The organism is Flavobacterium sp. (assembly GCF_025352015.1).
In the GTDB taxonomy this organism is placed as follows: domain Bacteria; phylum Bacteroidota; class Bacteroidia; order Flavobacteriales; family Flavobacteriaceae; genus Flavobacterium.
On the sequence record NZ_JANXUG010000014.1, the window covers coordinates 1 to 41239 of the forward strand.

The window sequence follows — 41239 nt, forward strand, 5'->3', positions numbered from 1 at the left end:
TGTATATGAATGATTTTATTGATAATAGATTTGTAAATAATAATAAATTATATATTTTTGCCCAACTAATTAAAACTTCCGTGCCTAAATCTCATAGCTATTTTACTTACGTAATACTGCTTTTTACAATAGTTATGTTTGGGCAAAATCCAAAAAAAACTCTTTTTACTCAATATACCACAGATAAAATAATAATTGACGGGAAGTTTGACGAACCTGTATGGCAAACCGCTGCCATCGCAAATAATTTTGTGATGATTGACCCTGATAATGGAAAACCCGAAAAAGCAGAACGAAAGTCGGATGTAAAAGTAGTTTATACGAATGATGCGCTTTACATCGCTGCAACTTTAACAGATAACAAACCTTCAAAAATTGGCAAGGAACTGGCACTACGAGATAATTTTGTCACTGCTGATCATTTTGGTGTTCAAATAAATGGCTTTAATGATGGCCAACAAGAATTTCGTTTTTTTGTGAGTGCATCAGGCGTCCAAATAGATATGATTTACACTGAAGCCAACGGCGAAGATACTTCATGGGATGCCATTTGGGATAGCAAAACAATGATTACTGAAACAGGTTGGAATGTTGAAATGAAAATTCCCTTTGCCGCTTTGCGCTTTTCGACAGAAAAAAAACAAACATGGGGCATCAATTTTTACAGAGAAATAATCAGAGATAGACAAAGATTTACATGGAATTTGATAAATAATAATATCAAAAACGAAGCCATTCAGGCGGGAATCCTTGAAGGTATTGAAAATATTAAAACACCAACACGATTGTTTTTTATACCCTACACCTCACAATATTTTAACATCAGAGATTCTAACAAAACAAAAAGTGAATTTAAAGGTGGGCTAGATATAAAATATGGAATTAATGATGCTTTTACTTTGGATGCCATATTAGTACCTGATTTTGGTCAAACAACATTTGATAGAGTAGAACTAAATTTGAGTCCATTTGAACAACAGTTTAGTGAAAATCGTCCTTTTTTTACAGAAGGAACAGAGCTCTTCAACAAAGGAAATTTGGTTTACTCTAGAAGGATAGGCGGTGTGCCGTCATTATCTAGCGTATTATTGCCCAATGAAATATATGTTGAAAATCCTGTAAAAGTAAACTTATTAAATGCCATAAAAATATCTGGTAGAACAAAAAGCGGTTTGGGCATCGGCGTTTTGAATGCCGTAACAGATAAAACCGTGGACAAAATAAAAAACACTGTCACCGGTGAAACCCGTTCCGTAACCACAGAACCAATTGCTAATTATAATGTACTCGTATTGGATCAGCGGTTTAGAAAAAACTCATCAGTATCGTTCGTAAATACAAATGTGATGCGAAATGGCGATTTTAGAGACGCCAATGTTTCAGCAATAGTTTATGATTTAAACACAAAATCAAATTCCTTTAAAATAAATGGTGATTATAAATACAGTTATGTTAAAGACAATCAAAATTTAGAAAATAAAACGGGCTTTAACACCTCCCTTAATTTAGCTAAAACAAAAGGAAAATATAGGTTCGGTACTGGTGCACAATACGTTTCATCCCAATGGGATAATAACGATTTGGGCATAAATTTTCAAAATCATTATCAAAGTTATTATGCAAAAGCAAGTTATAGAATTTTAAACCCAACCAAAAATTTTAATTCTTTTGGAATTTATTTTAATAGTTATTCTGAATTTGATAACAGAACAAATAGAATTCAAAGTGCCAATTTGAGTTTGCAATCCAACTTTAGTACTAAAAAGAATGACTTCTTTAATTTTGGAATCAATGCAAGACCACTAAAAATTTATGACTTTTATGAACCCCGAAGTTCTAACCAAGAACGCTTTTTGACAGTAACACAAAATATAAGTGGATTTATTTATTTTTCTTCTAATTACAACCGTAAGTTCGCTATTGATTTGAATCCTTTCATTGGTTTTAATAACGAGAAAGGTCGAATGAATTTCGGATTTGGCGCAAGTCCACGATACCGTTTTGACGATCATTTTTCATTGATTTACGATTTTTCGTATAATGTTCAGAAAAACAATATTGGCTATGTTGACCAAGATAATTCGCTTAACAAAATTTACATTGGAAGAAGAGATAGATCCACTTTTTCTAACTCATTAACAGCTAAATACACCATAAACAATGTAATGAATTTAAATTTATCATTAAGACACTACATGTCGTATGCCCAATATAATAACTTTTACACTTTGTTAAATGATGGCAGTTTACAGGAAAATCCAGCTTACACCACCAACAATGACAGAAGTTTTTCTACCTGGAACATGGATTTATCCTATTCATGGTGGTTTGCTCCAGGAAGTCTACTTTCAGTTTTATATAGAAACAATTCTTTTGTCTCACAATTTGGAACCACAATAGAAAAAGGTTATTTAGATAATTTAAAGCAAAACTTAAACGATAAAACGTTAGACCACATTATTTCGATTAGTCTTCGCTATTATATTGATTACAATTCTATCAAAAACACAAAAATTTCCAAAACTTTCACAAAACCAAAGGAGAGAATACGCTTCTAAAAGTTAACTTTTAGCTTTATCTTTGTTCGAAACAAATTTCTGATGAACAAAAAAGTAATCCTTATGATTTTAGACGGTTGGGGCAAATCGCCTAACCCAAAAGTTTCCGCAATAGTCAATGCCAATATTCCGTTTATAAACTCCTTATATAAAAAATATCCAAATGCCCAGCTGCGAACCGACGGCCTGAACGTAGGCTTACCCGAAGGGCAAATGGGAAATTCCGAGGTGGGTCACATGAATCTTGGTGCAGGAAGGATTGTATATCAAGATTTGGCAAAAATTAATTTGGCTGTAGCCAATAAAACCATGAATCAAGAACAATCGCTAATCGATGCTTTTCATTATGCGAAAAACAATAACAAAGCAGTACATTTTTTAGGGTTGCTTTCGGATGGAGGCGTGCATTCACACACCTCCCATCTTAAAAGTTTGATTGAGGTTTCACAAGAGTATGGTCTCAATAAAATATTTGTTCACGCCTTTACCGACGGCCGCGATGTAGATCCAAAATCAGGAAAAAAATACATTCAAGATTTAGAAAATTATCTTCACAACACTACGGCGAAAATTGCTACTGTAATTGGAAGATATTATGCCATGGATAGAGACAAACGTTGGGAACGTGTAAAATTAGCTTATGATTTGGTCGTAAACGGAATTGGAAAACACACCACAAATATAATAGACAGCATTGCCGAAAGTTATGCAGAAAACGTGACCGATGAATTCATTCAACCCTTAATTTGTGTGGATGCAAATGATAATCCTGTAGCTTGTATTCAAAATGATGACGTAGTTATTTTCTTCAACTTTAGAACCGATAGAGGAAGAGAATTGACCGAAGTTTTGTCGCAAAAAGACTTCCACGAATTCAATATGCACAAACTAAATTTGTATTACATAACGATGACCAATTATGATGACACTTATAAAAACGTACACGTTATCTATGACAAAGCCAATATTACAGAAACACTTGGTGAAGTTTTAGAAAAAAACAACAAAACTCAAATTCGTATCGCCGAAACCGAGAAATATCCACATGTTACCTTTTTCTTTTCGGGCGGAAGAGAAATTCCATTTCGTGGTGAAACCCGTATTTTAAAACATTCCCCAAAAGTAGCCACTTACGATTTGCAACCAGAAATGAGTGCCTTTGAATTAAAAGATGCCTTGATTCCCGAACTTAACAAAGCCGAAGTTGATTTTGTTTGCCTCAACTTTGCCAATGGTGATATGGTGGGACATACCGGTGTTATGTCAGCAGCTATAAAAGCTTGTGAAGCTGTAGATGTTTGTGTTGCCGCAGTTGTTACAGCCGCTCTCGAAAACAATTACACCACGCTAATCATTGCCGACCATGGCAATTGCGAAACGATGATAAACCCTGATGGATCACCGAATACCGCTCATACCACCAATCCAGTTCCAATTATTTTGGTAGATAAAGAACTAAAATCAATTCACGATGGCGTTCTAGGCGATCTTGCTCCTACTATTTTAGAATTGATGGGAATCGAAAAGCCCGCTGTGATGACCGGAAAGTCGTTATTATAAAAATACTATTTATTATCGTACTTTTGGCGACTGAAAATAGCGTTATGATTATTCCAAAAACAGCCGAAGAAATTGAATTAATGCGCGAAAGTGCGTTATTAGTTTCTAAAACACTTGGCGAAGTTGCAAAAGTTATTAAACCTGGTGTTAGCACTTTGCAATTAGACAAACTAGCCGAAGAATTCATAAGAGACAATGGTGGCGTTCCCGGCTTTCTGGGATTATACGGTTTTCCTAATTCGTTGTGTATGAGTCCTAATGCGCAAGTGGTTCATGGGGTTCCTAATACTGTTCCGTTGCAGGATGGAGATGTGATTTCTGTAGATTGTGGTGTCTTGAAAAATGGTTTTTATGGCGATCACGCCTATTCATTTGAAATTGGTGAAGTCGCAGCAGATGTCAAAAAACTATTGCAGATTACCAAAGAAAGTTTGTATGTTGGGATTCGAGAATTTAGAATTGGCAATCGTGTAGAAGATGTGGGCAATGCAATTCAGAAATACTGCGAAAGTTATGGTTATGGAGTGGTTAGAGAGCTTGTGGGGCATGGTTTAGGAACCAAAATGCACGAAGATCCCGAAATGCCAAATTACGGCAAACGCGGTCGAGGAAAACTTTTTGAAGAAGGCATGACTGTAGCGATAGAACCGATGATAAACATGGGGACTAAAAATATAAAACAACTCAAAGACGGTTGGACAATCCTTACTGCAGATGGAAAACCAAGTGCGCATTTTGAGCATAATGTTGCTTTAATTAATGGTAAACCAGAGTTGCTTTCTACGTTTCAATATATTTATAATGCTTTGGGAATTGTAAGTAATGAAGAAGATGAATTTAAGAAACAATCATTGATTATTTAGATTACACAGAGATTCACAGAGAAATATAAGGTGATAAACAGAGAAATTTAACATATATATTAGGCTAACATTTAAATCAAATCCTCTGTGAATCTCTGCAATACTCCGTGTGTCTCTGTGAAGAAATTTTAAAACAACATGAAAAAGATTTTTAAGTTTATTCTCAATACCATTCCAAGACCTATTCTTATTCGCTTAAGCATTGTAATTCGTCCAATATTGGCTTTTGTGTTAAAAGGAAACACCTTCACAGATCCTATTGATGGCAAAAGTTTCCGAATGTTCTTACCTTATGGTTATGGCACTCAAAGAAATAATGTGCTTTCTCCAAGCACGCTTTCGCTAGAGAGACACCGATTATTGTGGTTGTATCTACTCAATGAAACCGACTTCTTTCAATCTGAACTTGATTCAGATTCTCCTTTCACTAAAAACAAACGTATCAAATTACGAGATACTGAAACAAGTTCAATATTAAAAGTACTACATTTTGCGCCTGAACAAGAATTTTACAAACGGTTTAAAAAGCAAACAAATATTGATTACACTACCACCGACTTACTTTCGCCTTTAGCAGATGTAAAAGCAGACATTTGCAACTTGCCGTTCGAAGACAATACCTATGATATTATTTTCTGCAACCACGTTTTAGAACATATCCAAGATGATACAAAAGCGATGAAAGAAATGTACAGAGTTTTAAAACCTGGTGGCATGGGGATTTTTCAAATTCCGCAAGACCTCACTAGAGCAACCACTTTTTCAGACGATACCATTGTTGATCAAAAAGAACGTACTAAAATTTTCGGACAATATGATCATGTAAGGGTTTATGGAAGAGATTACTTTGATAAGTTAAGAAGCATCAACTTCAAAGTGATTGAAGAAGATTATACTCATAAAATCACCCCTGAAGTGGTAGTCAAATATTGCTTGGCAAAAGGGGAAATTATTCCGGTTTGTTTTAAGTAAAACATAAGAAATGAACGTATTAAAATTTATAAATTTTAGTATCTTTACGCATCTGATTTATAAACGATGCTAAAAAAGTTATTTCTTTTATACTGTTCATTCACTTCTGCGATTTCATTCGCACAAGTCGAAAAAGAAGTTGTTCCTCCCTACAATATTAAAACTGTGACCTTTGTTCAAAACAATCAAAATGTAATTCCTATTTTTCAATTAGGTGATAGTTTTCAGTTTCAATTTGATGATTTATACGCCTCCGAAGCCAATTATTATTACACGATTACTCATTGTGATTATGATTGGAAGCCCTCGCAATTATCAAAAAACGAGTATATAAATGGTTTTGATGACCAAAGAATTCAGGATTACACCAATTCATTGAACCCACTTCAAGTGTATTCGCATTACAGACTTGCATTTCCCAGTAAATTAACCCAGTTCAGAGTAAGTGGAAATTATGTCATTAAAATTTTAAATGATGACAAGGAAGTAGTTTTTTCCAGAAAATTTATTCTTTATGAAGATTTAGTTTCAGTGCCAATGCAAATTAGGAGAGCCCGAAATATTGCCGTTATTGAGCACAAACAAAATATAGATTTTTCTATTAAATCATCCGTGATCAATTTTCAAAGTCCGCTGACCAATGTCAAAGTGATGTTGCTTCAAAATGGTAAATTTAGTAACGCCATCACTAATATTAAACCGCAGTATACCATTGGCAATGATTTGATTTATAAATACGATACCGAAACCCAATTTTGGGCTGGAAACGAATTCCTTTTTTTTGAAAACAAAGACATACGAGCTGCCAATAATAGTATTGCTGGGATAGATTCTAAAGGCGGATTATATAACGCACATTTATATGTCAGCAAGACACGAGCAAACAATCCTTACACTTATTTTCCTGATATTAACGGAAATTTTTTGGTTAAAAATATTGGTGCCCAAAACAACGAGATTGAAGCCGATTATTCATGGGTTTTCTTCACACTTTCAGCACCATCTTATTTTGACAAAAAAAGTATTTACATCAACGGAATGTTCAATAATTTTACGCTTGGTGATGAAAATAAAATGGATTATAATTCTGAAAAAGGCGTCTATGAAAAAGCCATTATGATCAAACAAGGTTTTACAAATTACCAATATGTAATCGCAGATGATAAGGGAAAAGTAGATGAAGAAAACGCCATTGATGGTAATTTTTTTCAGACGGAAAACAATTACTTTGTGCTTGTTTATTATAAAGAAAACAATCAGCGATACGACAGAATTATTGGAAAAGGAATTGCAAGTTCAGTAGATATAACTAACTAAAAATTAATATCAAATATCCTTTAGAACAGTATTTTTTGTAATTTTGGCATCGATTAATAATTCAAATTCATGGTAACCCAAATAACGAGAGGCATAAAAATTTCGGTCTTGACTAGTTTTGAAGGTACTTACTTCAAAAACTACAAGATTCATTTTGCATTTAGTTATGAGATTACAATTGAAAATCACAGTAAAGATTCTGTGCAGTTAACTTCCCGTCATTGGGAAGTTTTAGATTCTCTTAACGATTTAGAAACAGTGAATGGTGAGGGCGTTATTGGTAAAAAGCCAGTCCTAAAACCCGGAGAAAAACACACTTATAATTCGGGATGTTTACTTTCCTCACCCTTTGGAGCTATGAGAGGTTACTTTAACATGATAAATTTTACTACCACTAATACCTTCAAAGTTATAGTGCCTTCTTTCAAATTAAGCGCGGCATTTGCTTTGAATTAATTTGGTCCTACTTCTATTAAAAATTCAAAAAATCCTTTGTACTTTTGTATGAAATTAAATAATTCATAGTAAATGAGTTATTTTATTTTCTAATTTTCTAATTTTTTAAATTAAATCAAATGCCAAAAGGTTTCTTTCATGTACCAAAAGCGGTCAATGAACCCGTAAAATTATACGCTCCGAATTCTTCTGAAAAAATAGCAGTTTTAGACGCTTATAAAAAAATGTGGCACGAAACTATTGAAGTTTCAAATTACATTGGAGGTGAAGAAATCAGAACTGGAAATACAAGAAATATAACTGCGCCGCATGACCATCAGCACGTTGTGGGTACATACCATTTAGCTGAAAAAAAACATATTGAGCAAGCTATTGTATCGGCTCTTGAAGCCAGAAAAAAATGGGCTACTATGGCCTGGGAGCACCGTGCTGCTATATTTTTAAAAGCGGCCGAATTAATTGCCGGACCTTACCGCTCCAAGATTAATGCCGCCACTATGATTGGGCAATCAAAAACCATTTATCAGGCAGAAATTGATGCCTCCTGCGAATTAATTGACTTCTTGCGTTATAACGTAGAATTCATGACACAAATTTATAACGACCAACCCAAATCGGCTTCTGATGTTTGGAACCGAGTAGAATACCGTCCTTTGGAAGGTTTTGTGTATGCCATAACTCCGTTTAATTTTACTGCTATTGCTGCCAATTTACCAGCAAGTGCTGCGCTTATGGGAAATGTTGTGGTTTGGAAACCAAGTGACAGCCAAGTGTTTTCGGCAAAAATTATTATTGATGTGTTCCAAGAAGCTGGCGTTCCAGATGGAGTTATCAATGTAGTTTTTGGTGATGCTGCGATGATTTCTGATACAATTTTTGCAAGTCCAGATTTTGCTGGAGTTCATTATACAGGTTCCACTTTTGTATTCAAAGAAATCTGGAAAAAAATTGGAACTAACATACATACTTACAAAACATATCCAAGAATTGTGGGCGAAACTGGAGGAAAAGATTTTATACTTGCCCATAAAAGTGCTAATGTAAAGCAAGTTGTGACCGGAATTACGCGTGGTGCTTTTGAATTTCAAGGGCAAAAATGTTCGGCTGCTTCTAGAGCTTACATTCCAAAAAGCTTGTGGTCAGCCTTAAAAAATCAATTGATTACCGATGTAAAATCTATGAAAATGGGGTCACCCGAAGATTTTGGCAACTTCATTACAGCGGTAATTCATGAAGGTTCCTTTGATAAATTAGCAAGTTATATAGACCAAGCAAAAAAAGATTCGGATGCTGAAATTATCGTCGGTGGAAATTATGATAAATCAAAAGGATATTTCATAGAACCAACCGTTATTGTAACGACTAATCCAAAATACGCTACAATGGAAACCGAACTTTTTGGACCAATAATTACAATTTATGTTTATCACGACTCCAGGTGGGCTGAAACTTTAAAATTAGTTGATGAAACATCAGAGTATGCATTGACAGGAGCTATTTTTAGCCAAGACCGTTATGCCATTGAAGAAGCAACACAAGCATTACAAAACAGTGCTGGAAATTTCTATATCAATGACAAGCCAACGGGCGCAGTTGTTGGCATGCAACCTTTTGGTGGTGCAAGAGCATCGGGAACCAATGATAAAGCGGGTTCTATGCAAAATTTATTGCGTTGGGTTTCACCACGAACCATCAAAGAAACCATGGTTACTCCCGAAGATTATCGTTATCCGTTTTTGGGAGAGTAATTAGAAGAATAAAATACAACGTAATCAAAAGGCTCATTCAGTAATGTTTGAGCTTTTTGATTATATTTACTTGTGAAAATCAAATACAAAAAATTATGAAAAAAATTACAACGCTACTTTTCATATTTGTCTCTGTACCTTTTTATGCGCAATGGTGGATTCCACAAAATTCAGGAGTAACAGCTAACTTAAATGATGTATGTGGTAACGGCGGAAATACTGTTGTCATAGTTGGCAACGGAGGGGTTATCTTAAAAACTACTGATGGTGGAACCCATTGGAATATCAAAGCATCTGGTACAATTGAAAATTTGACAAAAGTACAGTTTGTGAATGCTACTACTGGTTATGTTGTTGGCACATCAGGGACAATTCTTAAAACTATTGATGGCGGAGAAAACTGGACTTCAATAGCAACTGGAAATACCATAAATCTGTATGGATTATCTTGTGTAAATGAAAGCATTTTTTACATCTCGGGCGACAATGGTTTGATAAAAAAAACAATTGATGTCGGGGCAAATTTTGTTACTCAAAACTATGGAACTACGTATTCATTCAAAACTATTCAGTTTCTAAACGAGCAGGTTGGGTATGCTTCAAGTTATGACTATTACGGCTATAATAGCTATGCTTTTATAAAAACCACTGATGGAGGAACCACTTGGGCATTGGTTTCTTATCAGATTTCAACTTTCTACTTTCTAAATGAAAATATTGGCTTCGTAACTTCAGGTTCAGTTTATAAAACTATTGATGGCGGATTAAATTTAACAATTATGGGTGGTTCGATGGCTCCAGCAGCTGATTTATTTTCATTAAATGAAAATGAAGTTTGGAGTGTCGAAAACTCATTTACACTCTGTGGCTGTTCTTATTTTTGCATTGATAAAAGAAATTATACTATTTCAGGAGATATTCAGGAAGCACAAAATTGTTATGCTGATACTGCTGGGAACCCACCCTTTGAAGCAATCACTTTTGCAGATGCAACAAATGGCTATGCGGTTGGTAATCATGGGCTTATTTACAAAAACACAACAGGGAATATGGAAAATTTAGGAATCACAGAACTTGATAAAGCCAATAGTGTAATAATTTATCCAAACCCAAGTTCAAATAGCATTGTTGTAGAAAACAAAAGCGATAAACCTATACGTTCAATTATAATTTCGGATATGAATGGTCGAAAAATTTTAGCGACTACAATGGTCAATTCAACAATCGATATTAGTTCTTTTGCAAAAGGAGTTTATCTAGTAGGATTAACATTTGATGACAAGAGTATTACTCAAAAATTAATAAAACAGTAATCCATTTTCAATTGACAAATTAAGTATTCAATACTAAAAACTTTATTGTTAACTTATTTATATTTGGTTTTAAATATTTATAAATAAAAATCAAACCACGTCTTGAACTTTTTTTATACATTTGGTAATTAATTATTTAAATGTCAATTTCATCAAAAAATATATTATGAAAATAACACTACTTTTATCGTTCTTACTGCTAAATACCATTGGTTTTGCTCAACATCAGGTCAATTCTTTTTATAGCACCAACGGTTTTGTAAGTACGGCACTTGCAACTCCCACTCCACCAAATCAAGGTTCTGGTGGGATAAATCAAAACTGGACTTTTTCTGGCTTTGTTACTCTGGCTACTATAACTAATACAAATGTTGCTCCAACAGCGGCAGAAACTACAACATATCCTGGAACTAATACTGTTATTGTATCCACTTCAACACAAGGAACGACTACAACAACAGGCAAAATTTTTACTAAAAACACAGCCGGAACTGTTTCGATAACTGGATTGGATTCAACAGGATTGAACATCAATTTTAATGGTGGCTCGGGAGGAAGCGGGAATGCAACATTAGGGGCTTTTCCAATGGTTTATCCTTTCTCAAACACTGATAATATTGTAAGTGGAACCTATAATTATGGCACCAATTCGGGAACATTTTCTGGAACATTGGCTACTACAGTTGATGGCTACGGCGTTTTAAATCTAACTGATTTTGGATATTCGGGTAATGTAACCCGACTAAAAACAGTACTTTCAGTTACTTTGTACTTAAGCATTTTTCCTGTTGGAACAGCTTCTCAAACTACTTATACTTATTATGATCCAAGTGACGCGACTAACAATTTTAAGTTTAGAAGTCTTAACACTGTTGTTGTAGCTTCTGCAGCTGGTATAAACCAAAATAATACGACTTATGAAATTGGTTTCGTTCCTTTGTTATCAAATACTAATATCGCGTTACAATCCTTGTGGATACAAAATCCGGTGAGCAATGCTATTGAAATCAATTCGTCTAGCGCAATTGACAACGCCACAATTGTGATAACTGATTTGTTAGGAAAAACTATTTATCAAACAATAAACAACACAATCATAGGAAGTTTTGAAATTCCTATTTCTTTGAATAAAGGAATATATCTAATCACTATTAATAATGAAAACGGAACTATAACTAAAAAAATTGTTAAGAGTTAAAACTAAAAAAGTCCTTATTACAGGGCTTTTTTTATGATTTAAACTTAAGTGGTAAATGCACCACTTTTTTGGTTTCGAAGAATTCGTCAGAGAAAAATTCTGCAATATTATATTCGGTTGCTTTTGGGAAACCCTTCAATTCTTCTGTCAAATCGCCACCTTTTAAATAAAGAACTCCGTTATTCAACTTGTGTTTGTTCTGTTTCTTGATTTTGTCTTTTATCCATGAAACAAAATCGGGCATATTGGTCACAGCACGACTGACAATAAAATCATAATCGCCTTTCACATTCTCGGCACGCAATTGTTCAGCTTTTACATTTTTCAGCTCCAAAACATCGACAACAGCTTGTACTACTTTTATTTTTTTGGCAATCACATCAATCAAATAAAATCGCGTTTCGGGAAACAAAATAGCCAACGGAATTCCAGGAAATCCTCCACCAGTACCAACGTCAAGAATATAAGACCCAGATTCAAAAGATTGAATTTTGGCAATTGCTAATGAATGTAACACATGATTGGTATATAATTGGTCGATATCTTTACGAGAAATTACATTAATTTTAGCATTCCAATCCTGATATAATGCTTCCAATTTTTGAAACTGTAGTATTTGATTTTCAGTAAGATTAGGAAATTGTTTAATAATTTCTTCCATACAATGAATTTTCAACAAAAATAAAGCTTTTGGTTGATAATTATGATTTGTTTATAATCTTTAAAAAATTATAATATTTATCTTTGAGCTAAATTTGAAATACTTGTAAATGGATACTACAACCCCAATATTTTCTAAAAACGATAATTTAAAATTCTTTAGAACCTTAAATTCAAGAGTGAATAATTATTTCAAAGAAAACAATCTAGACAGAACTGGAAACTGGAAATTACACCTGAAAACAGTAGTAATGTTCACCATTTTTTTAACACCTTATTTTATTTTATTGGCAATGCACATGCCTATTTGGGAGTACCTTCTGCTCAATGTAGTAATAGGTGTTGGAATGGCAGGTGTTGGCATGAATGTTATGCACGACGGAAATCATGGTGCTTATTCCTCTAAATCTTGGGTGAATAAATTTATGGGAGGAAGCATTTATATTTTGGCTGGAAATGTTTACAACTGGCAAGTACAACACAACGTTTTGCACCACACCTATACTAATATTTTGGGACACGATGAAGATCTAGAAGCGGGAAGAATTATGCGTTTTACCAAAGAAGCAAAGTGGTATAAATTGCATAGATTTCAACATTTCTATTCGGTTTTTTTGTACGGATTGTTAACCTTCAACTGGGCAATTACTACAGATTTTCTTCAAATGAAACGCTATTTGAAAAGAAATTTATCTTATGGTGAATTCAAAAAACCGGCTATTCGTTGGACAACTTTAATTATTACAAAAATTATCTATTTCTCTGTTTGGATTGTGGCGCCACTTGTCATGGGAATTGCATGGTGGAAAGTAGTTTTAGGTTTTTTAGTAATGCACTATACGGCTGGAGTTATTTTGAGTGTGGTTTTCCAATTGGCACACGTTGTTGCAGAAACCGAAAATCCTATTCCTGACGGCAATGGAGAAATCGAAAATACTTGGGCAATTCATCAATTATTTACTACGGCAAATTTTGCTCCTAAAAACTGGTTTGTAAATTATTATACGGGAGGGTTAAATCATCAAGTAGAACATCATTTGTTCCCAAATATCAGCCATGTTCATTACGGTAAAATTGCCGAAATTGTAAAGCAAACAGCAGTAGAATGTGAGCTTCCTTATTACGAATTTAAAACAACAAGAGCTGCTATTATCTCGCATTTTAGACATTTGAGAGATTTGGGAAGACAGCCTCAAGTTGCATAATCATTTATAAAAACGCCTTAATAGGCGTTTTTCATTTAACATAAATCACACAACAGCATGAGTATTTTATCGGACAGAATTAATAATTTATCTACATCCCAAACCCTTGCAATGGCAGCATTAGCAAGAGAATTAAAAGCACAAGGAAAAGACATCATCAGTTTAAGTTTGGGTGAACCCGATTTCAATACCCCCGATTTTATCAAAGAAGCCGCAAAAAAAGCAATCGATGAAAACTACAGCACCTATAGTCCAGTTGATGGTTATGTTGAGTTGAAAGATGCCATTTGCAGAAAATTCAAACGCGATAATAATTTAGACTATAAACCAGCAAACATAGTGGTTTCTACTGGTGCCAAACAATCGTTATACAACATCGCGCAAGTAATGCTAAATGTTGGTGACGAGGTAATTCTTCCAGCTCCTTACTGGGTTTCCTATTTTGAAATCATAAAATTGTCGGGGGGAATTCCTGTAGAAGTGCCAACTTCAGTTGAAAGCGATTTTAAAATCACAGCCGGGCAATTAGAAAAAGCTATTACTCCAAAAACCAAAATGATGTGGTTCAGTTCACCATGCAATCCCAGTGGTTCGGTGTATAATCGTGAAGAGTTGTCGGCCATTGGTAAAGTATTAGAAAAATACCCAAACATTTATATCGTTTCTGACGAAATCTACGAACACATTAATTTCTCTGGGACTTTCTGTAGTATTGGTTCTATTCCGGGATTATTTGAAAGAACAATTACTGTAAATGGTGTTGCCAAAGCTTTTGCCATGACCGGCTGGAGAATTGGATATATTGGAGCGCCTGAATTTATTGCTAAAGCCTGTACCAAAATGCAAGGGCAAGTTACTTCTGGAGCAAACTCTATTGCACAAAGAGCAACAATTACAGCAGTTGATGCAGACCCGAAAGTGTTAAACCAAATGGTTGCTGCTTTTAAAAACAGGAGAGATTTAGTGGTGGGCTTGGCGAAAGCTATTCCTGGTATAAAACTTAACGTTCCTGAAGGTGCGTTCTATGTTTTTCCTGATGTTTCCTCTTATTTTGGCAAAACGTTACGTGGCAAACTCATTGCCAACGCTGATGATTTCTCTATGTATTTATTGTCTGAAGCCAATGTGGCGACTGTAACCGGAGATGCTTTTGGTAATCCAAATTGCATCAGAATATCCTACGCCACAAGTGAAGAATTATTAACCGAAGCTTTCAAAAGGATTAAAGCAGCATTAATCTAAAACTACTGCATTTAGTCATTTTGACTAAAGAAAAATCTTAAATTTATTTATCATGTGATCTAATTTTACTGAACTCAAAGTATCGTACGCAAATCCAAATGAAAAAGTAATTTTTATATATCTATGCAAAAATACTTGATAATGCTGGCAAACTTTTATTGCTAACTATCAAACAGCGATAACTTTTTTTTGAAAAATCTATGTGTATTAAAACTACATTTTTTTAACGGCAAAAAACACCCTTATTTTAATTTAATACATCACAATATCAATCAAAAAAATTATAAAGTAAAAAATAAAAGGACGATTTAAAGAATAAAATATTTACACTAAAATTAGTATTCAAAACATTCTTTGCGCTAAATGTAGTGCTCACCAGTTGTTCCCACCGTAAATGTGTACCATAAAATTCATTAAATTTATTGATATGAAAAATACAGTCTTACACAAAGCCAATACCCGCGGTCACGCTGACCACGGTTGGCTGAATGCGCATCATACTTTTAGTTTCGCCAGCTACTATGACCCAAACCGAGTGCAATTTGGCGTATTACGAGTTTTGAATGACGACATTGTAGCACCGGGAATGGGTTTTGGTACTCATCCGCACGATAACATGGAAATTATAACAATTCCGTTAGAAGGTGATTTGGCACACAAAGACAGCATGGGAAATACTGAAGTTATCAAATTTGGTGATGTTCAGGTAATGAGCGCCGGAACCGGAATTCAACATTCTGAATTCAATCCAAATCATGATAAAAGAACTAATTTGTTGCAAATTTGGGTGTTCCCTAAAGTGAGAAATGTAGAACCGAGATACCAACAAATTACATTAGACACCACCGACAGACACAATAAATTACAACAAATACTTTCGCCTAATGCAGATGATGCTGGCGTTTGGATTCACCAAGATGCTTGGTTTCACATGGGAAATTTAGATAAAGGGATTACCCTTGATTACGATCGCAAATTAGAAGGCAACGGTTTGTATGTTTTTGTGATAAAAGGAAGCGTAAAAGTAGATGGTCAGGAATTAGAACAACGCGATGGTTTAGGGATTACTGATTTTGACAAAGTTACTTTTGAAGCTACTTCGTATGCCGAAGTTTTGCTGATAGAAGTGCCGATGGTACAGTAAATCAAAGAATGTGAAAAAATAACAAAACCTTTTAACAAAAACTGATGTTACTTTTAATAACCCAGCCAACAGTGAAAACCGGAAGTATTGTTTTAAAAATTGCCAACAAACGATTTCTGTTTCGGGCTGCCGAGATAAAAGGTAGTTTTTCGTTGCCTACTTTCTATGAAAATTTTGATAGTATTAACGGTATTATTAATTCAGAAATGAAGAGCCAACTCGTGGAAATCGTAAATTAGATAGGGTTTTGGTTTATTAATTTTTAAAAAAACTTTCCGGATAAATTATTATTTTGAACACATAAATCGGTGCGTCAAAAGTTCTTGTCAGCACCGATTTTTTATTAAAAAGGCTTCTGTATCCTACACCAGCACCAGCTCCTATCCATGGTAAAATTTTATAATTTACTTGTCCCGAAATTTCATTAATATATAAATCTACAGTAGCTTCTTTCACAATATCATTGTTAACTTCACGAATAAAAGTTGGTCTTCCGTAACCAATTTGTTCCGTAACAAAACACTCAAAACTTTTATTTTTATACAAAATCCAATCATTAAAAATACTTCCATACCAAAAATTAATATCATTCTCAACCTCGGCATTGGTTCTTGTATCTGTATATCGCAATCTTACAGGATTAATAATAAAAGAGACTCCGAGCCCTAATCGCGTCAGTTTCTTATATTGAATTCCCAACTTTGCACCAAAAAGAATTACTTCATTACTATGAATTTTTGAAAAACGATTATCCAACTGAAAATTGAATCGCCATTTCTTGGGTGTTTCAACTTGAGCTTGGATTTGTATAAAGCAAATTAAAAAAAAAAGAGCGGTATAGCGCTTCATTATCACTATTGGTTAGGGCGAGTACTTTAGAATTTATAAATCTACAAAAGTTTAATTTCTCTACTATTTTTTTAACATTTCGACTTAAAATGTCTTTTTTTGCTACTTTTGCTCGAAATAAAAATTAAAATAATTAGTTAAAAACAAACCATGAAAGCATATATCTTCCCGGGACAAGGCGCACAATTTACAGGAATGGGTAAAGAACTATACGAAAACTCGGTTTTAGCCAAAGAACTGTTTGAAAAAGCGAATAACGTTTTAGGTTTTAGAATAACCGATATTATGTTTGAAGGTACCGCCGAGGAACTGAAAGAAACCAAAGTAACGCAACCCGCCGTGTTTTTACACTCGGTGATTTTAGCCAAAACATTAAACATCAAACCCGATATGGTTGCGGGACATTCGTTGGGCGAATTTTCGGCCTTGGTTGCCAATGGGACTTTGACATTTGAAGACGGATTAAAATTGGTTTCAAAAAGGGCTTTAGCCATGCAAAAAGCTTGTGAAATTACTCCTTCAACAATGGCGGCAGTTTTAGGTTTAGACGATACTATTGTGGAAGACGTTTGCGCTTCCATTGACGGAATTGTAGTTGCGGCAAACTACAACTGCCCGGGACAATTAGTAATATCTGGAGAATACAGCGCAGTAACATTGGCATGCGAAAAAATGAAAGAAGCGGGAGCAAAACGCGCTTTATTATTACCTGTTGGCGGTGCATTTCACTCACCCATGATGGAGCCTGCCAGAGAAGAACTAGCAGCAGCAATTGAAGCTACTACTTTCGCAACCCCAAATTGTCCAGTATATCAGAATGTTACCGCTAAAGCAGTGTCTGATGCCACTGAAATAAAGAAAAATTTAATTATTCAACTTACGGCACCTGTACGATGGACACAATCCGTGCAACAAATGATTCAAGACGAAGCAACTAGTTTTACTGAAGTAGGTCCCGGAAAAGTATTGGTTGGATTGGTAAATAAAATTGATAAAGAAGTAGAAACGATTTCTGCTTAATCACATCTAACGATAAATAAAATTTCTCATAGCGGAAGTTACGAGTATTATTTTATATTTAATTGATAATTAAATACATGAACCATGAAAAATAGTTCAAAAATATTCAAATTAGTGAGTTTTAATTTTTTTCTTTTAGCATCAATCTTTCTCACTGCTCAAAATAATTCAAATTATTTTAAAACAGATGATGGCGGCTTCCACTTTAACTGAATAATACTCAACATTTGTGCCTTAAATATTCCATCACTTTCCACTGACGTTATTAAAGTATTTCCAAATCCCACTATAATAAATTTATTGTAGACCTGACAGTTTGGACAATGGCGATTACCCTTTTAAATTAATCAATTTAGCAGTTGATTACAGATACAGAAAAAATCAGTAAAAGGAATAATCAACTTAAAAAGACTTTTTTGATTATTAGTTTATTTATGGGATTTATTTTCTAACTTTGAATGATACAAAATCCCAGATGTTTAAAAAAATTATTAAAAACTAAATTATAACATGAAAAAATTATCTTTTTATCTTTCGTTTGTTGCCATTTTAATCAGCTTTGCCAGTATGCAGACTCTAATTTCCTGTCAAGAAAAAACCAAAGAAAAACTTGAGGATGCGAAAGATGCAATTAAAGAAGAGGTAAAAGAAACCATTGATTCTGCAAAAATTAAAGCCGAAGCTAGGTTGGATTCAGCCAAAATTAAAGCAAAAGCAAAAGTAGACAGCATTAAATTAAAAGGAGCTGAAAAAATGGAAGCGACAGCAAAAAAAATTAAAGAATCGGTAAGCAAATAATAAAAAAAGCTCCAATAGAGCTTTTTTTTATAAAATTAAGTTCTTATTTTTTGTTCCCATTTCCAAGCCGATGCCAGACTTACTTCGAGTGAAGTTTCAGCTATCCATCCCAAAATTTTATTCGCTTTTTCGGTATTGGCATAAGCAGAGATAACGTCTCCAACTCTTCTATCCACAATTCTATGATTCAATTGCTTTCCAGAGACTTTTTCAAACGCTTTAATAACTTCTAGAACTGAACTGCCCGTTCCCGTCCCTAAATTGAAGATTTCGACTTTTTCTACATTGTCCTTTTTTAATAATCTTTGCAAAGCAATGACATGGGCTTTTGCCAAATCGACAACGTGAATATAATCGCGAATACAGGTTCCGTCCGGCGTTGAATAATCGTTGCCATAAACAGATAATTCATTTCGCATACCTATTGCTGTTTGCGTAATGAATGGCACCAAATTTTGTGGCACGCCCAGAGGCAATTCCCCTATTTCAGCACTTGAATGTGCGCCAATTGGATTGAAATAACGCAATAAAATTGAATTCAAATTAGTTACTCTTGCTACATCTTGAATAATTTCTTCACCTATTTGTTTAGTATTTCCGTAGGGCGAAATTGCTGGTTGTATTGAAGCATCTTCGGTAATCGGCATTTTTTCGGCTTGACCGTAAACGGTACATGAGGAACTGAAAATGAAATTAGCTTGTGGTAATTTTGTCATTTCCTGCAAAAGATAAACCAGTGCATTGATGTTGTTTTCATAATACAATAACGGTTTTTCAACGCTTTCGCCAACAGCTTTTGAGGCTGCAAAATGAATCACGCCAGCAACATCTTTATTTCTTTTGAAGAAATTTTGAACTGCTGATTTTTCTCTAACATCAATGTTTTCAAATAATGGCTTTTTATTGGTAATTCTTTCGATACCATCAAGAACATTAATAGAAGAATTAGAAAGATTGTCAATGACAATTACCTCAAAACCTTCATTTTGTAACTCTACAACTGTATGTGAACCTATAAATCCTAAACCGCCAGTTACTAGTATTTTCATAAATTAAGTTGTCAGTTGATGGTTTATAGTTGTTAGATGAAAGACTAACAACTATAAACCATCAACTATTTTAAATATTCTAAAACGCTATCCGCAATAAATTTGATTTGCTCATCATCCAATTCGGTGTGCATTGGCAACGAAATTACTTCTTTCACCAATTGATTGGTTACAGGAAAATCTTCTTCTTTGTATCTACTATCTGCATAGGCTTTTTGAGAATGCAGCGGAATTGGGTAATAAATTGCGCACGGAATTCCTTTGTCTAATAAATGTTGCATCAATGCATCTCGATCAGCATTTATAATTCGCAAAGTATATTGATGAAAAACGTGGCAATCACAAAGATCACAAATCATTGGTGCAATGATATTTTTGTGCCCTGTAAAAGCGACCGAATATTTTCGAGCTACATTTTGTCTTGCTTCGTTATAGCTATTCAACAAAGGTAATTTAGCATTCAAAACAGCTGCTTGAACGCTGTCCAAACGAGAATTTACCCCTACGGCATCATGGTGATAACGCACGTACATTCCGTGATTTACAATGCCGCGAATAGTGTGAGCTAAAGTATCATCATTAGTAAAAATGGCTCCACCATCTCCGTAACAACCTAAATTTTTAGAGGGAAAGAATGAGGTTGATGATACATGGCCAATCGTTCCAGCTTTCTTTTTAGTTCCGTCGGAAAATTTACAATTGGCTCCAATTGCCTGCGCATTATCTTCAATTACGTACAAATTATGTTCTTTAGCAATTTGCATAATCGCTTCCATATTGGCAGCTCTTCCGAACAAATGCACCGGAACAATGGCTTTAGTTTTTGGAGTGATAGCTTTCTTAATCGCCTCAATTGAGATATTCATATTTACAAAATCAACATCGACTAAAACTGGCGTTAATTGTAACAAAGCAATCACTTCAACTGTGGCAGCAAAAGTAAAATCGGCGGTAATAACCTCATCGCCAGGTTTTAATCCCAATCCCATCATGGCAATTTGCAAAGCGTCGGTTCCATTAGCACATGGGATTACGTGTTTTACATCTAAATACTGCTCAAGATTTTTTTGGAATTCGTGAACTTTTGGTCCATTAATGTATGTTGTTGTGTCTAAAACTTCCTGAATAGAAGCGTCAACGGTAGCTTTTATTTTTTCGTATTGACTTTTAAGGTCAACCATTTGAATTTTTCTCATTATTCTGAATTTTAAGTTGCAAAAGTAAGAAATTCTAAAGTAGAATTTCATCTTCCGCAAAAGAAACGTATTTTAGCGCAACAAATTTTTTAGGATGCTTTTTCTGTATAATTTATTGTTGTTTTTCGTATTACAAGTTCTAAAATTGTTGGCGCTTTTTAATCCCAAAATAAAGCTATTTGTGAATGGAAGAAAGTCGGTTTTTCAAACTTTAGAACTTAAAATCAATTCCAAAGATAAGTCCATTTGGTTTCATGCTGCCTCTTTAGGCGAATATGAGCAAGGATTGCCTGTGATAGAAAAAATAAAAGTTCAGTTTCCGAATCATAAAATTGTTTTGACTTTCTTTTCGCCTTCGGGTTATGAAGTGCGAAAAAATAATCCTATTGCTGATGTTACCATTTATCTGCCTTTAGATACAAATTCTAATGCAAAACAATTTCTAAAACTGGTACATCCCGATTTGGTTTTCTTCATCAAATATGAATATTGGCCAAATTATTTGAATGAATTAAAGAAAGGCGGCATCAAAATCTATTTGATTTCAGGGATTTTTAGGCAAAATCAGGCTTTTTTCAAATGGTATGGCGGGTTTTACCGAAACGCCTTAAAGTCATTCGATTACTTTTTTGTGCAAAATGAAAGTTCAAAATTATTGCTTCTAAAATTGGGCTTCAATAATGTAAAAATCTCTGGCGATACCCGTTTTGACCGTGTAGTTGCTATTTTGGAACGCGATAATTCATTAGATTTTATTGAACAATTTAAAAAAAATTCCTCGACCGCGCTCGGAATGACAAAATTGATTGTAATAGGGAGTTCATGGCCAAAAGACGAAAGTTTGTTGGTGAATTATATCAACCAAACCAATGAGAAAGTAAAATTCATCATCGCGCCACACAATATTAAAACGGAACAAATTCAGGAATTGAAAAGCTCTATTTCTAAAAAAGTGATTTTGTTTTCAGAAAAAGAAAACATTGATTTATCTGATTACGATGTTTTAATTGTTGATACCATTGGTATCTTGACCAAAATCTACAGTTATGCAGCTATTGCCTATGTGGGGGGTGGTTTTGGGAATCCGGGCGTTCATAATATTTTGGAACCAGCAACTTTTGGAATTCCTATTATTATTGGACCTAATTTTTCGCATTTTGCCGAAGCCGTTGCCCTTGTGCATCAAGAAGGTTGTGTATCAATCTCGAATCAAAAAGAACTTAATGACGCGTTTTCTAATTTGATTTCAAATGACGACATTCGTCACGAAAAAGGTCATATTTGCAGCACTTTTATACAAATGAATAAAGGGGCAACAACAATTATTTTAAACCATATTAGTAACAATTAAAACCAAAAAAACACTAATTATCAGAACCATAACATTATGAAATTTTTAAAATTATTACTATTAATCTGTTTTGTACAAGCGAGTGCCCAGCAAGGTGGCATGTGGATACCTTCTTTATTAAAAGGGATGAACGAAACCGAAATGAAAAATCTTGGAATGAAAATATCGGCTGAAGATATTTATTCTGTCAACAAATCGAGCTTAAAAGATGCTGTTCCACAATTTGATGGAGGATGCACTGCTGAAGTTATTTCAGACAAAGGATTGATTTTAACCAATCACCACTGTGGTTTTGAGGCTATTCAAACTCATTCATCAGTGGAACACGATTATTTAACCAACGGTTTTTGGGCTTATAAAGTAGAGGATGAATTACCCAATAAGGACATGATTGTTACCTTTGTTGTAAGAATTGAAGACGTCACCACCAAAGTACTTGATGGAACTACATTGTTGACCATTGAGCAAGAGCGACAAAAAAAAATCCAACAAAACATATCCGATTTAAGTAAATCATTGCCCAAAGAAAGCTGGCAAGAAAATGTAATCAAAACTTTTTATGACGGAAATCAATACCTTTTGTTTGTTACCGAAACCTTCAAAGATATCCGATTAGTTGGCGCTCCACCAAGTTCAATAGGAAAATTTGGTTCAGATACAGATAATTGGGTTTGGCCAAGACACACTGGCGATTTCTCATTATTTAGAATTTATGCCGATAGAAATAATCGTCCAGCAGAGTATTCGGCGTCCAATGTTCCTTATAAACCAAAATATTTTTTCCCCATTTCTATTAAAGGAATAAAAGAAAATGATTTTACCATGGTTATGGGCTACCCGGGCAAGACTCAAGAATATTTGCCTTCATTTGCGGTTGAACAAATAGTTACTACATTGAATCCAGCTAAAATAGAAGTGCGAGATGCCGCGTTGAAAGTCCAAGATGGATTTATGAGAAAGGACAATGCAATCAAAATTCAATATGCTTCAAAATATGCAAGTGTTGCGAACTATTGGAAAAAATGGATTGGCGAAACAAAAGGGTTAAAAAAATCAAATGCAATTGCTGTAAAACAACAATTTGAAAAAGATTTTTTAAAAAAAGTAAACAAAGCCGATAAACAAAAAGAGTATGGTAATTTATTAAACGATTTTGAAAAAAATTATTCCGAAATAAAAGAGTATGCTTTAGCAAGAGATTTGTTTACCGAAATAGCATTGCGCAATACTGAAATCCTGACACTTGGATACAAACTATACCAATTAGAACAAATATATAACAACAGAGGCGAACAAGCATTCAAGGATAGAAAAACAAATTTGATAAATGGATTAGACGAATTCTATAAAGATTTTAATCCAAATGTAGATCAAAAAGTGTTTGAGCAATTGATTGGCATTTATGCAAAAAAATATCCAAAACGATTCTTGCTAAGTACTTTTGAAAACATCAATGCCGAAGCTTTAGCAACAAATGTATTTACAAAATCCCAGCTTATTTCGTATGATAAAATTAAGACCTTATTAACAGGTGATACTAAAACAGTACTAGAAAATATTAATAAGGATCCTGGTTTTCAGGTAATAAAATCAATGGCTGATGGCTATATAAAGAATGTAGCTCCTAAATTTGAAGAGTTGAATTTGAAAAACATCGCTACTCAACGAACTTATATGAAAGCCATTTTAGAATTAAGTCCAAAGTCGGAACACATTTTTCCTGATGCCAATAGCACGCTGCGAGTAACTTATGGAAAAGTAAAAGGCTATAAACCAAATGACGCCGTTTCGTATGAGCCATTTACGTATCTTGATGGGGTTATAGAAAAGTATATTCCAGGAGATTATGAATTTGATATGCCAAAAAAATTAATTGATTTATACAATACAAAAAATTTTGGTAACTACGCTTCTAATGGAAAAATGCCAGTTAATTTTATTGCAACCAACCATACTACAGGAGGCAATTCAGGTAGTCCAGCTCTTGATGAAAAAGGAAACTTAATTGGATTAAATTTTGACAGAGTTTGGGAAGGAACAATGAGTGATATTTATTATTCTCCCGAAATATGTAGAAATATTATGGTAGATATACGATATATATTATTCATTATTGATAAATATGCTGGTGCAGAAAACTTGTTAAAAGAATTGAAAATCATTACACAAAAAAATACAAAATAATTTTTTTAACATAATATTTGCTTTTGGCACGATTGTTGATAATAAATGCAAGAAGCAAAATGCGAGTTTTTTAAAAAAATTAAAAAAATTATTTTAACCTATTAAAAAATTTATATCTTTGCATCGAATTAATAATTAACCTTTTATATTTAAGTAAGATGAAAAAAGTATTTTTAAGTTTAGCTGTAATTGCTGCATTAACTGTAGTATCTTGTAAACAAGCTGAAGCTAACAAAGAAGTTAAAGCTGATTCAACTGCTGTTGAAGCAATCGATACTGCTGCTGCAAAAGTTGATACTGCTGCTGCTAAAGTTCAGGATGCTGCTGCTGCTGTTAAAGACGCTAAAGCTGCAGTAAAAAAATAATTAGAAATAATTATTAAAAAAAATAAAGCCACGCTATGCGTGGTTTTTTTTATTTCTAGAATTTATAAAAATAGAAAAAAAGCTCCAAACATAGTTTGAAGCTTTTGTACTCAGAGCGGGACTTGAACCCGCACGAACATTGCTGTTCACTGGATTTTAAGTCCAGCGTGTCTACCAATTTCACCATCCGAGCAGAATGATATTTTTAATGGTTTAATTTTTAGAAAAAATTAATTAAATACACTCACCATCCGAGCGTTTTACTTCTAGTTGATATTTTTTAATTTTCCCAAAAAAATAAACCACTTTCCCATTATTTGAAATAAAACATAGTTTAATCTCAAATGATAAAGAGCGAAAAACGGGATTCGAACCCGCGACCTCGACCTTGGCAAGGTCGCGCTCTACCAACTGAGCTATTTTCGCATTCATAATATAAATAAGAACTGCAATACTTATCGCAGATTGCGGATGCAAATGTAGTATTTAAATTGAATTATACAAACCTTTTTTTGAAAAAAACTTTTTTGAAATGTAACAATCTGATTAACAAAAACAAGCCAATTTAACTATTATTTTTGTAACATTCTCTTTAATTCGTTCAACTTCATCAAAGCCTCAATTGGCGTTAAAGTATTAATATCTAAATTTAGAATATCTTCTCTGATTTCTTCTAATAAAGGATCATCAAGATTAAAAATGTTTAATTGCATATCGTCTTTAGAAGCTTTTACTCCATTAAGTGAGTCGCTGAAATGATTTTTTTCTAATTTTTTCAAAAGTTTTTGAGCTTTTTGAATTACCGTTTGCGGCATTCCTGCCATTTTTGCTACATGAATACCAAAACTATGTGCACTTCCTCCTGCAACCAACTTTCGGATGAAAAGAACAGTGTCTTTCAGTTCTTTTACAGAAACGTTATAATTTTTGATTCGTGGTAATAATTCACTCATTTCATTCAGTTCGTGATAATGAGTCGCAAATAATGTCTTTGGTTTAGCAGGATTTTCATGTAAAAATTCTGCAATTGCCCATGCAATAGAAATTCCGTCATAGGTACTAGTGCCGCGACCTATTTCATCTAATAAAACCAAACTTCTATCCGAAATGTTATTCAAAATCGAAGCGGTTTCATTCATCTCAACCATAAAAGTAGATTCCCCCATCGAAATATTATCGCTAGCACCTACCCGAGTGAAAATTTTGTCAACAATTCCCATTCTGACTTTTTCGGCTGGAACAAAACTTCCCATTTGTGCCAATAAAACAATCAAAGCTGTTTGTCTTAAAATTGCTGATTTACCAGACATATTTGGTCCTGTAATCATAATTAATTGTTGCATTTCTCTATCGAGAAAAACATCATTCGAAACATAGGGAACACCAACCGGTAATTGCTTCTCAATAACAGGATGACGACCATTAGTGATTTCTAATTCGAAAGTGTCGTCTAGAATTGGACATACATAATTATTTTCGATGGCTAATTGAGCAAACGACATAAGGCAATCTAATTGAGCAATTAAATTCGCGTTTAACTGCACTTGTTTTATATAAGTAGAAATCCAACTTATTAATTGTTCAAATAATTGAACTTCTATTTGATGTATTTTTTCTTCGGCACCAAGAATTTTGGTTTCATATTCTTTTAATTCTTCGGTAATATATCGTTCTGCATTAACTAATGTTTGCTTTCTAATCCATTCTTGCGGAACTTTATCTTTATGCGTATTTCTTACCTCGATATAATAGCCAAAAACAGAATTATATGAAATCTTCAAAGACGAAATTCCCGTTATTTCTGATTCTCGTTTTTCTATTCTTTCTAAAAATTCTTTCCCGCAAAACGCAGCATTTCTTAATTCGTCGAGTTCTGGATGAATTCCGCTAGCAATGGCATTCCCTTTGGCAATAGCTACTGGAGCATCTTGATTTACTGTAGTTTGTATTTTTTCTCGGAGCAATTCACAAGCATGTAAGCTATCACCAATAATCCTTACAGCTTCCTGATTACTTTGTAATGCAATCGTTTTTATGGGAATAATTGCATCCAATGATTCTTTTAGATAAATAACTTCTCGTGGAGAAATTTTTCCAGTAGCAACTTTAGAAATCAATCGTTCTAAATCGGAAATTTGCTTAATCTGGTATTGCATTTTTTGAAAAACTTCAACATTATCTTTCATATAAGAAACCACTTCGTGACGGTTTCTAATTTTATAAATATCTTTCAAAGGCAATGCTAACCAACGTTTTAACAACCTTGAACCCATTGGAGAAAGCGTTTTGTCAATCACGTCAAGAAGTGTAACCGCATTTTGAGAATGACTGTGATACAATTCTAAATTCCGAATGGTAAACCGATCCATCCATACATAAGCATCTTCGGCAATGCGATGAATATTTGTTATGTGTTGAACTCGATTGTGTTGTGTTTCAGATAAATAATATAAAATTGCTCCTGATGCTATAATTCCATCTTGCAGTTCTTCTATACCAAATCCTTTGAGCGAATTGGTTTGAAAATGATTGTTCAACGTTTCCTGGGCATAATCTTCTTTAAAAACCCAATCTTCGAGATGAAAAACATTAAATTTTTTCCCGAATAGTTCCTTGAACTGATTTCGATTATTTTTTTGAATCAAAATCTCACTAGGACTGAAATTCTGCAAAAGTTTATCAATATATTCTTCGTTGCCTTGCGATGTCAAAAATTCACCAGTAGAAACATCTAGAAATGAGACCCCTATTTGCTTTTTACCAAAATAAACCGATGCCAAAAAATTATTTTCCCTAGATTGTAACACCTCGTCATTCATCGAAACCCCAGGCGTAATTAGTTCGGTTACACCTCTTTTGACAATAGTTTTAGTCATTTTAGGGTCTTCTAACTGATCGCAGATAGCGACACGAAGACCCGCTTTTACCAGTTTTGGCAAATATGTATTTAAAGAATGATGCGGAAATCCAGCCAACGCGGTTTCGGTTTCAGAACCTGCTCCTCTTTTTGTCAATACAATTCCTAGGATTTTGGATGCACGAACGGCATCTTCGCCAAAAGTTTCATAAAAATCTCCCACTCTAAACAATAAACATGCATCGGGATATTTTCTTTTTATCTCGTTGTATTGTTTCATTAAAGGAGTTTCTTTAATCTGATTTTCTTTGGCTGACAATTGTTTTTGAATTACAGTAAATAAGAAAGCGAATTTAAAATATTTTATGGGTAATAAGTCGTTGAAAAAAATTAATTTAATATTAAGATAAAATAAAAGTATGGATTTTGATTTTTCTATAGATTTGTACCAGAAACTTAAAAACTATTAAAAATGAAAAAATTAATTTTATTAGCTGCAATTACTGTTTTTAGTGTTGCAACTAGCAATGCACAAACTGCAAAAAAAGCTACCAAAAAAGCGGATACTCTAGCTAAAGTAGAAACCCCAAAAGTGGATGGAGCAGGAATGGTTTTCGAAAACGAAACTATCGATTACGGAACTATCGCTCACAATGCTGATGGAAAAAGAGAATTTGTTTTTGTAAACAACGGAAACAAACCTTTAACAATTGAAAGTACTCAAGGTTCATGCGGGTGTACAGTTCCAACAAAACCTGAAGGCGCAATTGCTCCTGGTGCAAAAGGAACTATTGGTGTAAAATATGCTACTGACAGAGTTGGTGCGTTTACAAAAACAGTTACTGTAAAATCTAACGCTACAGGTCAAGAAACAAAAGTTCTTACTATAAAAGGTACAATTTTGCCAGATGCTCCCGCTGAAGGTGCAACTCCAGTAAAAAGCTAATTTAGTTAATTATAATTCTTAAAAAACCCGTCTCGTTGTAAAAAACGAGACGGGTTTTTTTTTGAATATCTTTGTATAAACGACTGAAAGTCGAATTTTATAAAATATGCGTAAACTCGAGAATAATGAATTGAATCGAAAATCAATCGTCGATTTTAAAGAAGCCCATAAAACTCGTTTAATAATTATACTTGACGACATTCGAAGTTTGCATAATATTGGTTCTGTATTTAGAACTGCAGATGCCTTTTTGATCGAAAAAATTTATTTGTGTGGCATCACTGCTGTACCACCCAATAAAGAAATTCATAAAACTGCCCTTGGAGCCACCGAAACTGTAGCATGGGAATATCAAAAAGACATACAACACGTAATTGAAAATTTAAAAAAAGAACGCGTTTCAGTTTTTGCCATAGAACAAGTAGAAAATGCTATTTCTCTTCAAGATTTTAAAACCGAAAAAAATAAAAAATATGCTTTGGTTTTTGGCAATGAAGTGTATGGCGTTTCTCAAAAAGCGATTGAACTTTGTAATGGCACGATTGTAATTCCACAATTGGGAACAAAACATTCGTTAAACATTTCTGTAAGTGCCGGAATAGTAGTTTGGGATTTGTTTCAAAAAATGAATTACTAGTTGGAAATTTTATGTTGGATTTCGTTTAAAACAAAGACATAATCTTCCTGATTACTCTGAAAATCTCTGTTGGTTACGTCAATAATTAAAACATTCAAATCATTTTGTGACTTGATATAATCTAAATATCCGTTATTAATTTTTTTCAAATATTCAGCAGGTATTTCCTGCTCGTAACTTCTTCCTCTTTCTTTTATGTTGCTCAAAAGTCGCTCTGTACTTTGGTACAAATAAATATACAAATCGGGTTTTGGCATTTCTTTATAGATAATATCAAACATCGTTTTGTACAACCTAAACTCATCTTCAGCAAGGGTGACTTTGGCAAAAATTAAGGATTTAAAAATATGATAATCGGCAACAATAAAATCTTTAAACAAATCAAATTGTGCCAAATCATCTGAAATTTGCTGGTATCTATCGGCCAAAAAAGACATTTCTAATGGAAAAGCATACCGGTTTTGATCTTCGTAGAATTTAGGCAAAAAAGGATTATCTGCAAAACGTTCTAAAACCGATTTCGCATTGAAATCTTCTGCTAATTTATTGGTAAGTGTTGTTTTTCCGGCACCAATATTCCCTTCAATAACAATATAATTAAAATGATCAAGTTTTAAACTAGCTATTGGTAATTCTAGATTTTGAACTATTTTACAATCACTATTGTCTTCCGAAAGCAATAATAATTCATGCAAATATTTTTGTAAAATAGGATGACGCCAATGCAAATTCAAATCGCGCATGGGCAACAGCACAAACAATCGATTGTGCATTTCTGGATGAGGAACTTGCAGTTTATCTGATGCAATAATTTCTTCATCAAAAGCAATCACATCAATATCAATAATTCGGGCTTCATAATTTTCGGTTTCTGTGCGAATTCTACCCAAAGCTTCTTCAAGACACAAACATTCTTCTAAAATTTGGTGTGCTGATTTTTGTGTATTCATAATCACCGCACAGTTATAGAATTTTTCGCTTTTAAACCCCCAAGAAGGGGTTTCGTAGAGCTTAGAAACTTTGATAAGTGTTCCCACTTCTTTGTGCAAATGATGAATACAATGTTCAATGTTTTCTAGGCGATTCCCTTGATTGGTACCTATAGATAAAATGACTTGATGCTGCTTTTTCATGGAAGCACAAATAAACTAAAAGTATTTTAGAATAAGTATAAAAACAGCATACTGTTACTAACATTTTCTCAACATTTCGTGTTGAACAAAATCACAAAACTTCTTTAAATAAACATCACTTTGTAACGGAAAGGCACTATTTTTGTTAAAACTATACAGAACTAAAAAGACCTTATCATGCTAAAGAAAATATTAAAAATAGTTGGAATACTTTTATTGCTGTTAATAATTTCAGCTTTTGCAATTCCGTATTTCTTTAAAGACCAAATCAAAGCTAAAATTCTAGTAGCTATTAATGAAAAAGTAGATGCCAAAGTGGCTTTTGCAAATGCCGATTTAAGTTTGTTTAGAAATTTTCCCAACGCTAGTGTTTCATTAGCTAAACTAACCATTATCAACAAAGCACCATTTGAGGGCGATACATTAGTAGCATTTGAAGAATTAAATCTAAAAATGTCCATTAAAGAACTGTTCAAAGGACAAAATGAACCCTTGGATATTGAAGGCATTTCATCTAAAAACGGTTTGATAAATATTATATTCAACAAAGACGGGCTTGGCAACTATGATATTGCGCTGAAGGATAAAAATAAAAACGATGGTAAAAAAAGTAATCAGCTTACCTTTAAAATTAAAGAATATTCGGTTGAAAATTTTAAATTCAAATATTACGATGAAAAATCGAAGACCAAAATGCTTATAGACAGTATTAATCATAAAGGATTTGGAGATTTTACAGCGTCAAAATTAGATTTGGATACCAAAACCACTGCCAAAGTTTCACTTGATATGGAAAAAGTGAATTACATGAATCATGTTTCGATTACGCTAGATGCTATTTTGGGAATTGATTTGGCAAACAGTAAATATACTTTCAAAGAAAATAAGGCTAAAATTAATGAACTTCCTTTAGAATTTAATGGTTTCATTCAAATGGTAGCAACTGGTCAAGAGTATGATTTGAAATTTAAAACGCCCACTTCTTCTTTTAAAAATTTTTTAGGCCTTGTTCCTGCAAAATATTCAAGCAATTTGAAAGAGGTAAAAACCAGTGGTGATTTTACAGTTGTCGGTTTTGCAAAGGGTGTGTATTCTCAAACCTCGGTGCCAAAATTTAATGTTGCAATTAGCTCCAATAACGCGTCATTTCAATATCCTAATTTACCAAAATCAGTTCAAAAAATTACCATCGATACCAAAATTATTAACGAAACGGGCGTAATGAATGATACTTATGTGAATTTGGATAAATTATCGTTTCAAATTGACCAAGACGTTTTTAATGCCGTAGCAAAAATTAGAAATATTTCCAATAATGCTCTGGTAAACGCAGCTTTAAAAGGAACAATTAATTTAGCTAATTTGACAAAAGCCTACCCAATTAAATTAGATAAACCTTTAACCGGAATTCTAAAAGCGGATGTCACCAGTGAATTTGATATGCAGTCCGTAGAAAAAAGCGACTATGCCCGTATTAAAAATGCGGGAACAATCGATTTAACTGGTTTTAATTACGCCGATGCAGCAGGAAAAACCATGAATATTAGTCGTGCTTTAGTGTCATTTGATCCAAGTCGGGTGAACTTGAAACAATTCAATGCTACAACTGGAAAAACTGACTTGGCAGTGACTGGTGTTTTAGAAAATTTTTATGGTTTTATATTTAAAAATCAAGAATTGAAAGGAAACTTTAACCTAATTTCCAATCAACTAGCGGTGAGCGACTTTATAACGTCGGAAACAGATGCGAAAAAAGTTGCAAAACCAACAGAAGCAATGAAAATTCCAGCCTTTTTGAATTGCTCTTTGACCGCCAAAGCAAATACCGTTTTATATGATAATTTGTTGCTGAAAAATGTTTCGGGAAAAATCATTATTAAAGACCAAAAGGCAACTTTAGAAAGCGGGAAAACCGATATTTTTGGTGGCTCAATTGCCTTTAACGGAGATGTTTCTACCAAAGAAAAAGTATCGAAATTCAACATGAATCTAGGTTTAAATGGCGTTGACATTGCGCAAACGTTTACCCAACTAGATATGATGAAAAAAATTGCTCCAATTGCCGGAATCATCAACGGGAAATTGAACTCAAAAATAAAAGTTTCAGGAAATTTGAAAGACAAAGAAATGTCACCCGATCTGAAAAGTATTACTGGAGATTTGTTAGGACAATTACTTTCGACAACCGTAAACTCTAGCAACTCAACATTATTGACTGCATTAGACAATAAATTAGGTTTTATTGATTTGAAAAAAATAAATCTGAATGATTTGAGAGCTGCACTTACATTCAAAGACGGAAAAGTAAACGTAAAACCATTTGATATTAAATATCAGGATATTAAAGCAACTATTGGCGGAACGCATGGTTTTGATCAAAACATGAATTACAATTTAAAACTTGATGTTCCTGCAAAATATTTGGGCACAGATATTACTTCGCTGATAGGAAAATTATCAGCTGCCGATGCTAAAAAATTTGAAACTATTCCTTTAAATGTTTCATTAGCAGGGAATTTTAGTAGCCCTAAAATAACTACTGATATTAAACAAGCGACGACGACTCTAGTAACGAATTTGATAAACCAACAAAAAGACAAACTAATCAGTGGCGGAAGAGATGCTTTGAATACTATTATTTCTAATGCTACAAAATCAAAAACTGACACTACCAAAACCAACACGACTACTAATGTTAAAAACACAGCAGAAGATTTGCTAAATGGCTTTTTCAATAAGAAGAAAAAAGACGAGCCAAAAAAACCCGAAACGCCTGCACCCGCTAAATAATAACGTATTAACGAAAGTACTGTTGAAGAGAAATTTTATTTAAAAGTAACTTTCACCACATAACCTTCAAAAGTGCGAACATTAAAAACGGTACCGTCATCAAAGATCAAATACTGTCCTTTAATCCCCATCAGTTTTCCTGAAAAACTGGGTGATTTATCTAAATTTAAACTAGTCACTTTAGTTGGATAACTCAAAACAGGATAATGAATATCGCATAAGTCTTCTTTTTTTGGATGATAAAATTCTAAAACTTCTTTTGGGATTAAATATTTCAAGGACGCTTTTTCTTTACGCAAATCTGCTTTAGGAATTTCATTTTTAAGCATTTTTTGCCAATTAGTCTTGTCAGAATAATGATTTTTAAGCGCTACTTCGGTAATTCCAGCCAAATATCTATTGGGAACCTCAACAATCGGAATCGCTTGAACAGCACCTTGATCTATCCAACGCGTTGGCACTTGCGTTATTCGAGTGACACCCACTTTCACTTCGCTAGATAATGCCAAATAAACAATATGAGGTTGCAATTGTACGCTTTTTTCATAGTTTAAATCCCTATCTTCAATATCTAAATGCGCTGTGCTCAACTCGGGTTTCATAATCCAATCGCCAGCCGAGGCAGAACTTGTAAAACAATCATAGCAAAATCCTTGACGAAATATCTTCTTCTTTTTACCACAATTCAAACATTGGTAACCCAAAAGATTTATTTCTAATGTTTTGTCCAACAACTGATTTAAATTCAAAAAATTAGTTGGAAAAACCAAGTAATATTGAACTGGATCTGATAATTCGGTTTGCATTTTGGTGAGTACGCCTTCGAAGGTCATAGTTTACTTTTAAGATTATTTCCTATATTTGGTAAAGTTATACATCGTAATTCGTAATTCATAATTCGTAATTCAAAAATGCCAATACCATTAATCAATTCTATCGCTACGTGGTTTTTGAAACAGCGCATTCACCAAATTGAATTATTCTTAAAATATCCGCACGAAGTTCAGGACGAACTGATGATGAACCTTATTCGTTCTTCGGAAGAAACGGTAATTGGACAAAAATATGATTTCAGCAGCATCAAATCGTACGAAACTTTTTCTGAACGAATTCCTGTGTATACCTACGAAGATTTCGAGCCAATGATAGCACTAACACGAAAAGGGGCACAAAATGTTTTTTGGAATACCCCTATCAAATGGTTTGCAAAATCTAGCGGAACTACCAATGCCAAAAGCAAATTTATCCCTGTAAGCAAAGAAGCGCTCGAAGATTGTCATTATAAAGGCAGCAAAGATTTGTTATGTCTTTACTTGAACAACAATGAAAATTCCGATATGTTTCTTGGCAAAAGTTTACGACTTGGAGGAAGTTCTCAAATTTACGAAAACAACAATACATACTTTGGTGATTTATCGGCAATCTTGATTGAAAACATGCCGATTTGGGCAGAATTTAGCAGTACACCAAGCAGTAAAGTTTCATTGATGAGTGAATGGGAAACCAAACTTACAGCTATTATTAATGAAACAAAAAACGAAAATGTCACCAGTTTTGCTGGTGTTCCGTCATGGATGTTAGTCTTGCTCAACAGAATAATGACAGAAACAGGCATAGATAATCTTATGGAACTGTGGCCCAATCTAGAAGTATATTTTCACGGCGGTGTAAGTTTTGAACCTTATAGTGCTCAATACAAAAAAATTCTTCCGAAATCTGATTTCAAATATTACGAAATCTACAACGCTTCTGAAGGATTTTTTGCGATTCAAGATTTGAATTATTCCAATGATTTACTGTTAATGCTTGACTACGGAATTTTTTATGAATTCATTCCGATGGAAACTTTTGGAACCGATAATCAAAAAGTTATTCGGCTTTCGGAAGTAGAACTGTTTAAAAATTATGCCATTGTTATTACCACCAATGCTGGATTGTGGCGTTATTTGATTGGAGATACCGTTCGGTTTACTTCTTTAAATCCATACAGAATTAAAGTTTCGGGTAGAACCAAACATTATATCAACGTGTTTGGCGAAGAACTGATGGTTGAAAATACCGACATGGCTTTGGCAAAAACCTGTACAGCTTTACATTGCGAAATCAAAGATTATACTGTGGCTCCCATTTTTATGAAAGGCAAAGAAAAAGGCGCACACGAATGGATGATTGAATTTAAAAAACACCCTGAAGATATTGCCTTGTTCCAAAAAACATTAGACGAAAACCTCCAAACTGTAAATTCAGATTATGAAGCAAAGCGTTACCATAATATGACGCTAAATCAACTCAAAGTGAATATAGCACGAGAAAATTTATTTTACGATTGGCTCAAAGAGAACGACAAACTTGGTGGTCAACACAAAATTCCTCGGCTTTCTAACGAAAGAGATTATTTGGAACAATTGAAAATGATGCAGATTTTGCAAAATAAATAAGTAATTAATAGTATCCCAAAAGTTAAAAAAAAACAACCCAATTTAATTACCTATCTATTATTTCATTAACTATAAAAAGACAAAATGAAAAATTTAGGAATCTTTTTAATGTTTATATTTTTATTTTCTTGTTCAGCACAAAAAGATAACCCTAAAGGTAATGCTGAAATAAATTCAACTAAAAAAAATTTAACAGTAATCGAAAGTGATATTACAAACCATTTTTTAAAGACCGAATTAGACAAAGAAAGATATAAAAACTACAATGGATATGACATCTTTATAATTGAAGAAGCTTTAAAAAAAATGAAGCCTCTTTCTGATTATGAATTTAATTTGAAATATAAAGATAGTTGGGGTAAATCAATAAAAAATTGGATATTAGATACCATCCAAGTAAAAGATTTGAAATTTAAATTAGAAAAAGAAGAAGTTTATCATTGGAAAATAAGTGATTTTAAAATTAAGAAAGTAAGTCTTTATAAAAATGAAGAATTAATGACAATAATAAACACGAGCGCATATACCAATCTCCCAAAAAGATTAATAATATTTCTATCAAAACCGTTAATTCTTAATGATAACAATGCCTTAATAAGCTTTGATATTGGAAATGGAGAATTAGGTAACAGTGCCATAACTCATTTCACCGTATTAATGGAAAAAGTTAATAATAACTGGGAAGAAAAAGAGTATTTTCATGATGATGTGTTTTATTAAAATTATTAATTACATAGTCTATGAAATGAAACCTTGAAAACAGTTTTGGACAATCCAAAACAGTTTTTTATTTCAAAGTTATACATTGTAAGAAAAAATTATTATTTTAAAAAAATAATTATAAAACAACAAACACTATGGCATCAACATCCGAAGTAGGACACGCAAAAAACATTGCAAATCTCAATTTACGAGAAACGGCAAAACGTTTTGCGCCACGGCGGTATAGCTTAAATCCACAACTTAAATTTTATATGCTCCCTAACTCAAAACTCTTCATTTCGGTTTTTTTAATATTCATTTTTCTTCAAGTTTCTTGTAATACTTTAAAACACGGGAAATTAGGTGTTGAGTCGGCAATGAAATATTATGACCATTTAATTCAAAAATTAGATGCTGATTCTATTTCACAACTATACTCTCCTGATGGAAATATGGGCGACATTGCGATTGGGAGAGATTCTATAAGGAAATTTTTATCTTCTTTTAAGCATATTCAAGTTTTGTCCCAAATCTCAAAAACTAAATCCATAGAACTTTATAGGGACGGTGCAATTCAAAAAGGAAATTATATCCAAACAGACGTAATGTCAGAGAAAGATACTATAATAGTGAAAGGCGAATATGAAGTACAATGGGTGTGGCTTGGCAAACAAGGTTGGCATATTAAACGAATGACAACAAAACCTATAAAGTGAGACAATAGCCACGAGCACAAACAGCCGTAAGGCAATATGGCGGGTTTAGGCTTAATTTAAAGTTGGTTAGGTATATAAGAAAGGATTAGAAATTTTAATAATAAAAGAAATATGGAACAAGCAACTACTAAACTTTTGCTTTCAGAGGAAAAGGCAAAAGAATTATTTAAGGCTATTGAACACAAAGGATTGATAATTTCAGGGAAATCAGAAAAGCAACTTTGCGATGAAATTGTGCAAATTGCTAAAGAAGATTTTGGTGTAGAAAATCATTGGGGGAAAAAAATTGTACGAACAGGTATTAATACGCTGCAACCTTATATTGCAAATCCTCCAAATTTGGTTATCCAAGATGATGATATATTGTTCTTTGATTTCCATCCCATTTTTGAAGGTTGGGAAGCAGACCTCGGCAGAACATATGTTTTAGGTAATGACTCTTTAAAACAAAAAATAAAGAAAGATGTAGAAGCAGCTTGGTACGAAGGGAACAGTTGGTATTTTAAACAAGATAAACTGACAGGGGCAGATTTTTTTAAATACGCTACGGACCTTGCAAGACGTTATGGGTACGAATTTGGGAACGCCATTGCAGGGCACATTATAGGTAAGTTTCCGCATGAACAACCTGATGACCCTGCTGATTTGTGCTTGGATGTACATCCTGACAATCATAATGACATCCTCCAATTTGATAAACAGGGAAACAAAAGACATTGGATTTTAGAGCTGCATTTTGTAGATAGAGAAAATAATATTGGTGCTTTTTTTGAGCAATTACTGACAGCACGATAAAACAACGAACCGCTAACATGGGGTTTGGCGTTATTGGGGCAGAACGTTGTAACTTGGGCTGTAGTTCGCTATCAGCTTCAATTTCGACTGGACGTTAATAATTTAGCTTTAGTTCATATATTAAAATTTTAAAATAATATTGGGCTTCAATTGTCGGCAGACGTTTTTCAAATATCCCAACAACGCCAAGCTCTATCGTTGTAGTTCATTGTACCGAAAACTTCAAAAAGACAATTGACAATTAAACTTACTTAAGATATGAATACACAAAAATTTGCCAAAGAGTGGATAGAATCTTGGAATTCACACAATCTCGAAGAAATATTATCTCACTATGCTGAAGACATTGAGATTACAACCCCTATGATTAAATTAGCCATTGGTGGTGAAACAGACACTTTGAAAGGAAAGGAAAATGTGTCAAATTATTGGAGAAAAGCGCTTAAAAATATACCTGACCTTCATTTTGAGCTATATGATGTGACATTTTGTGTTAATTCTATTGCTTTATATTATAAATCAGTAATGAATAAAAAAGCAATTGAAGTAATGTTTTTTGACGAAAGTGGAAAAGTAAACAAAATGTTTGCTCATTATACAGACTAACAACAACGAACCGCTAACACACGCTACAAGCAATTTGGGTATTAGGCTTAATTTAAAGTTGGTCTTGTATCTGATAATTTTATGTTTATCCGAAGATTTGGCTTCTTTAATCCCAATCTGCTTGTAGCGCGAAACGTCAAACTGTCTAAGAACCTTTTCCTTATTTAGCACTCTTTTTGTCAAACAAAGCACACTTTTATTTGGTGCTTAAGTACTTTTTTCGTAAATTCATTGCTGTAAAACAAGCAACTATGAGCAAGTTCATTATTTTTAAACCCAACTAAAACTACTGTTTTTTATTTAGCGATTAATCAGTACTAAAAAGTAGTATGTTTGAGTTTATTAAAAATTAGTTTGTAAAAAAATTAGGTTTTTGGACGAACTGACGTTATGGGTAACCTTTCCCCAAGATTACATAGAAAAGATTTCTTTAAAACGGGAGCAAACACCACCCAGCCCAGCAGAGTTGTAAAATGAAGAGGTACAAACAAATTTAATATGAATACAAAAATTAAATTATTGTCTCGGTTAGTTCTACTAATTTTATTCTTTTCTTTCATAAGTTGTGAAAAGGATTTATATGAAAGGAGTATAAAAAAAGATCAAATTGGTAAAACAGAAATTCTAACTGGAAGAGAAGCCGAAAAAGTTGCAAATCGATTAAAAATTGCATTAGGCTCAAGTAATTCAATAACTAATAGTGCTTTTGGGAAAACGATAACTTTAGATATAGGAAATATTAACTATGATGAAATACTTAAGTTGGTAGATACTTATGGTAAAGAAAACTACACATTTCAAATAAAGTACCCAGAAAAAAGTGATACAAAGTTTTCAAATCTTGTACTACAAGAAAAAGACAATGAAACAACCGTCAAATTAATTCAGTATGAAATGACTCAGCTATTTGCTTAACAATTCAAACTTAATCCTGATATGAAGGAATTTAAAGGTTCAATAAAAATTTCCACAATCTTTTCTGATAACCCTTGCCCTGAACCAGAATTATTTATTGAAATTGGAAATATTACTACTGTTCACAGTGGTGGTGGAGGTGATTGGAATCCTAATAATGGAGATACTCCAGGAGGCAATTCAGGGGGCAATTCTGGAGGAGGAGGCAGTAATGGTAATAATCCTTCAACTTTAGCATCAGTTGCTGATGATGATGATAATGATGAAACTGGAGAGTGGGATACAACAACTGATTGGCATTCTAAATTATCTCTTATAAAAGTTTCTCCTTCAGATCTAGTTACCCCAATTGATTCATCAGACCCATGCCCCGCAACTACTCAAATAGGGATATTGATACCTGTTGATACTTGTACAAAATCTTTTTTATATGGATTAGGTAGCGGCGGCAGAGATTGGCTTTATGCCCATAATGATGATTTCAATACACTTATGGATTATATTTCTCAAAGTACAAATTGTGAAGAAACAAGTGCTTATGCATCAGAAATTATGAAACAAATAGATATAAATCCTAATGTTTTCAAATCAATAAAACCATTTTTTATTGAAAAAATAGGCTTTAGTCTAAAGAATATATTTATTATCTTTGTTTTATGAAAGATACCATTTTAGCACAAATATCGGAATTAAATCAAGAAGAGAAATCTCGATTATATAAAATTATAGAAGGCTTTTTGTTTGATAATGAAATAGATATCACAAAAGAGCAAGACAAAGAAAAGGTTTCTATTGCCAATAATTGTCCACATTGTGAATCAACAAGAACAAGAAAAAACGGTCATCAATATGGTGTTCAACGATTTGTTTGTAATGATTGTAAAAAGAATTTTCGTGTAAGTACAGGTTCTGTGACTGCTCATTTAAAGAAGAAAGAACTTTTAAAAGTTTATATTCCTAATATGTTGGCTGGATATAGCCTTGAAAAATGTGCAAAACTTACGGGAATTAGCAAACAAACTTCTTTTGATTGGCGACATAAAATTCTATCGGCTTTAGGTAAATTTCAAAAAGAACAAATGCTCTCTGGAATCTGTGAAAGTGATGATGTTTTTATAGAATTTTCAGAAAAAGGAAATCGAAATCTTGAACGTGAGTCACGAAAAAGAGGTACAAGTGTTTTTGTAGAAAAGAAAAGAGGCATCAATGATGATAAAGTTGCTATTCTAATTAGTTGTGATCGAAAAGGTAATAAACACCTACAAGTGGCCACAAGAGGCAGAATATCTGCCCAAGACATCAATAAAGTATTGAAAGATAAATTAGACCCAAAAACGGTTTTATGTACAGATGGACACCGAAGTTTTGAGGCTTTTGCCAAAGAAAATAAACTCGAACATCAAACCATAAAAGTATCAGCAAAACAGTACAAAAAAGGAATATATCATGTGCAACATGTAAATCAGACAGCACAGGATTTAAAGAACTGGTTGAAAGATTTTAATGGTGTATCGACAAAATATTTACAAAATTATTTAAACTGGTATGCACTCAAATCGATAATAAATGAAAATCAAAGCCCAGTGAACAAAACAATAGCCTTAATAGCTACTTCTTTTACAGCTTGGTATGAATTTAAAGACATAATTAATTTAA

At 33.4% G+C, this 41239-nt stretch carries 36 protein-coding genes and 2 tRNA genes; 29 read left to right on the top strand and 9 right to left on the bottom strand.

Annotation, left to right across the window (positions count from 1 at the left end):
• The 9 genes from Q0Q96_RS01830 to Q0Q96_RS01870 all read left to right on the top strand — a co-directional run.
• Positions 1 to 2558: DUF5916 domain-containing protein (locus Q0Q96_RS01830; protein ID WP_366068785.1), on the top strand; the 2558-nt coding region annotated here is incomplete at its 5' end.
• A gap of 42 nt (positions 2559 to 2600) precedes the next feature.
• Positions 2601 to 4118, top strand: a complete 1518-nt coding sequence (gpmI, locus tag Q0Q96_RS01835; protein WP_293870992.1) for a 2,3-bisphosphoglycerate-independent phosphoglycerate mutase — start codon at positions 2601 to 2603, stop codon at positions 4116 to 4118.
• Between the two features lie 44 nt (positions 4119 to 4162).
• A complete protein-coding gene (gene map, locus Q0Q96_RS01840; RefSeq protein WP_293870994.1) occupies positions 4163 to 4981 on the top strand; it encodes a type I methionyl aminopeptidase in 819 nt (272 codons plus the stop codon).
• 138 nt (positions 4982 to 5119) lie between these two features.
• Positions 5120 to 5953: a class I SAM-dependent methyltransferase gene (locus Q0Q96_RS01845; RefSeq protein WP_293870997.1), complete on the top strand. Its 834-nt coding sequence runs from the start codon at positions 5120 to 5122 to the stop codon at positions 5951 to 5953.
• 66 nt (positions 5954 to 6019) lie between these two features.
• Positions 6020 to 7270 (top strand): DUF5103 domain-containing protein, encoded by a 1251-nt coding sequence (locus Q0Q96_RS01850; protein ID WP_293871000.1) that lies wholly within the window; start codon positions 6020 to 6022, stop codon positions 7268 to 7270.
• Between the two features lie 69 nt (positions 7271 to 7339).
• The gene (gene apaG, locus Q0Q96_RS01855) at positions 7340 to 7726 is read left to right on the top strand and encodes a Co2+/Mg2+ efflux protein ApaG (RefSeq protein WP_293871003.1); all 387 of its coding nucleotides are present in this window, start codon (positions 7340 to 7342) and stop codon (positions 7724 to 7726) included.
• Between the two features lie 119 nt (positions 7727 to 7845).
• A complete protein-coding gene (gene pruA, locus Q0Q96_RS01860) occupies positions 7846 to 9474 on the top strand; it encodes an L-glutamate gamma-semialdehyde dehydrogenase (RefSeq protein WP_293871006.1) in 1629 nt (542 codons plus the stop codon).
• A 95-nt stretch (positions 9475 to 9569) separates the two neighbouring features.
• Positions 9570 to 10787 (top strand): T9SS type A sorting domain-containing protein, encoded by a 1218-nt coding sequence (locus tag Q0Q96_RS01865; RefSeq protein WP_293871047.1) that lies wholly within the window; start codon positions 9570 to 9572, stop codon positions 10785 to 10787.
• Positions 10788 to 10953: 166 nt separating this feature from the next.
• Positions 10954 to 11985: a T9SS type A sorting domain-containing protein gene (locus Q0Q96_RS01870; protein WP_293871049.1), complete on the top strand. Its 1032-nt coding sequence runs from the start codon at positions 10954 to 10956 to the stop codon at positions 11983 to 11985.
• A 31-nt stretch (positions 11986 to 12016) separates the two neighbouring features.
• Here Q0Q96_RS01870 and rsmG read toward each other — a convergent pair whose 3' ends face one another.
• Entirely contained in the window at positions 12017 to 12646 is a 630-nt protein-coding gene (rsmG, locus tag Q0Q96_RS01875; protein WP_293871052.1) for a 16S rRNA (guanine(527)-N(7))-methyltransferase RsmG, read from the bottom strand.
• Positions 12647 to 12755: 109 nt separating this feature from the next.
• Between rsmG and Q0Q96_RS01880 the strand changes: the two genes are divergently transcribed.
• The 4 genes from Q0Q96_RS01880 to Q0Q96_RS01895 all read left to right on the top strand — a co-directional run bounded on the left by Q0Q96_RS01880 (position 12756) and on the right by Q0Q96_RS01895 (position 16475).
• Positions 12756 to 13850 carry an acyl-CoA desaturase gene (locus Q0Q96_RS01880; protein WP_293871055.1) on the top strand — a complete coding sequence of 365 codons (1095 nt, stop codon included), beginning with the start codon at positions 12756 to 12758 and terminating at the stop codon, positions 13848 to 13850.
• A gap of 57 nt (positions 13851 to 13907) precedes the next feature.
• The gene (locus Q0Q96_RS01885; protein ID WP_293871057.1) at positions 13908 to 15092 is read left to right on the top strand and encodes a pyridoxal phosphate-dependent aminotransferase; all 1185 of its coding nucleotides are present in this window, start codon (positions 13908 to 13910) and stop codon (positions 15090 to 15092) included.
• 427 nt (positions 15093 to 15519) lie between these two features.
• Entirely contained in the window at positions 15520 to 16236 is a 717-nt protein-coding gene (locus Q0Q96_RS01890; protein WP_293871059.1) for a pirin family protein, read from the top strand.
• Positions 16237 to 16280: 44 nt separating this feature from the next.
• The gene (locus Q0Q96_RS01895; RefSeq protein WP_293871061.1) at positions 16281 to 16475 is read left to right on the top strand and encodes a hypothetical protein; all 195 of its coding nucleotides are present in this window, start codon (positions 16281 to 16283) and stop codon (positions 16473 to 16475) included.
• 16 nt (positions 16476 to 16491) lie between these two features.
• Here Q0Q96_RS01895 and Q0Q96_RS01900 read toward each other — a convergent pair whose 3' ends face one another.
• Positions 16492 to 17085 (bottom strand): hypothetical protein, encoded by a 594-nt coding sequence (locus Q0Q96_RS01900; protein ID WP_293871064.1) that lies wholly within the window; start codon positions 17083 to 17085, stop codon positions 16492 to 16494.
• A gap of 150 nt (positions 17086 to 17235) precedes the next feature.
• On the opposite strand from Q0Q96_RS01900, the gene fabD reads away from it, so the two are divergent.
• On the top strand, positions 17236 to 18105 hold the full coding sequence (gene fabD, locus Q0Q96_RS01905; protein WP_293871067.1) for an ACP S-malonyltransferase: 870 nt from the start codon (positions 17236 to 17238) through the stop codon (positions 18103 to 18105).
• Between the two features lie 510 nt (positions 18106 to 18615).
• Positions 18616 to 18903: a hypothetical protein gene (locus Q0Q96_RS01910; protein ID WP_293871069.1), complete on the top strand. Its 288-nt coding sequence runs from the start codon at positions 18616 to 18618 to the stop codon at positions 18901 to 18903.
• Positions 18904 to 18938: 35 nt separating this feature from the next.
• Here the strand turns inward: Q0Q96_RS01910 and galE are convergent, their stop codons facing one another.
• Together galE and Q0Q96_RS01920 are read right to left on the bottom strand one after the other, a co-directional pair.
• On the bottom strand, positions 18939 to 19952 hold the full coding sequence (gene galE, locus Q0Q96_RS01915; protein WP_293871070.1) for a UDP-glucose 4-epimerase GalE: 1014 nt from the start codon (positions 19950 to 19952) through the stop codon (positions 18939 to 18941).
• Between the two features lie 65 nt (positions 19953 to 20017).
• Complete coding sequence (locus Q0Q96_RS01920; RefSeq protein ID WP_293871073.1) at positions 20018 to 21148, bottom strand: DegT/DnrJ/EryC1/StrS family aminotransferase; 1131 nt, start codon at positions 21146 to 21148, stop codon at positions 20018 to 20020.
• Between the two features lie 94 nt (positions 21149 to 21242).
• Between Q0Q96_RS01920 and Q0Q96_RS01925 the strand changes: the two genes are divergently transcribed.
• From Q0Q96_RS01925 to Q0Q96_RS01935, 3 genes are all read left to right on the top strand, one after another.
• On the top strand, positions 21243 to 22499 hold the full coding sequence (locus Q0Q96_RS01925; protein ID WP_293871076.1) for a glycosyltransferase N-terminal domain-containing protein: 1257 nt from the start codon (positions 21243 to 21245) through the stop codon (positions 22497 to 22499).
• Between the two features lie 36 nt (positions 22500 to 22535).
• Positions 22536 to 24683, top strand: coding sequence for a S46 family peptidase (locus tag Q0Q96_RS01930; RefSeq protein ID WP_293871079.1), 2148 nt, complete (start codon positions 22536 to 22538; stop codon positions 24681 to 24683).
• A gap of 158 nt (positions 24684 to 24841) precedes the next feature.
• Complete coding sequence (locus Q0Q96_RS01935) at positions 24842 to 25048, top strand: hypothetical protein (RefSeq protein WP_293871082.1); 207 nt, start codon at positions 24842 to 24844, stop codon at positions 25046 to 25048.
• A gap of 107 nt (positions 25049 to 25155) precedes the next feature.
• Here Q0Q96_RS01935 and Q0Q96_RS01940 read toward each other — a convergent pair.
• From Q0Q96_RS01940 to mutS, 3 genes are all read right to left on the bottom strand, one after another.
• Positions 25156 to 25241: transfer RNA gene (locus tag Q0Q96_RS01940), tRNA-Leu, on the bottom strand.
• 160 nt (positions 25242 to 25401) lie between these two features.
• Positions 25402 to 25474: transfer RNA gene (locus Q0Q96_RS01945), tRNA-Gly, on the bottom strand.
• A 146-nt stretch (positions 25475 to 25620) separates the two neighbouring features.
• Entirely contained in the window at positions 25621 to 28224 is a 2604-nt protein-coding gene (mutS, locus tag Q0Q96_RS01950) for a DNA mismatch repair protein MutS (protein WP_293871084.1), read from the bottom strand.
• Positions 28225 to 28377: 153 nt separating this feature from the next.
• Between mutS and Q0Q96_RS01955 the strand changes: the two genes are divergently transcribed.
• Positions 28378 to 28851 carry a DUF1573 domain-containing protein gene (locus Q0Q96_RS01955; RefSeq protein ID WP_293871086.1) on the top strand — a complete coding sequence of 158 codons (474 nt, stop codon included), beginning with the start codon at positions 28378 to 28380 and terminating at the stop codon, positions 28849 to 28851.
• 106 nt (positions 28852 to 28957) lie between these two features.
• Positions 28958 to 29488, top strand: a complete 531-nt coding sequence (locus Q0Q96_RS01960; protein WP_293871088.1) for an RNA methyltransferase — start codon at positions 28958 to 28960, stop codon at positions 29486 to 29488.
• Here the strand turns inward: Q0Q96_RS01960 and folK are convergent.
• Complete coding sequence (folK, locus tag Q0Q96_RS01965; protein WP_293871091.1) at positions 29485 to 30621, bottom strand: 2-amino-4-hydroxy-6-hydroxymethyldihydropteridine diphosphokinase; 1137 nt, start codon at positions 30619 to 30621, stop codon at positions 29485 to 29487. The genes Q0Q96_RS01960 and folK overlap by 4 nt on opposite strands.
• 177 nt (positions 30622 to 30798) lie before the next feature.
• Between folK and Q0Q96_RS01970 the strand changes: the two genes are divergently transcribed.
• On the top strand, positions 30799 to 33411 hold the full coding sequence (locus Q0Q96_RS01970; protein WP_293871094.1) for an AsmA-like C-terminal region-containing protein: 2613 nt from the start codon (positions 30799 to 30801) through the stop codon (positions 33409 to 33411).
• Between the two features lie 35 nt (positions 33412 to 33446).
• Here the strand turns inward: Q0Q96_RS01970 and Q0Q96_RS01975 are convergent, their stop codons facing one another.
• On the bottom strand, positions 33447 to 34244 hold the full coding sequence (locus Q0Q96_RS01975) for a DUF2797 domain-containing protein (protein WP_293871096.1): 798 nt from the start codon (positions 34242 to 34244) through the stop codon (positions 33447 to 33449).
• Positions 34245 to 34322: 78 nt separating this feature from the next.
• Here Q0Q96_RS01975 and Q0Q96_RS01980 point away from each other — a divergent pair, with 78 nt between their 5' ends.
• From Q0Q96_RS01980 to Q0Q96_RS02015, 8 genes are all read left to right on the top strand, one after another.
• Positions 34323 to 35849, top strand: a complete 1527-nt coding sequence (locus Q0Q96_RS01980) for a GH3 auxin-responsive promoter family protein (RefSeq protein WP_293871098.1) — start codon at positions 34323 to 34325, stop codon at positions 35847 to 35849.
• A gap of 84 nt (positions 35850 to 35933) precedes the next feature.
• On the top strand, positions 35934 to 36569 hold the full coding sequence (locus tag Q0Q96_RS01985) for a hypothetical protein (protein WP_293871101.1): 636 nt from the start codon (positions 35934 to 35936) through the stop codon (positions 36567 to 36569).
• A 137-nt stretch (positions 36570 to 36706) separates the two neighbouring features.
• Complete coding sequence (locus Q0Q96_RS01990; RefSeq protein WP_293871103.1) at positions 36707 to 37267, top strand: hypothetical protein; 561 nt, start codon at positions 36707 to 36709, stop codon at positions 37265 to 37267.
• Between the two features lie 111 nt (positions 37268 to 37378).
• On the top strand, positions 37379 to 38062 hold the full coding sequence (locus Q0Q96_RS01995) for a M24 family metallopeptidase (RefSeq protein ID WP_293871106.1): 684 nt from the start codon (positions 37379 to 37381) through the stop codon (positions 38060 to 38062).
• Between the two features lie 258 nt (positions 38063 to 38320).
• Positions 38321 to 38668 carry a nuclear transport factor 2 family protein gene (locus Q0Q96_RS02000; RefSeq protein WP_293871109.1) on the top strand — a complete coding sequence of 116 codons (348 nt, stop codon included), beginning with the start codon at positions 38321 to 38323 and terminating at the stop codon, positions 38666 to 38668.
• A gap of 498 nt (positions 38669 to 39166) precedes the next feature.
• Positions 39167 to 39583 carry a hypothetical protein gene (locus tag Q0Q96_RS02005; protein ID WP_293871112.1) on the top strand — a complete coding sequence of 139 codons (417 nt, stop codon included), beginning with the start codon at positions 39167 to 39169 and terminating at the stop codon, positions 39581 to 39583.
• Between the two features lie 21 nt (positions 39584 to 39604).
• Entirely contained in the window at positions 39605 to 40243 is a 639-nt protein-coding gene (locus Q0Q96_RS02010) for a hypothetical protein (protein ID WP_293871114.1), read from the top strand.
• Positions 40240 to 41239 (top strand): IS1595 family transposase (locus Q0Q96_RS02015; protein ID WP_293871116.1); only part of this gene is annotated, 1000 nt, incomplete at its 3' end. The genes Q0Q96_RS02010 and Q0Q96_RS02015, both read left to right, overlap by 4 nt.

What these genes read in the sequence shown, in the direction of transcription:
- Q0Q96_RS01845 (WP_293870997.1), top strand. Translation starts at nt 5,120, where the DNA reads ATGAAAAAGATTTTTAAGTTTATTCTCAATACCATTCCAAGACCTATT.
- Q0Q96_RS01885 (WP_293871057.1), top strand. Translation starts at nt 13,908, where the DNA reads ATGAGTATTTTATCGGACAGAATTAATAATTTATCTACATCCCAAACC.
- folK (WP_293871091.1), bottom strand. Translation starts at nt 30,621, where the DNA reads ATGAAAAAGCAGCATCAAGTCATTTTATCTATAGGTACCAATCAAGGG.
- Q0Q96_RS01880 (WP_293871055.1), top strand. Translation starts at nt 12,756, where the DNA reads ATGGATACTACAACCCCAATATTTTCTAAAAACGATAATTTAAAATTC.
- Q0Q96_RS01985 (WP_293871101.1), top strand. Translation starts at nt 35,934, where the DNA reads ATGAAAAATTTAGGAATCTTTTTAATGTTTATATTTTTATTTTCTTGT.
- galE (WP_293871070.1), bottom strand. Translation starts at nt 19,952, where the DNA reads ATGAAAATACTAGTAACTGGCGGTTTAGGATTTATAGGTTCACATACA.
- fabD (WP_293871067.1), top strand. Translation starts at nt 17,236, where the DNA reads ATGAAAGCATATATCTTCCCGGGACAAGGCGCACAATTTACAGGAATG.
- Q0Q96_RS02005 (WP_293871112.1), top strand. Translation starts at nt 39,167, where the DNA reads ATGAATACAAAAATTAAATTATTGTCTCGGTTAGTTCTACTAATTTTA.
- Q0Q96_RS01900 (WP_293871064.1), bottom strand. Translation starts at nt 17,085, where the DNA reads ATGAAGCGCTATACCGCTCTTTTTTTTTTAATTTGCTTTATACAAATC.
- Q0Q96_RS01970 (WP_293871094.1), top strand. Translation starts at nt 30,799, where the DNA reads ATGCTAAAGAAAATATTAAAAATAGTTGGAATACTTTTATTGCTGTTA.
- Q0Q96_RS01920 (WP_293871073.1), bottom strand. Translation starts at nt 21,148, where the DNA reads ATGAGAAAAATTCAAATGGTTGACCTTAAAAGTCAATACGAAAAAATA.
- Q0Q96_RS01910 (WP_293871069.1), top strand. Translation starts at nt 18,616, where the DNA reads ATGAAAAAATTATCTTTTTATCTTTCGTTTGTTGCCATTTTAATCAGC.
- rsmG (WP_293871052.1), bottom strand. Translation starts at nt 12,646, where the DNA reads ATGGAAGAAATTATTAAACAATTTCCTAATCTTACTGAAAATCAAATA.
- Q0Q96_RS01935 (WP_293871082.1), top strand. Translation starts at nt 24,842, where the DNA reads ATGAAAAAAGTATTTTTAAGTTTAGCTGTAATTGCTGCATTAACTGTA.
- Q0Q96_RS02000 (WP_293871109.1), top strand. Translation starts at nt 38,321, where the DNA reads ATGAATACACAAAAATTTGCCAAAGAGTGGATAGAATCTTGGAATTCA.
- Q0Q96_RS01890 (WP_293871059.1), top strand. Translation starts at nt 15,520, where the DNA reads ATGAAAAATACAGTCTTACACAAAGCCAATACCCGCGGTCACGCTGAC.
- Q0Q96_RS01925 (WP_293871076.1), top strand. Translation starts at nt 21,243, where the DNA reads ATGCTTTTTCTGTATAATTTATTGTTGTTTTTCGTATTACAAGTTCTA.
- Q0Q96_RS01980 (WP_293871098.1), top strand. Translation starts at nt 34,323, where the DNA reads ATGCCAATACCATTAATCAATTCTATCGCTACGTGGTTTTTGAAACAG.
- Q0Q96_RS01850 (WP_293871000.1), top strand. Translation starts at nt 6,020, where the DNA reads ATGCTAAAAAAGTTATTTCTTTTATACTGTTCATTCACTTCTGCGATT.
- Q0Q96_RS01870 (WP_293871049.1), top strand. Translation starts at nt 10,954, where the DNA reads ATGAAAATAACACTACTTTTATCGTTCTTACTGCTAAATACCATTGGT.
- map (WP_293870994.1), top strand. Translation starts at nt 4,163, where the DNA reads ATGATTATTCCAAAAACAGCCGAAGAAATTGAATTAATGCGCGAAAGT.
- Q0Q96_RS01865 (WP_293871047.1), top strand. Translation starts at nt 9,570, where the DNA reads ATGAAAAAAATTACAACGCTACTTTTCATATTTGTCTCTGTACCTTTT.
- Q0Q96_RS01995 (WP_293871106.1), top strand. Translation starts at nt 37,379, where the DNA reads ATGGAACAAGCAACTACTAAACTTTTGCTTTCAGAGGAAAAGGCAAAA.
- Q0Q96_RS02010 (WP_293871114.1), top strand. Translation starts at nt 39,605, where the DNA reads ATGAAGGAATTTAAAGGTTCAATAAAAATTTCCACAATCTTTTCTGAT.
- gpmI (WP_293870992.1), top strand. Translation starts at nt 2,601, where the DNA reads ATGAACAAAAAAGTAATCCTTATGATTTTAGACGGTTGGGGCAAATCG.
- Q0Q96_RS01960 (WP_293871088.1), top strand. Translation starts at nt 28,958, where the DNA reads ATGCGTAAACTCGAGAATAATGAATTGAATCGAAAATCAATCGTCGAT.
- Q0Q96_RS01895 (WP_293871061.1), top strand. Translation starts at nt 16,281, where the DNA reads ATGTTACTTTTAATAACCCAGCCAACAGTGAAAACCGGAAGTATTGTT.
- pruA (WP_293871006.1), top strand. Translation starts at nt 7,846, where the DNA reads ATGCCAAAAGGTTTCTTTCATGTACCAAAAGCGGTCAATGAACCCGTA.
- apaG (WP_293871003.1), top strand. Translation starts at nt 7,340, where the DNA reads ATGGTAACCCAAATAACGAGAGGCATAAAAATTTCGGTCTTGACTAGT.
- Q0Q96_RS01930 (WP_293871079.1), top strand. Translation starts at nt 22,536, where the DNA reads ATGAAATTTTTAAAATTATTACTATTAATCTGTTTTGTACAAGCGAGT.
- Q0Q96_RS01955 (WP_293871086.1), top strand. Translation starts at nt 28,378, where the DNA reads ATGAAAAAATTAATTTTATTAGCTGCAATTACTGTTTTTAGTGTTGCA.
- Q0Q96_RS01990 (WP_293871103.1), top strand. Translation starts at nt 36,707, where the DNA reads ATGGCATCAACATCCGAAGTAGGACACGCAAAAAACATTGCAAATCTC.
- Q0Q96_RS01975 (WP_293871096.1), bottom strand. Translation starts at nt 34,244, where the DNA reads ATGACCTTCGAAGGCGTACTCACCAAAATGCAAACCGAATTATCAGAT.